Annotated in this window: 56 protein-coding genes and 5 tRNA genes (1 of these 61 only partly in view); 34 read left to right on the forward strand and 27 right to left on the reverse strand. The window is 39.3% G+C overall.

Annotated elements, in window-relative coordinates:
* On the forward strand, window positions 1-156 hold the 3' portion of the coding sequence (locus Q7674_RS01615; RefSeq protein WP_045064146.1) for a ParA family protein. Its footprint begins 633 nt before the window's first position; the window shows 156 of its 789 coding nt (coding positions 634-789); its start codon lies off the left edge, out of view; it ends in the stop codon at window positions 154-156.
* A 75-nt stretch (window positions 157-231) separates the two neighbouring features.
* Here Q7674_RS01615 and Q7674_RS01620 read toward each other — a convergent pair whose 3' ends face one another.
* Window positions 232-1,077, reverse strand: coding sequence for a mechanosensitive ion channel family protein (locus Q7674_RS01620; protein WP_045064145.1), 846 nt, complete (start codon window positions 1,075-1,077; stop codon window positions 232-234).
* Window positions 1,078-1,855: 778 nt separating this feature from the next.
* Here Q7674_RS01620 and Q7674_RS01625 point away from each other — a divergent pair.
* From Q7674_RS01625 to Q7674_RS01640, 4 genes are all read left to right on the forward strand, one after another.
* Window positions 1,856-3,034 (forward strand): MFS transporter, encoded by a 1,179-nt coding sequence (locus Q7674_RS01625; RefSeq protein ID WP_305422366.1) that lies wholly within the window; start codon window positions 1,856-1,858, stop codon window positions 3,032-3,034.
* 94 nt (window positions 3,035-3,128) lie between these two features.
* On the forward strand, window positions 3,129-4,574 hold the full coding sequence (locus Q7674_RS01630) for a helicase HerA-like domain-containing protein (protein WP_045064141.1): 1,446 nt from the start codon (window positions 3,129-3,131) through the stop codon (window positions 4,572-4,574).
* Between the two features lie 137 nt (window positions 4,575-4,711).
* A complete protein-coding gene (locus tag Q7674_RS01635) occupies window positions 4,712-5,260 on the forward strand; it encodes a rhodanese-like domain-containing protein (protein ID WP_045064140.1) in 549 nt (182 codons plus the stop codon).
* A gap of 385 nt (window positions 5,261-5,645) precedes the next feature.
* Window positions 5,646-8,201: a glycosyl hydrolase family 18 protein gene (locus Q7674_RS01640; protein ID WP_045064138.1), complete on the forward strand. Its 2,556-nt coding sequence runs from the start codon at window positions 5,646-5,648 to the stop codon at window positions 8,199-8,201.
* A gap of 177 nt (window positions 8,202-8,378) precedes the next feature.
* Here Q7674_RS01640 and Q7674_RS01645 read toward each other — a convergent pair whose 3' ends face one another.
* On the reverse strand, window positions 8,379-8,801 hold the full coding sequence (locus tag Q7674_RS01645; RefSeq protein WP_045064136.1) for a DUF3010 family protein: 423 nt from the start codon (window positions 8,799-8,801) through the stop codon (window positions 8,379-8,381).
* A 270-nt stretch (window positions 8,802-9,071) separates the two neighbouring features.
* Between Q7674_RS01645 and Q7674_RS01650 the strand changes: the two genes are divergently transcribed.
* On the forward strand, window positions 9,072-9,209 hold the full coding sequence (locus Q7674_RS01650) for a hypothetical protein (RefSeq protein WP_008988818.1): 138 nt from the start codon (window positions 9,072-9,074) through the stop codon (window positions 9,207-9,209).
* Window positions 9,210-9,281: 72 nt separating this feature from the next.
* On the opposite strand, the gene Q7674_RS01655 is transcribed toward Q7674_RS01650, so the two are convergent.
* Both Q7674_RS01655 and Q7674_RS01660 read right to left on the reverse strand, forming a co-directional pair.
* Window positions 9,282-9,632, reverse strand: a complete 351-nt coding sequence (locus tag Q7674_RS01655) for a hypothetical protein (protein ID WP_008988819.1) — start codon at window positions 9,630-9,632, stop codon at window positions 9,282-9,284.
* Between the two features lie 88 nt (window positions 9,633-9,720).
* Window positions 9,721-10,242, reverse strand: coding sequence for a M48 metallopeptidase family protein (locus Q7674_RS01660; RefSeq protein ID WP_305422373.1), 522 nt, complete (start codon window positions 10,240-10,242; stop codon window positions 9,721-9,723).
* 123 nt (window positions 10,243-10,365) lie between these two features.
* On the opposite strand from Q7674_RS01660, the gene Q7674_RS01665 reads away from it, so the two are divergent.
* The 3 genes from Q7674_RS01665 to Q7674_RS01675 all read left to right on the forward strand — a co-directional run bounded on the left by Q7674_RS01665 (window position 10,366) and on the right by Q7674_RS01675 (window position 12,504).
* A complete protein-coding gene (locus Q7674_RS01665) occupies window positions 10,366-10,818 on the forward strand; it encodes a methyltransferase family protein (protein ID WP_045064134.1) in 453 nt (150 codons plus the stop codon).
* Between the two features lie 130 nt (window positions 10,819-10,948).
* On the forward strand, window positions 10,949-11,482 hold the full coding sequence (mog, locus tag Q7674_RS01670) for a molybdopterin adenylyltransferase (protein ID WP_045064133.1): 534 nt from the start codon (window positions 10,949-10,951) through the stop codon (window positions 11,480-11,482).
* Window positions 11,483-12,225: 743 nt separating this feature from the next.
* A complete protein-coding gene (locus Q7674_RS01675) occupies window positions 12,226-12,504 on the forward strand; it encodes a hypothetical protein (protein ID WP_008988823.1) in 279 nt (92 codons plus the stop codon).
* An 86-nt stretch (window positions 12,505-12,590) separates the two neighbouring features.
* Here the strand turns inward: Q7674_RS01675 and Q7674_RS01680 are convergent, their stop codons facing one another.
* The gene (locus Q7674_RS01680) at window positions 12,591-13,079 is read right to left on the reverse strand and encodes a CreA family protein (protein WP_008988824.1); all 489 of its coding nucleotides are present in this window, start codon (window positions 13,077-13,079) and stop codon (window positions 12,591-12,593) included.
* Between the two features lie 503 nt (window positions 13,080-13,582).
* On the opposite strand from Q7674_RS01680, the gene Q7674_RS01685 reads away from it, so the two are divergent.
* A complete protein-coding gene (locus tag Q7674_RS01685; protein ID WP_008988825.1) occupies window positions 13,583-13,918 on the forward strand; it encodes a hypothetical protein in 336 nt (111 codons plus the stop codon).
* A 178-nt stretch (window positions 13,919-14,096) separates the two neighbouring features.
* Window positions 14,097-15,854: a bifunctional lysophospholipid acyltransferase family protein/GNAT family N-acetyltransferase gene (locus tag Q7674_RS01690; RefSeq protein ID WP_045064129.1), complete on the forward strand. Its 1,758-nt coding sequence runs from the start codon at window positions 14,097-14,099 to the stop codon at window positions 15,852-15,854.
* 64 nt (window positions 15,855-15,918) lie between these two features.
* On the opposite strand, the gene Q7674_RS01695 is transcribed toward Q7674_RS01690, so the two are convergent.
* The 7 genes from Q7674_RS01695 to Q7674_RS01725 form a co-directional block, all read right to left on the reverse strand.
* Window positions 15,919-16,953, reverse strand: a complete 1,035-nt coding sequence (locus tag Q7674_RS01695; RefSeq protein WP_045064126.1) for a hypothetical protein — start codon at window positions 16,951-16,953, stop codon at window positions 15,919-15,921.
* 31 nt (window positions 16,954-16,984) lie between these two features.
* The gene (locus Q7674_RS01700) at window positions 16,985-17,290 is read right to left on the reverse strand and encodes a DUF1289 domain-containing protein (protein WP_045064124.1); all 306 of its coding nucleotides are present in this window, start codon (window positions 17,288-17,290) and stop codon (window positions 16,985-16,987) included.
* A 135-nt stretch (window positions 17,291-17,425) separates the two neighbouring features.
* Entirely contained in the window at window positions 17,426-17,563 is a 138-nt protein-coding gene (locus Q7674_RS01705) for a hypothetical protein (RefSeq protein ID WP_237156743.1), read from the reverse strand.
* Window positions 17,564-17,606: 43 nt separating this feature from the next.
* Window positions 17,607-17,744, reverse strand: coding sequence for an FAD-dependent oxidoreductase (locus tag Q7674_RS01710; RefSeq protein WP_107229615.1), 138 nt, complete (start codon window positions 17,742-17,744; stop codon window positions 17,607-17,609).
* Window positions 17,745-17,825: 81 nt separating this feature from the next.
* A complete protein-coding gene (locus Q7674_RS01715) occupies window positions 17,826-18,359 on the reverse strand; it encodes a GNAT family N-acetyltransferase (RefSeq protein ID WP_045064123.1) in 534 nt (177 codons plus the stop codon).
* A gap of 167 nt (window positions 18,360-18,526) precedes the next feature.
* On the reverse strand, window positions 18,527-19,042 hold the full coding sequence (locus Q7674_RS01720; RefSeq protein ID WP_305422380.1) for an SRPBCC family protein: 516 nt from the start codon (window positions 19,040-19,042) through the stop codon (window positions 18,527-18,529).
* 975 nt (window positions 19,043-20,017) lie between these two features.
* Window positions 20,018-20,578: a hypothetical protein gene (locus Q7674_RS01725; RefSeq protein ID WP_052671836.1), complete on the reverse strand. Its 561-nt coding sequence runs from the start codon at window positions 20,576-20,578 to the stop codon at window positions 20,018-20,020.
* Window positions 20,579-20,919: 341 nt separating this feature from the next.
* On the opposite strand from Q7674_RS01725, the gene Q7674_RS01730 reads away from it, so the two are divergent.
* Together Q7674_RS01730 and Q7674_RS01735 are read left to right on the forward strand one after the other, a co-directional pair.
* Entirely contained in the window at window positions 20,920-21,486 is a 567-nt protein-coding gene (locus Q7674_RS01730) for an outer membrane beta-barrel protein (protein ID WP_023934536.1), read from the forward strand.
* 137 nt (window positions 21,487-21,623) lie between these two features.
* Window positions 21,624-22,106: a GreA/GreB family elongation factor gene (locus Q7674_RS01735; RefSeq protein WP_023934538.1), complete on the forward strand. Its 483-nt coding sequence runs from the start codon at window positions 21,624-21,626 to the stop codon at window positions 22,104-22,106.
* 11 nt (window positions 22,107-22,117) lie between these two features.
* Here the strand turns inward: Q7674_RS01735 and Q7674_RS01740 are convergent, their stop codons facing one another.
* Entirely contained in the window at window positions 22,118-23,023 is a 906-nt protein-coding gene (locus Q7674_RS01740; RefSeq protein ID WP_045064120.1) for a LysR family transcriptional regulator, read from the reverse strand.
* 130 nt (window positions 23,024-23,153) lie between these two features.
* On the opposite strand from Q7674_RS01740, the gene Q7674_RS01745 reads away from it, so the two are divergent.
* From Q7674_RS01745 to Q7674_RS01770, 6 genes are all read left to right on the forward strand, one after another.
* Window positions 23,154-25,979, forward strand: a complete 2,826-nt coding sequence (locus tag Q7674_RS01745; RefSeq protein WP_045064118.1) for an FAD-binding and (Fe-S)-binding domain-containing protein — start codon at window positions 23,154-23,156, stop codon at window positions 25,977-25,979.
* Between the two features lie 781 nt (window positions 25,980-26,760).
* Window positions 26,761-28,044, forward strand: a complete 1,284-nt coding sequence (gene ltrA / locus Q7674_RS01750) for a group II intron reverse transcriptase/maturase (RefSeq protein ID WP_305422384.1) — start codon at window positions 26,761-26,763, stop codon at window positions 28,042-28,044.
* A 332-nt stretch (window positions 28,045-28,376) separates the two neighbouring features.
* Window positions 28,377-28,826, forward strand: coding sequence for an NUDIX domain-containing protein (locus Q7674_RS01755; RefSeq protein ID WP_008988839.1), 450 nt, complete (start codon window positions 28,377-28,379; stop codon window positions 28,824-28,826).
* Between the two features lie 82 nt (window positions 28,827-28,908).
* Window positions 28,909-29,958: an HlyD family secretion protein gene (locus tag Q7674_RS01760; RefSeq protein WP_045064114.1), complete on the forward strand. Its 1,050-nt coding sequence runs from the start codon at window positions 28,909-28,911 to the stop codon at window positions 29,956-29,958.
* Entirely contained in the window at window positions 29,958-31,481 is a 1,524-nt protein-coding gene (locus tag Q7674_RS01765) for a DHA2 family efflux MFS transporter permease subunit (RefSeq protein ID WP_045064112.1), read from the forward strand. Before Q7674_RS01760 ends, Q7674_RS01765 begins: the two co-directional genes overlap by 1 nt.
* 272 nt (window positions 31,482-31,753) lie before the next feature.
* Window positions 31,754-31,957 (forward strand): hypothetical protein, encoded by a 204-nt coding sequence (locus tag Q7674_RS01770; RefSeq protein WP_008988842.1) that lies wholly within the window; start codon window positions 31,754-31,756, stop codon window positions 31,955-31,957.
* A gap of 80 nt (window positions 31,958-32,037) precedes the next feature.
* On the opposite strand, the gene Q7674_RS01775 is transcribed toward Q7674_RS01770, so the two are convergent.
* The 3 genes from Q7674_RS01775 to Q7674_RS01785 all read right to left on the reverse strand — a co-directional run bounded on the left by Q7674_RS01775 (window position 32,038) and on the right by Q7674_RS01785 (window position 33,742).
* Window positions 32,038-32,418: a hypothetical protein gene (locus Q7674_RS01775; RefSeq protein ID WP_045064111.1), complete on the reverse strand. Its 381-nt coding sequence runs from the start codon at window positions 32,416-32,418 to the stop codon at window positions 32,038-32,040.
* A 322-nt stretch (window positions 32,419-32,740) separates the two neighbouring features.
* A complete protein-coding gene (locus tag Q7674_RS01780; protein WP_045064110.1) occupies window positions 32,741-32,977 on the reverse strand; it encodes a hypothetical protein in 237 nt (78 codons plus the stop codon).
* A gap of 213 nt (window positions 32,978-33,190) precedes the next feature.
* On the reverse strand, window positions 33,191-33,742 hold the full coding sequence (locus tag Q7674_RS01785; protein ID WP_305422388.1) for a hypothetical protein: 552 nt from the start codon (window positions 33,740-33,742) through the stop codon (window positions 33,191-33,193).
* Window positions 33,743-34,206: 464 nt separating this feature from the next.
* On the opposite strand from Q7674_RS01785, the gene Q7674_RS01790 reads away from it, so the two are divergent.
* The 7 genes from Q7674_RS01790 (at window position 34,207) to Q7674_RS01820 (ending at window position 39,654) form a co-directional block, all read left to right on the forward strand.
* Window positions 34,207-35,301 carry a TRAP transporter substrate-binding protein gene (locus Q7674_RS01790; RefSeq protein ID WP_023934547.1) on the forward strand — a complete coding sequence of 365 codons (1,095 nt, stop codon included), beginning with the start codon at window positions 34,207-34,209 and terminating at the stop codon, window positions 35,299-35,301.
* 92 nt (window positions 35,302-35,393) lie between these two features.
* Window positions 35,394-35,927 (forward strand): TRAP transporter small permease subunit, encoded by a 534-nt coding sequence (locus Q7674_RS01795; RefSeq protein ID WP_045064108.1) that lies wholly within the window; start codon window positions 35,394-35,396, stop codon window positions 35,925-35,927.
* A gap of 12 nt (window positions 35,928-35,939) precedes the next feature.
* The gene (locus Q7674_RS01800) at window positions 35,940-37,226 is read left to right on the forward strand and encodes a TRAP transporter large permease (RefSeq protein ID WP_305422390.1); all 1,287 of its coding nucleotides are present in this window, start codon (window positions 35,940-35,942) and stop codon (window positions 37,224-37,226) included.
* Window positions 37,227-37,324: 98 nt separating this feature from the next.
* Window positions 37,325-38,692, forward strand: a complete 1,368-nt coding sequence (locus Q7674_RS01805) for a cache domain-containing protein (RefSeq protein ID WP_008988849.1) — start codon at window positions 37,325-37,327, stop codon at window positions 38,690-38,692.
* Window positions 38,673-39,317 (forward strand): response regulator transcription factor, encoded by a 645-nt coding sequence (locus Q7674_RS01810; protein ID WP_045064106.1) that lies wholly within the window; start codon window positions 38,673-38,675, stop codon window positions 39,315-39,317. The genes Q7674_RS01805 and Q7674_RS01810 overlap by 20 nt, the downstream gene beginning before the upstream one ends.
* A gap of 129 nt (window positions 39,318-39,446) precedes the next feature.
* Window positions 39,447-39,537, forward strand: a tRNA-Ser gene (locus Q7674_RS01815).
* 40 nt (window positions 39,538-39,577) lie between these two features.
* Window positions 39,578-39,654 (forward strand) — tRNA-Asp (locus Q7674_RS01820).
* A gap of 276 nt (window positions 39,655-39,930) precedes the next feature.
* Here Q7674_RS01820 and Q7674_RS01825 read toward each other — a convergent pair.
* From Q7674_RS01825 to Q7674_RS01835, 3 genes are all read right to left on the reverse strand, one after another.
* On the reverse strand, window positions 39,931-40,554 hold the full coding sequence (locus Q7674_RS01825; RefSeq protein ID WP_045064104.1) for a glutathione S-transferase family protein: 624 nt from the start codon (window positions 40,552-40,554) through the stop codon (window positions 39,931-39,933).
* A 22-nt stretch (window positions 40,555-40,576) separates the two neighbouring features.
* A complete protein-coding gene (gene curA, locus Q7674_RS01830; RefSeq protein ID WP_045064102.1) occupies window positions 40,577-41,599 on the reverse strand; it encodes an NADPH-dependent curcumin/dihydrocurcumin reductase in 1,023 nt (340 codons plus the stop codon).
* A gap of 95 nt (window positions 41,600-41,694) precedes the next feature.
* Window positions 41,695-42,282 (reverse strand): TetR/AcrR family transcriptional regulator, encoded by a 588-nt coding sequence (locus Q7674_RS01835; protein WP_045064097.1) that lies wholly within the window; start codon window positions 42,280-42,282, stop codon window positions 41,695-41,697.
* 236 nt (window positions 42,283-42,518) lie between these two features.
* Between Q7674_RS01835 and Q7674_RS01840 the strand changes: the two genes are divergently transcribed.
* The 4 genes from Q7674_RS01840 (at window position 42,519) to Q7674_RS01855 (ending at window position 43,878) form a co-directional block, all read left to right on the forward strand.
* The gene (locus Q7674_RS01840; protein ID WP_008988854.1) at window positions 42,519-42,830 is read left to right on the forward strand and encodes a hypothetical protein; all 312 of its coding nucleotides are present in this window, start codon (window positions 42,519-42,521) and stop codon (window positions 42,828-42,830) included.
* Between the two features lie 39 nt (window positions 42,831-42,869).
* A complete protein-coding gene (locus tag Q7674_RS01845) occupies window positions 42,870-43,529 on the forward strand; it encodes an HD domain-containing protein (protein WP_045064095.1) in 660 nt (219 codons plus the stop codon).
* Window positions 43,530-43,670: 141 nt separating this feature from the next.
* Window positions 43,671-43,761 (forward strand) — tRNA-Ser (locus Q7674_RS01850).
* Between the two features lie 40 nt (window positions 43,762-43,801).
* Window positions 43,802-43,878: transfer RNA gene (locus tag Q7674_RS01855), tRNA-Asp, on the forward strand.
* A gap of 261 nt (window positions 43,879-44,139) precedes the next feature.
* On the opposite strand, the gene Q7674_RS01860 is transcribed toward Q7674_RS01855, so the two are convergent.
* Together Q7674_RS01860 and Q7674_RS01865 are read right to left on the reverse strand one after the other, a co-directional pair.
* Entirely contained in the window at window positions 44,140-44,646 is a 507-nt protein-coding gene (locus tag Q7674_RS01860; protein ID WP_045064094.1) for a hypothetical protein, read from the reverse strand.
* Between the two features lie 201 nt (window positions 44,647-44,847).
* Window positions 44,848-46,830: an adhesion domain-containing protein gene (locus Q7674_RS01865; protein WP_305422393.1), complete on the reverse strand. Its 1,983-nt coding sequence runs from the start codon at window positions 46,828-46,830 to the stop codon at window positions 44,848-44,850.
* A 254-nt stretch (window positions 46,831-47,084) separates the two neighbouring features.
* On the opposite strand from Q7674_RS01865, the gene Q7674_RS01870 reads away from it, so the two are divergent.
* Window positions 47,085-47,175 (forward strand) — tRNA-Ser (locus tag Q7674_RS01870).
* Between the two features lie 162 nt (window positions 47,176-47,337).
* On the opposite strand, the gene Q7674_RS01875 is transcribed toward Q7674_RS01870, so the two are convergent.
* Window positions 47,338-48,258: a sensor domain-containing diguanylate cyclase gene (locus tag Q7674_RS01875; protein WP_305422394.1), complete on the reverse strand. Its 921-nt coding sequence runs from the start codon at window positions 48,256-48,258 to the stop codon at window positions 47,338-47,340.
* A 235-nt stretch (window positions 48,259-48,493) separates the two neighbouring features.
* The gene (gene rpoS, locus Q7674_RS01880) at window positions 48,494-49,354 is read right to left on the reverse strand and encodes an RNA polymerase sigma factor RpoS (protein WP_045064090.1); all 861 of its coding nucleotides are present in this window, start codon (window positions 49,352-49,354) and stop codon (window positions 48,494-48,496) included.
* A gap of 298 nt (window positions 49,355-49,652) precedes the next feature.
* Between rpoS and Q7674_RS01885 the strand changes: the two genes are divergently transcribed.
* Complete coding sequence (locus Q7674_RS01885) at window positions 49,653-50,027, forward strand: hypothetical protein (RefSeq protein ID WP_045064088.1); 375 nt, start codon at window positions 49,653-49,655, stop codon at window positions 50,025-50,027.
* Window positions 50,028-50,076: 49 nt separating this feature from the next.
* Here Q7674_RS01885 and Q7674_RS01890 read toward each other — a convergent pair whose 3' ends face one another.
* Window positions 50,077-50,970, reverse strand: a complete 894-nt coding sequence (locus Q7674_RS01890; RefSeq protein WP_045064087.1) for a LysR substrate-binding domain-containing protein — start codon at window positions 50,968-50,970, stop codon at window positions 50,077-50,079.
* A gap of 170 nt (window positions 50,971-51,140) precedes the next feature.
* Between Q7674_RS01890 and Q7674_RS01895 the strand changes: the two genes are divergently transcribed.
* Window positions 51,141-51,695, forward strand: coding sequence for a YbhB/YbcL family Raf kinase inhibitor-like protein (locus Q7674_RS01895; protein ID WP_045064085.1), 555 nt, complete (start codon window positions 51,141-51,143; stop codon window positions 51,693-51,695).
* A gap of 60 nt (window positions 51,696-51,755) precedes the next feature.
* Here the strand turns inward: Q7674_RS01895 and ald are convergent, their stop codons facing one another.
* A complete protein-coding gene (gene ald, locus Q7674_RS01900) occupies window positions 51,756-52,871 on the reverse strand; it encodes an alanine dehydrogenase (protein WP_045064083.1) in 1,116 nt (371 codons plus the stop codon).
* Between the two features lie 415 nt (window positions 52,872-53,286).
* Window positions 53,287-53,679 (reverse strand): H-NS histone family protein, encoded by a 393-nt coding sequence (locus Q7674_RS01905; RefSeq protein ID WP_008988864.1) that lies wholly within the window; start codon window positions 53,677-53,679, stop codon window positions 53,287-53,289.
* Window positions 53,680-55,186: 1,507 nt separating this feature from the next.
* Here Q7674_RS01905 and Q7674_RS01910 point away from each other — a divergent pair.
* Complete coding sequence (locus Q7674_RS01910) at window positions 55,187-56,569, forward strand: lytic polysaccharide monooxygenase (protein WP_045064082.1); 1,383 nt, start codon at window positions 55,187-55,189, stop codon at window positions 56,567-56,569.
* Window positions 56,570-57,014: 445 nt separating this feature from the next.
* Here the strand turns inward: Q7674_RS01910 and Q7674_RS01915 are convergent, their stop codons facing one another.
* Window positions 57,015-57,413, reverse strand: a complete 399-nt coding sequence (locus Q7674_RS01915; RefSeq protein ID WP_146146572.1) for a hypothetical protein — start codon at window positions 57,411-57,413, stop codon at window positions 57,015-57,017.
* Window positions 57,414-57,671 lie beyond the last annotated feature (258 nt).

Consider the following 57,671-nt stretch of genomic DNA (forward strand, 5'->3'; position numbering starts at 1 on the left):
GTGTTAGAGCCATATTTACCTCAGTCAATCAAAATGAAAGAATCGCACTTTCAGCAAATCCCCCTTATTCACTTTCAACCTAAGCATAAATTAACTGAGCATTTCTCAGCTTTATATCAGCAGTTAAATGCAGCTGATCAAGCAGTCAAAAGTTAATTGCAATGCTTTATCCCCAAATCACTTGGGGATAAATACCAAAAGGGCAGAGTATCAATCTCTGCCCTTGGTTGTTCATTCTGCGCTTTGAGGAAAACGTTTTTCGTATTCTTCCATAAAGTCTTTTCGAATTTCTTGCTCTAAATGTGTAGCTTGATCGGTTGGGCAAAATAGCATGAAGTGAACGACTTGCTCACCATTCGTACCGCTACCAATGTGAATATGTGGCTCAGAGCCAGGCAAATCCACACCAGCATGTTTTTCGATAACGCTATTATAGCGACGAGCCACTTCGATAAACTCTTCACAGTGGTGTTCAATCTTTTTCTCAAGAACGGGAAACATCGGATAAAGGTTTACGAAGTTAGCCACCACAATAGAAAAGTTATGGTAAACATAGCGTTTCATAAAATTGAGATTTTTTACTGGGTAGGTAAAGAACATGCTATTAGGCAGTGTGGCTGTTTTTCCTGTGTAGTGATATTGCCCATGGTGAAGATCGATTTCTTGGATCACGGTTGCCATCATATTGTGCTCGATCACTTCACCGCACAATTTGCCGACTTCAATCCAATCGCCAATCCGAAATGAACGTGAACTTGCTCGTTGGATTGAGCCTGTAAAACATAAAATGATCTCTTTTGATGCGACTACAATAGCAACAGCAATTGCGGTCACAGATAGGGCAAATTCGCTGATCTCTGACTGCCATAATAAAAATAAGATCACCAAAAGAAGTGTAAATGTGCCGTTTTTTGTTCGTGACATCCATTTACGTTGCTCTTCTGATAAGAACAAAGCATCACCACGGATCGTTTTTAGCGTTAAGCTGCGGATCAGAGTAATCGTTGCAATAATTAATAGGCTTAAGATCAGTTTGTGATTAATTAAGAAACTGACAATGTCCATTATGTTGTTCATTTACTTCCCTTTGGTTGCATACATCAAACTTGCTCTATTCAACTAATCCCAATCAAAGTGTTAGGTTTAGCGAGAATGACTGCGTTGTTGATGTGAAAACGGTCGAAGTCACTTTGTTATAAACAGTTATATCAAAAATTGAATTTAAATATGTGAGAGAAAAGAAACTTTATGGGGTATAGATGAAAAAGGTAGAGCTCAAAAACGAAAAAAGGAGCATTAATGCTCCTTTTTAAAATAGGGGGAATAGCGATTATTTATTATCACGCTTGTACAGCTCAGTGAAAGAACGTTGGTAAGCTACGGCGATTTTGTTGATGATTTTCTTTGTCATAGTCACAACCTGATACTGGATATAGTGGCGTAAAAGTAATAAATAAATTCGGTTTTAGAGGCGCTGTGCTCTCTTGTTGATGCGCATTATACGTATGCCCTAAATCTTGAAAAATGAAAAAAAATAGATATAAGCATTATTTTTTCTAATGATTGTTTTGTTATTACTGTTTCTTGTTTTAAGTTGTTTAAAATCATGAGGTTAGGTTTTTTGTTCCCTGTTTTATTAGCGGCTTTTTAGTGCTTATATATATGAAAATAACGATTTTTAATAAATTTTATTTGGAGTTAAAGCATTGTTGTATGCAGAAAGTTTTAGAAAAAGTCGTTGATAGAGAGGAAATAGATGCTGAGATGGGCAAAAGACCTTATTAATTGCTCCTATTTAGCTGTCATTATCCATGTTAGTGTTTTTGTGTGGCTATTTTTTACACGGAGGTAAAGGATGAACAAACAAGTATGGATACTCTCGTTATGTCAGGCACTACTGACAACGGGAAATATAGTGCTGATATCTGTTACAGCGCTTATTGGTCAATCTCTTGCACCAATGCCTTCATTAGTCACCTTACCTGTTGCAATACAATTTATCGGTATGATGTGCGCGACCATTCCTGCTTCTTTGATCATGGCACGCATAGGACGTAAACGAGGATTTACCTTAGGTAATATGATCGGTATTGCAGGTGCAGTATGCTGTATTTATGCTTTATGGCTAGCAAATTTTTATTTGTTTTCTGTCGGTACATTTTTACTGGGGATTGGAATAGGTTTCGGTACGCTTTATCGTTTTGCGGCAATGGAATTATGTGATGCTAAATATCATAGCCGTGCTATTTCTATCTCTATGGCTGGGGGCGTTCTAGCAGCAATATTAGGACCATTTCTCGCCGTTCAAAGTCGAGAATGGTTATCATCCGATCTGAGTTTCATTGGTCCTTTCATTGGTGTGTTATTGCTTTATGTTTTGTCGCTATGCTTACTGCAAGTCGTTGCGCTCCCTGTTGAGTACCATCAGACAGCGACTAAAAAAGGGCGTCGATTAACGGAGCTATTAACACAGTCGAATTACCTTTTAGCGGTAGCATCTGGTGCTGTTGCCTATTCGGTGATGATTTTATTAATGACGGTGACACCTCTCGCCATGATGGGCTGTGGTTATAGTTTTGAGCAATCAACCCAAGTGATCCAATGGCATGTGTTGGGGATGTTTGTGCCATCTTTCTTTACTGGACACCTCATCGATCGAATTGGGGCGAAAAACACGATCTTATTGGGAGCGGTGTTCATGCTGATGTGCTGCATTGTTAATTTAACCTACACAACATTAATACAGTTTAATATCGCCTTGATTTTATTAGGTGTTGGGTGGAATTTTATGTTCATCGCAGCCACGCGCTTTTTAACCATGACCTATCAACCAGAAGATAAGCCGAAGGCCCAAGCCTGTAACGAGTTTGTGGTATTTAGCTCCGTCACCATTGCATCGCTATTAGCGGGTTGGTTAAACACCACAATTGGTTGGTACCAACTCAACCTAGTTACTATTCCATTCATGCTCGTGATTATTGCGGCTTTATTTATATTTAAACCACAGCTAAAACCATCGTTACAGCATAAATAATGGTGCTATGTTTATGATTATTTATCGTATTTTAACTTAACAGCGTCTAAGTTTGGTTAGGATGGAACAATAACATTTTGATAATGGGCTGAGTATGAAAAGTGACATGATCCTTATCGGTAAGGGCGAAAATAAAATCGGGATCCACCCTAAATACGCTAACCGTCATGGTTTTATTGCTGGCGCAACAGGTACGGGTAAAACGGTGACACTTCAGTGTTTAGCTGAAGGCTTTTCATCACTTGGTGTTCCTGTGTTTCTTGCCGATGTAAAAGGCGATTTATCCGGTATGGCGAATGCAGGTACTGATAATGCAGTTGTGCAAAAACGCTGTGCAGAGATCGGTATTGAAGGTTTTGAATTTACGCCTTTTCCCGTTGAATTTTGGGATCTGTTTGGCTTAAAAGGGGCAAAAATCCGTGCCACGCTTGAGGACATGGGGCCTTTATTATTAAGCCGTTTGCTTGATTGTAACGATGTACAAGAAGGGTTAATTAATCTTGCATTTGAATATGCGGAAGAAAACCAAATGCCAATGCTTGATTTGGATGATTTCTCAACAGCATTAAATTACCTTGGTGATAACTCTAAACAACTCGGCGGTATGTACGGACGTATCAGTAAGTCCTCTATTGCTGCCATTGAACGTCGTTTGTTGGGCTTTAAACGCCAAGGTGGCAGTGAGTTCTTCGGCGAGCCAGCATTAGATTATCATGACTTCATGAAAATTGCTTCTGATGGTCGAGGCATCGTCAATATCCTTGATGCCAGCACCTTGATCCAATCACCCAAGTTGTACTCAACTTTCTTATTATGGTTATTGTCTGAGTTATATGAAAACCTACCTGAAGTGGGCGATCTCGATAAGCCGAAATTTGTGTTCTTTTTTGATGAAGCGCATTTGCTATTTGATGATGTGCCTAAAGTCTTTTTAGATGAAATAGAACAAGTGGTACGTTTGATCCGCTCAAAAGGCGTGGTTATTTACTTTATCACGCAAAATCCAACCGATATTCCTGATTCAGTATTAGGGCAGTTAGGTAACCGTATTCAACATGCGTTACGTGCTTATACGCCTAAAGAGCTCAAAGCCGTTAAAGTCGCAGCAGAGTCTTTTCGTGATAATCCCAATTTAGATGTTGAAACCTTATTGGGTGAATTAGGTGTTGGGGAAGCGTTAGTCTCTGTGCTTGGAGAGGGTGGTGTACCATCTGTGGTTGAGCATGTCACTATTCGCCCACCGGAATCGCAAATTGGACCTATTACTACAGAAAAACGCACAGAGATACTCAATACCAGCCAGTATTATCAGCAATATAAACAAGCGGTGAACCGTGAATCTGCCCATGAGATGTTAAATAAACGCATGGAGCAGCAAAAGCAGGCGCAATTGCAACAAGCTGAGCAAGAAAAACAAGACCGAGCGAGTATTCGTAAGCCTAGACGCTCTCAACGCCAAACTTATACTGAATCTTTTATTAAGACGCTGCTACGGCAATTAGCCAATGCTATCGTTAAAGCATTATTTAAACGTCGTTAATGGATAAACCTCTTATTATCTACTGATAACAAGAGGTTTTTTATATTTGTTATTTCTAAATTTACGCTTTCAATCATAGGAAATAGCGTAATAAAAGCGTAAGGTTTACCGGACTGATTAAAAAGGATGGTATAGCTGTGCATATTTTCACTGATAGAAAAGACATTATCATTGATACCCGTAGTTCTGATGAGTTTATTGCTGGGCATATTGAAGGTAGCGTGTTTGTTGGCTTTGGCGGTAAGCAATTTAAATGGTGGTTAGAACTGATTGTACCTGATAAAACAGTGCATCTTGAGGTGATTGCTTCAGCAAAAGATCAAGCCAGTGTGATGGATACACTCCATGAGGTTGGTTATATACATGCCGAGTTAAAGCCGCTTGATACTTCGCTATCTCATATTGAACATATATCTGCAGAGAAATTGCCAGATATGGCTGAAACACATCACATTTTGGATGTACGAGAAACCGATGAAACTGCAAAAGGTAAGTTAGCTAGTGCTGAAGCATTGCCATTGACGGCGCTAATCCAAGGTCAAATGCCAGCTCATCATGATGACTATGTTGTGCATTGTGCTGGTGGCTACCGTTCACTAATCGCTATATCTTTATTAAAAGTTTTAAATAAATGCCATTTAATTCAATTGGATGGTGGTTATTCAGCAATTCAACGCACTCAATGATTTATAAATTGTAAAGCCATAGAGAAATTATTGGTTAGATATTTATTATTTAATAAATGTTTTCTCTGTGGCTTTGTGCTTTTTTCTTTTCTGATCTTATTTCCCCTCAAAAAAATACTGCTAGAAGCACGAAAAGTACGCGTTTAAATGTTATCAAAATGTTGTTGATTATTTGTCTTTCGTTGCAAATCTCATGAAAAATGAAAAATCTTGTACGAATATTTGTGCAAAAGAATTGATCCCTGAGTTATTTTTTTTGAATTCTCGCCAGTCTCTGAAATGCTGAATACATGTTTCTACTTATAAAAAAAGTCATACCCTGTACCGTTGTAGAAGCATTATGTGCTTATTGTTGAGTATAAATTCAAGGATTGAGAGATAGATTATGATTCGATTTAACCTTTGTGCAGCAGGAATCTCCCTTGCACTGTCAGGCGCTGCTTTTGCCGCACCTACGGCACCAAGCATCGATATGTACGGTTCTAATAACCTTCAATTTTCTAAAATTGAACTGGCGATGGAAACGACATCTGGCTATAACGACATGGTTAAGTACCATGACAAAGCTAAGATCAATGTGAAATTTAACCAATGGAGTGGTAATTCAGGTGATACCTACAACATCTACTTCGATGGTAAAAAAGTAGCATCGGGCCCAATTAAAGGTAGCCAAACTACCGCTTCTTTTGAGTACGAACAAGGCGGTTTGTACCAAATGGAAATCGAAGCGTGTGATGAAACTGGCTGTGCGAAAAGTGTACCTGCGCAAATTACGATTGCAGATACAGACGGTTCACACTTACCGCCTCTAGCAATGAACGTTGATCCAAATAACAAATCGTTTGATACCGATCCAAGCGTTGTTATGGGTACGTACTTTGTTGAGTGGGGTATTTATGGTCGTGATTACACAGTAGATAACCTTCCAGCAGACAACTTAACTCACATTCTTTATGGCTTCATCCCAATTTGTGGTCCTAATGAGTCAGTGAAATCTGTTGGTGGTAACAGCTTCAACGCGCTACAAACTGCGTGTAAAGGCGTAAATGATTACGAAGTTGTTATCCATGACCCATGGGCTGCATTCCAGAAGAGCTTTAAGCAAGCGGGTCATGAATACAGCACCCCAATTAAGGGTAACTACGCAATGTTAATGGCATTAAAACAGCGTAACCCTGATCTAAAAATCATTCCATCAATCGGTGGTTGGACACTGTCTGATCCGTTCTTTGACTTTGTTGATAAAGCAAACCGTGACACATTCGTTGCATCGGTAGAAAAATTCCTGAAAACATGGAAATTCTACGATGGTGTAGACATTGACTGGGAATTCCCAGGTGGCGGCGGTGCTGCAGCCGATCGTGGTGATGCTGTTAAAGATGGTCCAGCATACATTGCATTAATGCGTGAGCTACGTGCAATGCTTGATAAGCTAGAAGCAGAAACAGGTCGTACTTACGAGCTAACATCAGCAATCGGTGTGGGTTACGATAAGATTGAAGACGTGGATTACGGTGAGGCTATCCAATACATGGATTACATCTTCGCAATGACATACGACTTCTACGGCGGTTGGAACAACGTTCCTGGTCACCAAACAGCACTTTACTGTGGTAACTTCATGCGTCCTGGTCAGTGTGACGGTTCTGGTCTAGATGAAAATGGCGAACAGTTTAAAGGCCCTGCTTACACTTCTGACAACGGTATTCAATTACTGCTAGCGCAAGGTGTACCAGCTAACAAATTGGTACTTGGTGCTGCAATGTATGGTCGTGGTTGGACAGGTGTAATGCCAAATACACTAACAGACCCAACAGATCCTATGACTGGTACAGGTACAGGTAAACTGACTGGTACTAAAGAGCAAGGTGTATGGGAAGACGGTGTAATTGACTACAAAGGCATTAAGTCTTACATGCTAGGCGCTGATGGAAAAGGTATCAACGGCTTCGAATATGGTTATGATGAGCAAGCTGAAGCGCCGTATGTATGGAACCGCTCAACAGGTGATTTAATCACATTTGATGATAAGCGCTCTGTACTTGCTAAAGGTAACTACGTTAAATCACTTGGTCTTGCGGGCTTATTCTCATGGGAAATCGATGCGGATAACGGTGATATCCTAAATGCAATGCATGAAGGTGTAGCTGGTACTGTTATTGATAAGCCAAACAAAGCACCAACAGCAGCAGCTGGCGCAGATCAAGCGGTTTCAGGCCCTGTATCTGTAACACTTGATGGTTCAAGCTCGAAAGACTCAGATGGTAGCATCGTAAGCTATGCATGGGAGCAAGTATCAGGTACTGCGGTAGCGTTAACTGGTGCTGATTCTGCAACGGCAAGCTTTGCAGCTGCAGAAGTAGTAGAAGCTGAGCAATTAACGTTCAAACTAACCGTTACAGATAACAAAGGCGCAACGGCAACAGATACTGTTGTGGTAACTGTAAACCCTAAAGATGTTGTTGTACCACCAACAAACACGGCACCAGTAGCAAGTGTAACTGCACCACAAACAGCCAACGCAGGTGATGTAGTTGTAGTTGATGCGTCAGCTTCTTCTGATGCAGATGCTGGCGACACACTAACGTTTGATTGGACACTTCCTGCAGGTGTTGATGTAACAGTAAACGGTTCACAAGTGCTATTTACTGCAGCAGAGTACACACAAGATACTAACCTAGTATTTACTGTGACTGTATCTGACGGCGAAGCAACATCTAGCGCATCAACAACAGTTGTTGTTGCTAAGCACACAACCGTTGAGCCACCAGTTGATACGTGTGATAACGCATGGGATGCAACAACTATCTACACTGGCGGTGACCAAGCGACTAAAGATGGTAAGGTATGGGAAGCTAAGTGGTGGACACGTGGCGAAGACCCTGCGAAATCTGGTCAATGGGGCGTATGGAAAGAAGTTGGCGTAGCTAACTGTCAATAAGCGTGAATAAAATGTACTGGTGGTTAAGATTGAATTAATCACCAGATATTAACAACACACTTATTATCAATCCCTTGGTATTACTAATACTAAGGGGTTTTTTATTTATCAGCGATAAAAAGGCAATAAAAAACGCCCAGTTAATACTGAGCGTTGAGTCTTTTTAATGCGAGGCTATTAGCGGCTAAGGAAAGCGTATCCTGTTGTAAATGCCGCTTCTTGGAACTGACGTAAGCCAGTATCACGGAAGTCGATACCCATAGGGTTACGCTTAAGCTTTTGCTTAATGTCTGCGTTAGACATGAAGTTAACATCAAGATCTGGGATCAGCTGGATCGCAGATTCTAGTTTGAAACCAATAGCGCTGCCTGCAAATTTACCGCGTGTTTCGCGAGTACGAATAACCACTTTATCTACTTTGTAATCATCAAGTAGTTTTTTAAATGCGAATTGGAAATCACGCATTTTTTGGTTATCTAGAGAATCTTCCATGATGAACTTTTGTGTACGACATTGAGGAATATCGAACATGCCATTTTGAAGTGAAAGAAGACAAATCACAGCTTCGTTACTACGTAGCTCAACAGCACAAATTTTCATGTTAACACCTGAATCATAATATTTTGCCGCATATTGTAGGCGAAAAAGCGGCGTGCTGTTAGTAGCGATTGAATTTTTATTCCAGCTTTCTTTGTTTCTAAAATAAAAATCAACAAAACATCTATGACTGGTGTGCCATCAGGAACCTTTATTTAGCGAAGTGCTGAGGCGTTTTCAGGAAAACAGGAAGAAATAAAGATAATTTGTTCTCTTTTTCTTCAAAGAAGGGTGAAGCAAACTGATCTGGGATGGTTAACAAGGAGAGTAAAAATGACGATAAATACAGCGATGTCGGATTTTTATCTTCAGCGTCTTATTGAAACGAATGATCCTGATGAGTATGAAGCGATCTTAAAAATGATCCGGCTATGCCACTGGCTGCCACATCAATTATTAGACGATGACTGAGTATTAGTAACTATAAAGCCAATCGTAATACCTCTATGAGGTTCTTGTGATTGGCTTTATCTCATCAACAGTTTAGCTTTTTTTCGCTGGCGTGTATGAGCGACCTGCAGCTTGGTAGGTTTCTTTATCGTTGATTTCAAACGTAGTGTAGAAGAACCAAGCGATAAAGCGCATTAGCTCATCATCTGCATTCATTACCCACTCAGCAAGCTCTTCTTCTTCACCTTGCTCATTGGTTTGGGTAAAAACATGGTAAATACGCTGCTGACCGTCAATTTCAGCAATGCTGAAGTGACCAATCATTGCTGCGGCAGCTTCTGAGATTTCAGTTTCTTCGTTGTCTTTCAGTGCATTCAGGATCGCAGGTACGCTTTCTAATTGCGCTAATTCTTTGACTAAGATTTCAAATTCTTCTTGTTGCATCTTTACATATCTCTGTGAAGTTTCGCGCTATTGTAATAGCAATTAAGCGATTGGATCTAATTTTTCAGCAGCAAGATCTTCGCTGGGATTATTTATTCTCGGCAGATTGATATACCACCCCCAATAATTCTAATTGGGTCAGATACATACGCATATCAAACTCAAGTTGGTGATAACGTGGTTCCATGTGCTGACATAACGCATAAAAGGATTTGTTGTGCTCTTTTTCACGTAAGTGCGCCAACTCATGGACAACAATCATACGTAGAAACTCAATAGGTGCGGTTTTAAAAACAGAGGCTATACGGATTTCATGTTTCGCCTTAAGCTTACTGCCATGAACGCGAGATATAAAAGTGTGTAAGCCTAATGCATGGTTGATAACGTTAATTTTATTATCGTATGCCACTTTACTGATAGGCGCTGATTTCTTTAAATATTCGTTTTTTAACGCAATAACATAGTCGTAAAGAGCTTTTTCAGTTTTGATATTATGAGATGTCGGATAGCGCTTAAGTAACAGATCTTTCAACTTGTCATTATCAAGAAGTTGTTGGACTTGCTCTGTAAGATGAGTGGGATAACCCTGAAGGTATTTTAGTTGCTGCATAAGATCGTAATAAGAGATTAAAGCGAAAAGGGCATGCTATAAGTTGATCGTAGATGAGGCAATGTATTATTTGATCACATAGAATGAATGTTAGTTATCAGCGGCTAAAAAGAAGGATTTATTATGTCGTTACGTGTTCCACCACCAATACTGCTATTGTTGTCAATTTTGGGAATGTACTTACTTTCACGCTTCTATCCCGTCATGACATTCGACTTTGATGGCAAGAGTTTATTGATTTCAATGCTGTGTTTTATTGGTGTGATCCCAGGCTTTACGGCCATTATTGCTTTTGCTAAAGCCAATACCACTATTGATCCTCGTTACCCACAAAAAACGTCACGTTTAGTCACTACTGGTATTTACCGATTTACCCGTAACCCGATGTATTTAGGTTTAGTGTTCTTTTTATTCGCTGCCGCATTTTACTTTTCGGCGTTAAGCTGTTTTGTTGTGGTGCCTGTCTTTATTTGGGTGATGAATAATTTTCAAATAGAGCCAGAAGAGGCGGTGTTACTGGCGATGTTTGGTGAAGATTATCAACACTATTGCCAAACAGTGCGTCGTTGGTGTTAGCTTATTTGTCATTAAGCAAAGAGCAAATGAAAATAACGGTTTACCTGCTCGTGATTTTCCTTACACTGACGAGCACGTTATTTTGTTACTCACAAGTAGCAAAGAGACAAACGAAACTGAGGGAAAATAAATGAGCAAAGCGAAAATTGGTATTGTTACAGTCAGTGATCGTGCAAGTGCTGGCGTTTACGAAGATATTTCAGGCCAAGCTATTATCGATACTTTGAATGACTATTTAACCTCAGAATGGGAACCAGTATATAAAGTGATCCCAGACGAGCAAGATGTTATTGAAGTTACATTAATTGATATGGCGGATGTACAAAACTGTAGTTTGATCGTAACTACAGGTGGTACTGGCCCAGCTAAGCGTGATGTAACACCTGAAGCGACAGAAGCTGTGTGTGATCGTATGATGCCAGGCTTCGGTGAGCTAATGCGTGCTGAATCATTAAAGTTTGTACCAACCGCAATTTTGTCTCGTCAAACAGCTGGTCTACGTGGTGATAGCTTAATTGTTAACTTACCAGGTAAGCCAAAGTCTATTCGTGAGTGTTTAGATGCAGTATTCCCTGCGATTCCATACTGTATTGATCTGATGGAAGGCCCATTCCTTGAATGCGATGAATCAGTGATTAAGCCATTCCGTCCTAAACAGAAGTAAAGTATTTATACCCAAGTAACTTCAAGATGTAGTGTTCAGCGAGACGACCTTAGTTCTCAGGCGCGGCAACGATTCGAAGATATAGTGGTTCTACATTGAGAATCGTTAACAAAGTCTGAGAGCTAAGGACGCTTGCCCTTTGGGAGCGTGTCACTGAGCCGACTTCTTGCGTCAGACAACTTGGAAATAGCTCGCTATTCCGCTTCGTTGTCTTCCTTGAATTCAACTCAGTGACCTCGCTCTGAATCAGGTATCTTGAAGTCACTTGGGTATATTAATATAAGAAAGAGTAACCAATAGGTTGCTCTTTTTTTATGTGTAAAGACTAAAATAATGTATATATATACAGCTTTTTTTGTATTTAGTTGAATACCAATGTCAGTTTTCTGTAAATAAAAATAGCGTTTGATCACGAAATGAAAAATATTAATCATTGATCTTCCGAATAGATTAATTCAATTTTTCAAAACTGAAATTCAAATAAAAAATGGAAATAAAAAAAGCATTTAAAAACAAATGTTTATTTGATTTCATAAATTACTATAGAGACTGATTTAATATGTTTGGTTTAAAATTGAGCAATATTGGTATTGGTTATAGTCATTTGTTTTTAACGTATTATTATAATATTCTATGCAACCGAAGAGAGCTCTCTCTTAATATTATATGCATCGTAAAGTGTATTTTTCCGTTATTAAAATAAAAAACTATGTTTTATAGTTATATTATCAACAGGCTCGAATATGGACGTTAAACAAAGCTGGGGCTTTATTTCAATTTCAATCGGTATTGTTTCATTACTATGGGCAAGCATTTCACTAAGCGGCATGGTAGGACAAGAACATGTTTTGCTAGAAATGGGGTCTTATATTCATGCGAGTAGCACGGATTTATCTAATACCAATTATGCAGATAAAGTGATGGCTGCTGAGCGACATAAGAATTTTGTGGTATTACTAAGTGGTTTAGTGATGGCACTGTTAGGCTCTATCATGATCAAAGGACGCTTTAATAAATTTTAAGTTCTTCTTTTACCTAGATCATATACTGTTGTTAGAGATAGAAAGAAATCCGCAACAAAATAGAAAGGTTGCGGATTGCTTTTGTTTTATTGCGCCGATGGCGTTGCCACATCTTTTGCAACGTAAGCTTTGGTTCCCCAAAGTGGCACAGTCGATAGGCTATGCTTATAGCTACCTGATGTTTCCTTCGTTGAGTAGGATAAATACATCAATGTTTCAGATTCAGGATCGTAAATACGACGGATCTTCATCGTCTTAAAGAAAATACTCTTCGACTTTTTAAATACCACTTCACCTGATTTAGATTTATCAATTTTCGCGATCATTTCTGGGGTAATTTCACCCGTTTGACGACAAGATATTGATGAATCTGAAGGATCAGCAAGGCTTAAATCTGCCTCAATACTTGCAATATGACATGTTACACCCGGCACTAATGGGTCAACTAATGTGTTTAATTTAATGTCTTTGGTGGTGAAAACACCAAGAGATACATCACCAACTTCATTATCTGAGCAACCACTGACTAATGCTGTTGATGCAATCAGACCTGCCAACATAATGGCTTTTTTCATTATTCACTCCTTGGTGTCTTCGTCGTAAATGATTGATGTTTTAAACGACAGATTGAATAACTATGTTTATACGTTAAAAAATGACATTTTTCACTAAAGTGTTTGATCTTTGGGCAAGATTTGAAGCTACTTGGATTTTAGACAAAAAAAACCGAGATACGGCTTGAGTAACTCGGAAAAGTGGCGCTACAAGGCTCCAAATTGAGAACAGATAATAAAGAGGCTAGTATCGTTCAAAAAACAAGCATTTTAGATGCTGACTACTAATAGTACGGAAAAAAATTAGAAAAAGTTTATTTTAAAATTAAGATTTTATCTTATTGTTTTAAAAGTAATTTAAGCTATGTTTGAAAGAGGGGAGTATTTTCAAAAGTGTTATATTTATACCGTTTTTTCAAAAATGTACTTTTCATAACGTTCAAATACACATAGGATAAATGTAACGGTAATGTTACAAGGAAATTTGTTAGGGACTCCACAATTACTGTCTATGGGAGGATATTATGTCGAATATTCTTACTTTTCCAGTAAAAGAACAGCCGAAAGAACGTACACCTTTAGAGACAATTGTAGAGCAAGAACTACTGGATTTAGGTGCAGATCAATACATGATTGATGTCGTGATCGAGCGCATGGAAAAGTTTTTAGCACTAGCATCGTTTGAATTCGATTTGAAAATGAAAGTATCTAAGGAGTGTTTAGAAGAAATGAACGAAAATGTATTTCCTGCTATTTCGGAAATGCAAGCATCGGTCAGAGATACAATGAATGAGATCTTAACAGAACGTGTTCTGCATGAGATCCGTCTTTATAATCTTGAAATGCAAGCTGTACGATAACATCGACCATTTATATATCCATTTTGTTACAGATAGTACTTATGAATGATTCACCACAATAAAGCCACTGTTTATCAGTGGCTTTACTTTTTTGTCATCAAAACCGCGCTATTCTGAAACTCTTCCGTCATTTACGATTTTTATACTTACACCAAATTACGCACTGTTTGGTGAGAGTATGAGTGTTAATACACCTTTTTTGCTACCACGTAAAACGCCACTTGGTATCGCTGAAAATGTTGCTGAATGGGCAACAGGGCTAAAGCAGTTAAATCATTATTACTTACAACGTCCAATAGGTGCTGATTGCACAACGTTTTTGCGTTATGCCTTAGATTCGTTAGGCATTGATTATCAAGTTCAGCGTGGTTCGTTACACAATATTCCGCAACATGGCTCAACCTTAATTGTGGCTAATCATCCGCTTGGTGGGGTTGAAGGGATCATTCTTGCTGAGATCTTATTGTCTATTCGTAATGATATAAAAATCATGGCGAATCAATATCTCAAAACTGTACCTGAACTTGATTCATTATTTATTGGTGTCGATGTATTTGATAATCACAATACAGTGAAAGCCAATGCCAAAGCAGTAAGAGAGGCGCATCAACACCTTTCTGATGGTGGATTATTACTGGTATTTCCGGCGGGTGAAGTTTCTACCAAAGATCAAAAAAAGCGTTTAGTTGATAAAAACTGGAATCGTTCAGTCAGTCGTTTTATTCGCCGACATCAAGCCTCTGTGGTGCCTATCTATATTAAAGGTGAAAACAGCCGTCAGTTTTATTTAGCGGGGAAAATTCATCCATTACTGCGCACTATGATGTTAGGGCGAGAAATGCTAAATAAACGTAAACAAACGATCGGACTGGCAATTGGTGAAACGATTCAATATTCGGAAGTGAAGAATATTACTGATGATAGGTTATTAGTGAATTACCTTCGCTTAAATACTTATTTGTTAGGTTCGGTCATCACGGCAACACAAAAGCATACTGATAATCTTCCAACGGCAACGCCCATTCATCCTCCTATTGCAAAACCTCTGCTCGTTACAGAAATTGCACATTTACCCAGTGAGCAAAAGTTACTCGAAAACACTCGCTTTGATGTGTACTGCACAACCGCCAATGATGCACCGCATTTACTCAAAGAGATTGGGCGTATTCGTGAAGAAAGCTTTCGTGCGGTAGGAGAAGGCACAGGGAAGGCGTTAGATTTAGATCGTTTTGATGACTTCTATTACCATTTATTGGTATGGGATAAAGAACAACAGCAAGTGGTTGGTGCTTATCGTTTAGGTGCTGTAGATAAGATCATGGGAGCTCATGGTGTTGATGGACTGTATTCAAGAACGCTCTTTCACTATGACAATGCATTAGTTGCGCAATTAGGGCAATCACTTGAGTTAGGCCGCTCTGTGGTCGCGAAACCGTATCAACGAAGTTTGAGTGCCTTGATGCTATTGTGGAAAGGTATTTGTCAGTTTGTGGCTCTTAATCCTCAATATACCCATTTGTTTGGCCCTGTCAGTATTAGTAATGATTACAGCTTAGAAGCTCGCCAGTTATTGGCTGCAAGTTTAGAGGTGCATCATTATGATCAACAAAGTGCATATTTGGTAAAGCCGAGTTATCCGTTGTCAAAAAGTGAGTCTTGTTATCATCATCCTGACACGTTGGCGGCACTGGCAGATATTCAATTGTTATCGAAAGTGGTAAGTCGACTTGATGACGAGAATAAAGGCGTTCCTGTTTTATTGAGGCAATATTTAGGGCTTAATGGCAAGTTGCTTTGCTTTAATGTCGATCCCGCTTTTAATGATGCTTTAGATGGTTTGATTGTAGTGGACTTGTGCCAAGTACCAGAAAAAAACTTAGCGAAGTATATGGGAACAGCACAAACACAACAGTATTTATCCCATCATCAACAATAGCGAATGTAAAACGAGGCATAGTAGTCAACAGTGCTATTTATGCCTCGTTTATGTTGTTGTGTCGTTATTTACCTAACTGCCATAGCTTTTCTGCTTTTGTACCAATCACCCAAAAGCTCAACGCAAGGATAGCGAAAAACAGTGCTTTGTGGATTTCACCCCAAAAGTATTCGATATACTCGGTATACAACACGATAAGTGTATAGATAATGCCAAACGAGCGTGACAACATATCGTTATTTTTAATACCTATTACAATTGCCGCAGCACTACAGATCAAAGCCAGAATGGTCCATGACCATAGTTCAATTTGTTTTATTTGCGACCATTCATGCAGGCTATGGTAATTACCAAAGATGGTGAGCAGCCAAAGTGAAGTAAAGAAATATAAGAGGCCAGCAAAGCGTGTTGCTTCAGTCAACGGCTTTAATGGCGATAGCTTAGGGAACAACAAACTAAGACCAATAACAAATAGACCAAAGTAAGCAAATTGCAGCGGTATATTCATACCAAAGAACTGATAGTGGTTTTCACTTAAATACGCTGTTTCAGAGAGTAAGTAGATCCCTGCAGCTAATAAGCCAAATAACCAGATCAAAACAGATTTAAGTCTGATCCCTAAGATCAAATAGATCACAGCGGGAATGGCAATGAAAAGACTTTCTCGCCAGTGCTCTGCAATGGCTGTTTTACTGAAAAAGCCAACGGATACCGCCGTGAGCAAGACACCGAAAAAGAAAATAGCTTCATTACTCACGGTTTTAAGTGGATATTTGAGCCGCCTTTTAACCCCGAGATAATATAAGCCGACAGATGTCAGTGCAGTTACTACGGTCAGTACACTCGCAGGGGTATTGATTAATTTAGCAAGCAACGACATAAGGTAGTCGTCTGCAATTAACAGTAAGACAGAGAGTACAAAGCAGGCGATAGCAATCCAGAATGAATACACAGCAAGGAGTTTCCAATCAAAGCTAGCTACGTGATAGCTTTTACGTAGTGTTTCGCCTTGCTCTGGATTAACGAGTGCTTCTTGTTCCCAATGGGTGATCATCTCATCAATAATTTGTGCTTTGCGTTTATTGAGTTTGAGTGTCATTTAATCATCCTTGTGAAAGGCTTAATTGCTATCAAGCCAGAGGTTGCTTTGATAAGCATTCACGACATAAACATGCACCTGATGGGCAATCACTGGTGTCTCGTTTATCTAATTCAAAACACCAACAGGTGGTTTTCCCTGCACTAATATCGCAAGAAGCGGGTTTACCGCATTGTGGGCATTGATGCGTGGTAGGTTGGCCTTTTATTTCTTGCATAATGGCTTCACGGGTTTGATCATCGAATGTTTGCCATTCCACGACTTCTTTCATGGTTCTTAAGCAGCCACTACAAATGCTATCATTATTTTTACACTTTGCCACACAGGGAGTTTTCACGGTGTTATTCCTAGTTTGAATTCTGTGTTGAGTATATCAAAAACAATAATGACTCATAATGTTAGCTTAACGACGATATGTTTAGCGATAGGAAAACAGGATGTGGCAGCAGGTGATTTGTTGATATGGTTGCTGCTAACTAAAACTTAACGGGGTTTGGTAAAACATAAAATCATCAATTAACTTCCCTTTTTTATCAACGGCTTGTGCTCGAATATCACAAGGGTAGGGGCGTAAATCATCAAGCTGTAATTGAGGATAATATTGTTGCATTTTAGCAAGATACGCTGGCTTCCAGTAGGCTTGCTAAATTCAGTTAAAGCAGATGAAAAGCCTCATGGGATTCTTTTTCGATCACCCAGACTGTTTTATCAGGGAAACGTTGTTGTAATTCCCACGCAGTACTGAGTCCAATGATACCCGCACCAATAATTAAAAAGTCACAATGTAACACCGTTAGTCCTTTAACGTTTTGTAGTGAGCATTGTGACCATTTTAATCGTGTTGTTAAGATGATGCTGTTATCGAAGTAGGATTATGCAGACTTCATGATTTCATACAGCAATATGTCATCATTAGTATTATCTAAACTCGGGATAGAGAGTTTATCGACACTTTGCATGCCGATTTTTAGCATGACGTTAGCTGGTCGGTCACAGCTTTTCGCATGTCTGCCGTAAATGTGTTCGAGCTGCATTTTTTTAAAACCAAACTCTTTAATACGCTCGACCGCTTCTGTGCAATAACCATTTCCCCAATATGGAACACCAATCCAGTAACCGAGTTGACCGCTGTTACCTTGGATGTTTTCAATACCAGCACAGCCGATCAATTGATGATCCGATTTTAGTGTAATAGCGAAAATAGCGGAGCGTTGAGTTAGCCAACCTGCGAGGTGTTTACCAATCCATTTTCCAGCCATACCGTCAGAATAAGGGTGAGGAACACTGATGGTACCGTTGGCAATATCTTCATTTCCCGCTAACTGTTGAATTTTCTTGGCATCTGAAAGCTGTAGGGGACGTAGAATGAGTCTATCAGTGGTTAATAGCGGTTGTGATTTGTGCATGATCTCGAAGGCCTCTTAACATGATAATTAATGCAATATAGGTCATATCCATTAAAACCGATTAGCCAATTGTTAACCTCGATTTGATCAAAGATTGTTCAATAAAACATCGGGATCGAATAATTAAAGTCAAAACTGTTGTGATGATCAGCTTTTAGTAAACGGGCTCACTTCGCACGTGTTTTTGTGGATATGGCATCTTGTTCGTGAGCAGTATGGCTGTATGGGGTAACGGTAGGTGTTGATTGCCAAACATCTTCACTGTGTTGGATAAGATTGTTCAATGCTTGTTTTAAGAAGTGTTGAATCTGGTATTTGAGCAACCAGCCAGTGCCTTTAATTTTAGGGGAGAAGGTGATGTGGTAGTGAATTTGACTTTGGGTGGCATTAATACTTGTAAATTTTATCCAGCCTCCATGCTCATTAACAAGTGCACCATGGATTATTTGGTAATGAATATGTTCATTTTCTTTATAATCAATTACTTGTTCTTGGTAAGTAAAAGGGCCATGTATCACTTCACGTATGGCACCAATGCCATTTTCTTCAGGTTTACCAGATCGAACTAAGGTGTATTGCGCATTAAAGAATCGACCTAATTTTGCATGATCTGAAAGCAATGCAAAGAGCACTTTTTTAGGCACATTGGCGGTTACTTCTAATGTAACGGTATGAATAGTCATAACTGTCTCCATTGCGCCTTTGTTTTAACATATCATTAACAATCGCGACTTAAAAGTCAATTAGCGCCACAAAAAGGAATATTTTATGTATGCCTTTTGTGTATGGAGAATACATTGATACATGTATTAATAGTAAGGTTGTTGACAATATCGATAAGAAAATAGGGAAGTTTTGCAATGAAAGATTGGCGATAAAAAATGGATTGATAACAGAAAATATTCCTATTAAGCAATGAGTTAAAAATGCTGTTAATAGTAGATATGTAATTATGTAAGAAAATGAAGAGTTAAATCACAAAAAAATTGTATTTAAATGGTTGTCAAAAGTGCGAAAGATACATATATTGACTTTATTGATATAAATCGTTCGACAATTTAAAGTTAGAAAAATGATCTATCTTCGGATAGTCTTACTGCATTTCAATACTTCCTATCGAACTCATATCTATAAAAATCATTTTAATTATCTTGAGTGAACTTTTTGTAACGTTCGCTATCTAAAAGATATTAATAAGAAAAAAAGATGTTCACAAAACAACAATGGTTTTGTCACTGATGTGTCATACCAACTTGTTTAAGTAGAACAGATAAGTAAAGAGTAAGAACGGTATTAAATTTTAGTGATATCAACCTTGCTCATTAGGAAAAGTGAGAGGTTTTAAATGAAAACACGTAACCGTAGACAGTGGTTTTACTATAAAAATCAAACTACTAAAACAGAAAAAGCTTAATCATCATTAAGCGATAGGCTTTCTTTAAGGTGATTCAGAAAGCCTGATACATTTAACAGTCCTCTAGTTAAATGTTAAAAATCTTAATAGTGTTATTATTAAAATACTAATTAAGTGTCAGTAGCCAGAAATAGATTAAATATTTCTGGCTTTCTTATATTCTCAATTTCTTTATTTATATTATTTTATTCTGCATACTGCATTTGGCAAACGTTTGCTTTTTGCTGTTGTAGAGAAAATCTCTTTAATTAAAGACAGTGCCTTTTATTCGCGCATCATCAGGAATAGCGTGAATAGTTGTACCTCGAATATAAACATTACCATCAACCATTAACTTGTTGGGTAATTTGGTCAGTTTAGTATTATTAAGGTACAAGTTACCTTTTACGTATAAATTATCCGGTAATTTAGTAATCCTGGTTCCCATTAAGCTCAGATCGCCAAACACTTGCATGCCAAAATTGAGTTCTTTAATTTTTGAATGAGCCAGATTGACATACCCTCCTACTTTAAATACCAACGGTAAGTATTCGATGTCGCTGTAAGCTAAGTTGAGATTACCATCGACGGTTAGTTGCTGAGGCAGTTGTGCGATGCGACTGTTTTCTAGATCTAAACTTCCCGTAACGACTAGTGGGTTAGGTAAGGTGATGTTGCCGCTGTTTCTTAATGAGATATTGCCATAGGTATCGGCGTGATTAAGTAGGTGAGTTTGTGTCAGGGCCTGAGTAGAGGTTGCGCTGAACAGTAATATGACCGCGATGAAAGGGCGATATAACGGGGTATTAAGACGTTTCAGTATCATGCCTGTCTACAAATCCATTTGTTTATTTAAGTGAGCAGCTTTCTTCTTAAGGGTATCGTACTTAATTTAGTTAGCTTTAGTCATTATTAGTTTATTTATCAATGGTAAATTTTTAACATTGACACATTTGGTTACAGATAACACGGTTTTATATTGCATTATAACTTGATTCATTCAGGTTATGTTTGGGTTATAAAATAGTGTTTTATTTGTTAAGTTTTCATACAGGAGAGATGCTTTAGTTTTGTTGCTAACGAAAAGACACAGGCATTTTGGAAGCCAATTAACCTTCCCCTTAGGTTAATGACTTTCATTAATAACAATAAGTTAGGAATTAAACTATGAAAAAGTCTATTTTATCTACACTCGTTTTAGCAGGTATCGTATCAGCACCAGCGATGGCAACAAATGTTGAAACATTCATGGGTGGTGGTGTGGGTTATCAACTCGATAACTTTAAAGGCTCTCATAAAATGCATAGTGAAGATGCGAGTTACCAAATCCGTGGTGGTATCATTGTTGATGATACGCATCGTTTAATGGCAACTTACGGTTATAAAAAAGATAAGTTTAACTTTTATGACGCTGGTGCTGATGGCGTAAAAGCAAAACATAAGCAAGATTTGTACTTAGCGTCTTACGATTACTTAGTCCCAGTTGGCGCTAATGTTAACCTTTTTGCGGGTGCCTCAATGGGTGCAGCTCATAATAAAGTGACGCATCAAGAGGGTGGCAAGAAAAGCTCAACTGATTTCGTATGGGGTGGACAGCTAGGTGCAATGGTTCAGCTAACGGATAATATCTCGACAGATCTTACTTATCGCTACCTAGATCAAAATTACAAAGTCGCTGACACACGCTTAAAAGGCACAGAACAAGTCATGTGGACAGTTGATTACAAGTTCTAAAAGTAGAATAAATACTGGCTAGGTAATTAGCGCCCTGCATGATGCGGGGCGTTGTTGTATTTGGCAATAAGTAGCATTTGGGGATAAAAATTGTCTAGGGTATACTGCCGCTGATTGCAGAAAATAGGCACAGATTCATGAATAAGCAGATGTTATTGGATGACATCCAAGAGAAACTAACACTCACATTACAGGCAGCAACAGAAGCAGCAATGCGAGCATATAATACCGCCACAGATGATGAGAACGTTGCAGAAAATCAATATGATACCTTAGCACTAGAAGCATCTTATCTTGCTCATGGCCAAGCGCAGCGTGTTGAAGAATGTAAAGCCGATCTCGTGGCTTATCAGAAATTACAAGCAAGCTTACCGCAAAGCTTTGATTCGGTATTGCTTGGGCATATTGTTACCTTAGTTGATGAAGAAGATAACACGCGTTTGGTTTTTCTTGGCCCAACGGCTGGTGGGGTAGTATTAACACTTGAAGGTAAACCTGTCACGATAGTGACACCGACTTCTCCTTTTGGTGATGCACTGATTGGTCGTGAAATCGGTGAAGAAGTCGATGTACATATCGGCAATAGCGTAACCTGGTATGAAGTGCTCGCTATCCATTAAATGCAAAGCGGCTACTTAAACTTATCGCGATATTTTTGATAATACTGATATAAGTGTTCAATAAAGAGTTTCACTTTCATCGGTTGTTGTTTGGTATAAGGATATACCGCATAAATTCCCAGTGATTTTGCTACATAGTTATCGAGCACTTCGATTAAGCTGCCATTATGTAGATCTTCTGCCACTAAAATCTTAGGAACGTATACCAAACCTTGGCTATGGATTGCTGCACCACGTAAAGCAGATGCATTATTGGTAGTGAAATTCCCTTTTACTTTAACCGTGTGGATCCCCAGTTTATCTTCGATCAGCCATTCATTTGCCACTGTTTCTTGAAAGCTATAACCGAGACAATTGTGCTTCGTTAAATCGTTAGGTTGTGTTGGTACACCATGGCTTTCGAGATAAGAGGGCGAGCCACAAATCACCCAACGGGCTTGGACTAATTGCCGAGCAATAAAGCTGGAATCAGGCATTGCACCAGTTCGGATTGCAATATCAAACCCTTCTTGGACTAAATCCACAAAGCGGTTATCTAAATCCATTTCAATATGAATATCAGGGTATTGTTGACTAAATGCCGCAATCGCTTCAGGTAGAATTAATTCACCAGAAATCGTCGGCACTGTGATACGAATTTTGCCTGTTAAACTTTCGCCTAAACCACTCATTGCATCTTCTGCGTTTTGTACCGCATTGTAGACCTCTCTCGCATGGTGATAAAAAACGTCACCAGCTTCAGTCAATGTCAGTTTGCGTGTGGTCCGATAAATGAGCTGTACGCCTAACGCTTGTTCTAAGGCTGTGATACGTTTACTCACAACAGACTTTGTTAGGCCAATATGCTCAGCGGCTTTGCTGAAAGATCCTTTATCGATAAGGTGATAAAACAGCAGGAGATTATTTGTCGTTTTCATTATTTGATGGCTATTGGTAAACTTTTTTCAACAAACATGTGAATTAGGCGATATATATCAACTATACATAGCAACGTAGAATATACCTATAAAAAATAACGTTATTATATCGATTCACTCTGGAGCCAAGATGCAACAGCCCTACCTTGATCTGATTGCTCAGTTAGAACAACAAATAGATAAGCAACGAATTATTACCGATCCTACGCTCGCGTTAGCGTATGGCACTGATGCAAGTTTTTACCGTTTAGTTCCCCAAATTGTCTTGCAGTTAGATAGCCTTCAAGAAGTTATTTTCGCAGTTAAAACCTGCTATGAACGTCAAATCCCCGTGACTTTCAGAGCTGCTGGTACCAGTCTTTCAGGGCAAGCGCAGTCAGATTCTGTGTTGATCACCCTGACGCGTAATTGGCGTGATTATAAGATTTTAAATAATGGCGATCAGATCTGGTTACAACCGGGGATCATTGGTGCGGAAGCGAACACTTACTTAGCGCCATTTGGACGTAAAATTGGCCCTGATCCCGGTTCGATTAATACTTGTAAGATTGGCGGTATTGTTGCTAACAATGCTTCTGGTATGTGCTGTGGTACTTCAGAAAACAGCTATCGCACAATTGCTGGTATGACAGTGGTATTAGCTGACGGCACGGTATTAAATACACTTGATCCAGAAAGCGTTGCAGCATTTAAGCTAAACCATACTGAGATGATTGATGAACTAATGTCACTGGTGACGCAATGTCAGCAAGATGAAGCATTAGCCGAGAAAATTCGCCATAAATACCGTTTAAAAAACACCACGGGTTATAGCCTTAACTCGCTGGTGGATTTTGATGATCCGATTGACGTGCTTCAGCACCTGTTTATTGGCTCTGAAGGCACACTCGGTTTTATCGCAGATGTTACTTATAACACTGTGGTTAATCATGCTCACAAAGCTTCAGGATTGTTTGTTTTTGCTGATATTGAGAAAACCTGTCTTGCTGTGAGTGAGTTAAGTAAAACCTCGGTGGCAGCGGTTGAGTTAATGGACAGCCGCTCTCTTGCCTCGGTTGCAGATAAACCGGGCATGCCAAGCTTTATTGCAGAGCTGGGTGAGCAAGGTGATACCGAAGCGGCAGCATTATTAATTGAAATCCATGCCGAGAATGATCAAGCGCTGCAACAACAAATCGATCAGTTGTTAAGTATCATTAATGATTTTGCGCCTATCGCACAGGTAGATTTTAGCCGTGATACTAAAATCTGCGAACAATTATGGGGTATTCGTAAAGAGCTTTTCCCAGCAGTAGGTGCGGTGCGTGATACTGGCACGACCGTGATCATTGAAGATGTGGCGTTTCCTATTGAACAACTCGCGCCAGCAGTACGTGAACTGCAAGGATTGTTTACTCAATTTGATTACCATGAAGCGATTATTTTTGGTCATGCTTTAGCGGGTAACTTGCATTTCGTATTTACTCAGTCTTTTGATACGCAAGCGGAAATTAGTCGTTACAGTGACTTTATGGACGCCGTGGCGCAATTAGTTGCCGTTGATTATCAAGGCTCTTTAAAAGCGGAGCATGGTACGGGTCGAAATATGGCACCGTTTATTGAGTTAGAGTGGGGCTCTGACGGTTATCAACTGATGCAAAACATCAAACGCATTTTTGATAAGCGCGGCATTTTAAACCCAGGTGTGATTATCAATGAAGATAAAGAATCACACATTAAAAACCTCAAAGGCATGCCAGCAGCTGATGAGTTAATTGATAAATGTGTTGAATGTGGTTTCTGTGAGCCTGTTTGCCCGTCACGTAATTTATCGTTAACGCCACGTCAGCGTAATACTGTGTTCCGTGAGATCTCCCGTTTGCGTGAAACCAATGAAGATCCAGCACGTTTAGCACAAATGGAAAAAACCTACCGTTATTATGGCCTAGACACTTGTGCTGCAACTGGCTTGTGTGCAGATCGTTGCCCTGTGGGTATTAACACTGGGGATTTAGTCCGTAAGCTGCGTCAAAATCACACCGATAAAGCGAAACAAATTGCGAACTGGACAGCCGAGCATTTTGATTCTGTTACGTCAGTTGCGAAAACAGGATTAACAGTAGCAAATGGTATGCATAAACTATTGGGTAGCAATAATATGCGTAAACTTACTAAAGCGGCTTATGATTTATCTGGTCATCGTATTCCGCTTTGGACGCCTCATATGCCAACGGCTGCGAAATCGGCTGAAATGCTCAAGATTAAAACCGTTGGTCGCGAAAAAATTGTTTATTTCCCAAGCTGCTCTGCCCGAACCATGGGAACAGAAGCGAAAGCTCAAGATCCAAGACCTTTGATGGATGTGACGATCTCTTTGCTGGAAAAAGCAGGTTATGACGTCATTATTCCACAAGATCTGAATAAACAATGTTGTGGTATACCATACACCAGTAAAGGTTTTCCTGATATTGCAGCTCAAAAGGCACAACAACTAGAACAAGCGTTATGGCAAGCCTCAAATCAAGGGGCTTATCCGGTATTAATGGATACCAGCCCATGTGCCAGTACGGGTAAAGAAACGCTTCGAAGTGAGATTAAAATTTACGAACCGTTTGAGTTTGTTGCTAATTTTGTTCTACCTAAGTTGGCGATCACACCACAAAACGAACCTGTGATGCTGCATATTACTTGTACATCACGTCGTAAAGGTCTTGCGGCTGTGATGGAAAAGGTAACTAAAGCTTGTGCGAATACAGTAATTATTCCTGATGATATTACCTGTTGTGGTTTTGCAGGGGATAAAGGATTTACCAAGCCTGAATTGAACGCCAGCGCATTAGCGCCGTTAAAACGCCAAGTGCCTGCAGGCTGTACCGAAGGTTATTCAAACAGTCGCACCTGTGAGTTAGGACTCTCCGAACACAGTGGGATTGAATATCGTTCTATTTTGTATTTGGTTGATAAAGTTAGCCACTAATCATTGAGCAATGCGAGTACATGATGTGTACTCGCATTTTTTGTTTGCCCAGCGAAGCTGGCAAACCCGTCAGGTTGCAAGAAACCTAAATCACCCCGACTGAGGGGAAGATAATCCGAATCGCAAGGGCGTTGCTGACCAACGGTAGGGTCTGAAGGAAGCGATAGGAAGTTAACATTACACAACGAAAGTGAACCTGATTCGGCAGTCTAGGTGGGTAAGCGTGCAAAATAGCGCAAAGCCCAATACTCAGTCAGACCTATGCTGTGTTTGAGGGTGGAATTGTTAACAGGGAGCCAGTGCAGTAACTGGGGAAGCCTGGCACCACATCCGGGCAAACGCCGGAAGCACCCGTACAAAGTGAGAGCCAAGACGCGTGTTGGTGTGAGGTGGCAGATGAATCCGTAGTAGTGAGTAAGGCTCGGCCAGAGAAACCCAGTAATGGTGTGGAGGATAAAACCGAGCTGACCATTAGCAACATGTCTAATGGGGCACCTGTCAGTCAAAAGCCGATGGGTGTTGCGAAGGGAGGAAGTACATTTTAAGTCTATGATGAGCAGATGCTTTTTTTTCGTGGTACACAAACCGAGTCGCTATCGGGGTATTCCTGTCTGGTTATCTGTGGAAACAGAGTACTGGGCTGAGAAACCGCACACGGGAGTAATCCTGATGAACAGACGTATATTGCCATTGTGCTAGAAAGCGGATGAGCAGGATGAAATAGACCAACATGGAAAGAAAACAGATTGCCCCCACATAGCACACAACCTAAAGGAAGACAGTGAGAGTGTATTACAGCTTGTACGGTCATCTGCTTGATAAAGCACGATTGTACAAAGGATTTAAAAAGGTGTGGAAAGCGAAAGGCGCGGCCGGAATAGATAGGCAGAGCCTGAGCGATTTCGCCTCAAATCTGAGTGATAACCTCGATCAACTGTTTCTTGAACTGAAAACTAAGCAATATCAGCCCCAACAGGTCAGACGGGGCGAAATCCCAAAAGACGATGGTGGCGTTCGGCTGCTTGGTATCCCTTGTGTAAGGGATAGAGTTGTCCAACAAACCCTCAATGACCTGTTAACCCCCATCTTCGAGATGCAGTTTCACCCATCGAGTTTTGGGTATAGACCGCAGCGAAGTTGTCACGATGCTATCAATAAAGCCACGATGTTCATTCGCCGTTATGGCCTACAACATGTCGTGGATATGGATCTGTCGAAGTGCTTTGATAAGCTCGATCATGAGTTCATCCTCACAAGTATCAGAAAGCGGATCAGCGATAGCAGCATATTGGCACTGATCAAACAGTTCCTCGTCAGTGGCGTCATGGTGGAAGGGCAATGGCAGGAAACGAAAGTCGGGAGTCCACAAGGAGGGGGGATAAGCCCACTCATCGCCAATATCTATCTGGACGCGTTCGATCAAGAAATGAGGAAACGCGGCCATAGGATCGTGCGCTATGCGGATGATATTCTGATTTTCTGTCGCAGTCGTGCAGGTGCCAATAATGCAATGGTACAGGCAACGAAAATATTAGAAAAGACACTGAAATTAACGGTGAATCCCCATAAGTCCCACATTGCTCATAGCGATGAAGGTGTGAAATTTCTGGGTGTTGAAATCGGGAGTCGACACACCCGCATTCAACCCAAGAAACTGTCAGGTTTTAAAGCCAAGCTGAAGGGGCTGACACGGCGTAACAGTGGCAAGCCATTAATGGAAGTGATCAATATGTTGAACCCTCTTTTAATAGGGTTCAGCCAATATTTCCGGATAGCGAATACAAAGAGGGAGTTTAAGAAAATAGCGGCATGGCTGAGACGAAGGTTGAGAAGTCTCCAACTAAAGCTTTGGAAGAAGCCGAGTAAGCTTCATCGGGAGTTGAAACAACGAGGATATAAACCGCCGTTCAGTTACATCCGTATGTCTGGTTGGAGGAGTTCTGCGAGTCCATTAGCATGCTACGCCATGACAAACCAATGGTTCAATGAACTTGGATTAGTCAATCTTGAACAAGTTGCGACAGGGTATGTGTTCAGTCACTACGCTGAATGGAAATGTACATGAGCCGTATACGAGGTCCGTACGTACGGTTCTGTGAGAGGGATGAGGCGGAGATGCCTCACCCTACTCGATATTTCTGAACAAATGCTAGTGGTTACACTTCATTATTACCATATCGGTATATTACTTTTCATTTATAATGGTTTGAAAGTTAAGCTGTTGTTTTCTTTTTTCGTATATCATTAATCTCTCTTCTCTATATTTAAGTATGCAACACTAGGTTAGTGAATATATCTCTCTAATATACAACGATAAATAATGCATACATTAATGTGTTTGTTATAACCATACGCTATATACAAAATGCATCATCACTTTGAATATAAGGATACATAATGCACTTACACTCGACGGTAAGAGGGCTTGTCATTCGCGATCACGCGATATTACTGACGCGAGTAAAAGGTGATGATAAAACCTTTTTGCCCGGTGGACACATTGAACCTGGGGAATCAGCCAGTATTACTGTGGTGAGAGAGTTACAAGAAGAAGCCAATCTTAGTGTAAAAGTAGAGCGGTTATTAGGGGCGGTAGAAAACGGTTGGACTGATAATAAAGGCATTAATACAGAACTTTGTTTATTGTTTTTATTATCCGTAAACATGGATAAATCAGAAAAGATTGATGTGATTGAAAGCCAAGAGCCTCATATTGAGTATTTCTGGGTGACACAGGAAGAATTATCTGCCGCTAATTTGTATCCGATAGCGTTAAGAAATTGGTTAATCAATACGCAGTTAAATATAACGTTGGCTGAGCCTGCGTTTTGGGGAACTGACCTTTAACTTTTAGTAATTAACTTACTGAAAAATATATTTATCATCTAGACTCAATTTAGCGAACGTGTAGCTAAATAGGATATTTTTAATGGCAACGACTGATACTTCGTCGTCTGAGCAACCTCAGACACCTGAAAAAGACTCCCATCTATTTCGTAACCTTTTTGTTTTCGCACTTATTGTCGCGCTACTTGGTACAGCAGGATATTTTTATATTCGTCATCAAAAGCTATACCCAGCTACCGATGATGCCTATGTGCATGCGAATGTTTTATATGTAGCGCCACAGATCAGCGGTAAGGTTGAAACTGTCAATGTACATGATTACCAGCACGTTGCTGAAGGCGATTTATTGGTTTCGATTGATCCAGCACCATTTGAAATCGAGCTCGAGAAAGCGAAAGCAGCCTATGAAGTGGCAACACAGCAAAATAAAGCCACGGATGATGCGATTTTAGCAGCCAGCGCTAACGTGCGTTCTGCTGATGCAAATTTAGTGGATGTGCAAAAAAGCTACCGTCGTGTGATGGATTTAGTTAATCGTAAGCTGTTGCCACAACAACAAGGTGATGATGCGAAAGCGAAATTAGCATCGGCACAAACAGGATTAGAAGCTGCACGCGCTAAAATGAGCCAGCTAATTAACCAACAAGGTGCGAAGGGTAATGAAGCGCCTCAAGTTAAACAGGCTGCCGCTGCTTTAAGCCAAGCAACTTTGAATTTGTCTTACACGAATATCTACGCGCCACATGATGGCAGCTTAGGTAAGGTGAGTGTTCGCCCTGGTAGTATTGTTTCTCCTGGCTTAGCTATGATGCCGTTAATTGAAGACAATACCGCATGGCTACAAGCTAACTATAAAGAAAAATCTATTGGTACATTGAAGAAAGGCATGAAAGCTAGCATCGTGTTAGATATGTACCCTGATGTGACATACCAAGGTTATGTGTCAGCACTGTCACCTGCAAGTGGTTCTTCTTTCTCACTATTACCACCAGAAAATGCAACAGGTAACTGGGTAAAAGTGCCACAACGTTTCCCTGTTCGTATTCAATTTGAAGATTTAAAAGGTAAACCTTTACTTCGCGTAGGTGCGAGCGCCACTGTTACTGTTGATACGCTAGCAGAGATTAAGTAATGACTGGGAATATGACCCCCACTAATCGCTTATTGATCACCTGTGCCGTTATGTTATCAGCCATTATGGTGCTGCTTGACATGACGATTGCCAATGTTGCCCTTCCTCATATGATGGGCGCATTGGGGGTGACCTCTGAGCAAGTGACATGGGTCCTAACCTCATATTCCATGGCGGAAGCGATTTTTATTCCGCTAGCTAGCTACTTATCGCTGAAATTTGGTATTCGTAAATTACTGTTAATTTCTGTCGCGGGTTTCGTCATAACGTCTGCATTATGTGGTCAAGCTGATAGCCTCGCAGAAATGGTTGTGTTTCGTATTATGCAGGGCGCTTTTGGTGCTTCTGTTATTCCATTATCTCAATCGATCATGGTGCAGATTTACCCACCAGAAGAGCGAGGTAAAGCCATGGCATTGTTCAGTGTTGGTGTACTGTTAGGCCCGATTTTAGGTCCAACGGTAGGCGGTATTATCACTGAAAACATGGATTGGCGTTGGATTTTCTACGTTAACTTGCCAATTGGTATGATTTGCTTATCGCTACTGTACCTATTTGTAAAATTGGATGGACGTGGTGAAAGTAAAATCGATTGGCCGTTAGTGATAGGTATGACTATCGGTATTGGTTTACTGCAAATGGTGCTAGACCGAGGTAACGAAGAAGGCTGGTTTGAATCTAACTTGATCTTATTCTCTGCTGTGATCAGTGTGATTGCGTGGATATTCTTTATTGCGCGATCTTGGATCACCAAAGGGGATATCGCCCCGATGTGGCTCCTTAAAGATAGAAACTTAGCGGTATCATGCTTAATGATGGCGGGTTTCTCAATGGGTATGTTTGGTATTACTCAGCTTCAGCCAATGATGCTAGAACAATTACTGCAATATCCTGTTGAGACGACGGGCTTTGTGATGGCACCACGGGGCTTAACGTCAGCCATTGTGTTGTTAGTGATTGCTCGCTATATGGATAGGCTTGATCCAAGGATGCTGGTGGCTGTTGGCTTAGGCTTTAATATCATTGGTACTTATTTAATGATGCAATATTCGATGAATATTGACCATTATTGGGTATTGATGCCATCGATCGTACAAGGTTTGGGAATGGGCTTGGTGTTTGCACCATTAAGTCAAATGGCGTATCGCACCTTAAGCCCTGAAAATACCGTTGGTGGTGCGGTGGTCTTTAACTTATGCCGTACTATTGGTGGCTCGTTTGGTATTTCAATTGTAAATACTTACTTCACCCGTACCGAGCAACGTGAATGGCATGCGCTGGGTTCAGATATTACTTTGATGAACCCTGAACTGCAGCAACAGGCGATGATGCAGCATACTACAGTGACCGACCCTCACTTTATGGCGCAAATCGGTCAACTATTGCATCAGCAATCAACATTGTTAGCCTTTACTTATACCTTTGGTTTTATTTTTGTGTCTTATATTGTGTTGCTACCTTTGCTCACATTATTCAAATTTAAAAAAGGTACGGCAGGGGCTGCGAAAGTGAATTTACACTGATCAATGTTGCAGTACTACGAAACGTAAAGCAGGTAATCATTACCTGCTTTTTTATTTTTTAACTTCAATAAGTTAAGCGTAAATATAGCAAGGCTTTACAAGCTTGTTGATAAATGTAATGATTAAAAAAGTTATTGAACATTGTTGTTTAATAATTTTTTTAAGAAAACGCCTTCAACTACCTTCGCTGCTCTTCATCAAAAATTCATTTGCAATTAACACTGCTTGATATTTATATCGTTACTGTCAGTGTCTTTATACAGAGGTAATTTATGATTATTAATTTTAACGTCAACGATGTGTCTTGGAATGCACCGATCCACCAATTAAATGGTGATGTGCTGCGCCGACATGTATTAATTAATGGGAAAGTGGATTGTTTGGATTTGAACTTCACTTATTGTGAAGCAACAGAGAAAGGCACCATCACAGATAGCAAGAATCAACAAATTGGGCATTTTTCAATTATTGATTAAGGTTGAGTTATGTTTAGTTTTATTCTTCGCTTAAAAAATAAAGAGGCAGACATGGGCGCTGCCTCTTCATATTTAACGTGTTAGTAAGTCACGATAATGACTTGATTATCTTTACTTACGTAGGTTTCTTTTACTTTTCCGCCATTACCCACCACAATCACATTTTGTCCTTTTTCGTTTTGTAGTGTTCCTAACTCATTGACAAAAACACTAAAAGCAACGGCTGATGCGAGAGGATGTTTCCAACGATACCATTGCGCATTGGCGCGATAGAACGCAGGTTTTCCCCAGTATCGATTATCCCAGCGGCGATCCATTCGGTTATCAACACGACGCTCAACGCGGTTATCTTGTCGATGATCTTGACGCATGTCTTGGCGTCGGTCATTAAAACCATCAGCATGAGTATTACTTGAAAAAGTGAAAATCAATCCGACTAGAGCTAGGTATTTTTTATTCATTCCGTCACCAACGCGTTGAATGTTAATTAATAGGTATTAACAGCACCATTTAAATAGTTTGTTTTGTTATTTTGGCTATCAATATACCCAAGTAACTTCAAGATGCAGTGTTCAGCGAGATGACCTTAGTTCTCAGGCGCGGCAACGATTCGAAGATATAGTGGTTCTACATTAAGAATCGTTAACAAAGTCTGAGAGCTAAGGACGCTCGCCCTTTGGGAGCGTGTCACTGAGCCGACTTCTTGCGTCAGACAACTTGGAAATAGCTCGCTATTCCGCTTCGTTGTCTTCCTTGAATTCAACTCAGTGACCTCGCTCTGAATCAGGCATCTTGAAGTCGCTTGGGTATATAAGCACTGTTAACTAAGCGTCCCTCGTTATTACAAATGATCGGTAGTAGATCTTTTTTAAAGCTTTCTAAAGAGATGTATTGGGAATGAATAGCTGCTGTTTTTATCTCCACGTATTCCTGAAATTCAGGTGGAAATACCACAGTCACTTCAAAGCGACCGCCGTTAAAATCATTACATGTGATCACTCTTTTCATCCACGAAGTCATATATTTCTCTTTAAGGTATGATGCACTGTATTTTAAAAGAATACCATTCCATATAAATTTGTAAACCCTAAATTCGAATTTATAACTAGAGTCAATGGATATGTAACCTCAAGCTGCGAGGTTCTACGAGAATGACGAGGAAAATAAAAGACAATAAAAAACGGCAGAATATGAATTATTCTGCCGTTGATAAAAGAGTTAAGCTGCTAGCGATTAATGATTTTCTGCGAGTTGCTGATCTTTAGTCATGTGGCGAGTTGAGTACAATTTGTAACTCATGATCGCAATGACCAATGCTTTAATGATCATCATTTGAGGATTACCAAAGTAGCCCGCCATACCGACAAAGCCAGAGAGCAACATTAACATGCGGTAGTTTTTCAATGACGTCATGTAAAGCGCTGCCACAATAATAATTAAATCACCGTATTGAAGCGCAACGGTAAGCGTTGGCTCGGCAATAAACGCACTGATCGCAATGTAAGTAATGTATAAAATCGCTGTTGCCATGATAGCGGCAAGGGTATTAACAACGGCTTTGCCTGTTTTAGTAAAGTCTTTTACATAGCGATAAGCGTTAATGGCATTCACTGACAGGTTCAAAATCACTTTTGACCACCATCCCATCAGAATAGACCAAACAGTATCATTTGTTGCTGATGCAAAAGCAGCATAACGGGTGAATTTCATGCTGTTGAAAATCGTAAGTAGGATATATAAGACAACCGATGTCCAACCTAATACTTCTTTTAATAGATCAACCAATGTGAATATCTCTCAATGATGCCATTGAAATTCAAGGCAATATAATAGTGTTTGGTTCTAATGTTTAACGATATAGCAACATTATTAACTTACGCGATAGGTGAGCGCGCGCAATCCTACCATAGTTGTCATTTCCATGACATTGGTAAGGCTTTATATTTTCTTTTAATTCGAGTGTTTTTTTAGCGGGTAAAATAAACTCACTTCACAAAATGAAATATTGGATCGTTATATCAATAAGTTAGTTAAATAAGTATTTATGCGTAGTGAGTGAGAGACAATAACATCGCTATTTAATAAGAGAAATTTAGCTATCTACGTAGTTATACGTATAAAAAGTAAGTTAAAAATTTAACGATTTTTAACATCACTCCGTAGTCATGCTCATTTTTTCTTTTGGGTGGTTAGGTCACAGTTACTCTGAATCTAATCTATCCCCAATCATTGAAAGCAAGGATGAGTGAATGAACATTATTCATAGTGCTGTAAAGCGAGTGGTGAAGAAAAGCCTGATTGTTGCGTTAGGGTGCGCGGCAATGCTTTCAACCACAGCTCACGCGTCAGAAAAAGTGTATCGCCTAAAATTAGCGGAAACATGGGGACCAAATTTCCCAATTTTTGGTGATGCGACTAAGAACATGGCGGCAATGGCAGAGAAAATGTCGAATGGACGGTTAAAAATTCGTATTGATTCTGCGAATAAGCACAAAGCGCCACTAGGTATTTTCGATATGGTGAAATCGGGTCAGTACGATATGGGTCACTCAGGCTCGTACTACTGGAAAGGTAAAGTGCCGAATACGCTTTACTTTACATCAATGCCATTTGGTATGACACCTGCCGAGCAGTATGCATGGTTCTATCACGGTGGTGGTATGGATCTGATGGAGCAAGTGTACGCACCACATAATTTGCTTTCATTCCCTGGTGGTAATTCCGATATTCAAATGGGCGGTTGGTTTCAAAAAGAAATTAACACCGTTGATGATTTGAAAGGGTTGAAAATGCGTATTCCGGGTTTCGCTGGTGAGATCTTAGCGGAAGTGGGCGCAAAGCCAACCAATATTGCACCAGGTGAGCTTTATACATCGCTAGAGCGTAACACCATTGATGCCCTTGAGTGGGTAGGACCATCGCTTGATTTACGCATGGGCTTCCACAAAATTGCCCCTTATTACTACACGGGTTGGCATGAGCCGGGATCTGAGCTGCAATTTCTTGTCAACAAGCGTACTTTTGAGCGTTTACCTGAAGACTTACAAGAGATCTTACGTGTAGCGATGCGTACGGCTGCTTATGACATGTATACCCAAGCGACACACGCAAGTGGTAAAAACTGGTCAACCATTCAAGAAACTTACCCTGATATTAAAGTCAAAGACTTCCCACCTGCGGTATTAAAAGCGCTACGTGACGCGAACGATCGACTACTTGCTCAACACGCAGAAAAAGATGAGCAAGCCAAAGCGATCCAACAATCACAAGCGGATTACTTAAAGCAAGTACGTTCTTGGACCAACATTTCACACCGTGCTTATCTCAATAGCCAAGCACAATAAACCTGTCTGAACACACTGAGTCATTTCCCTGCCTTTTACATATATCGGGTCGCCATTATATGTACTTAGGCAGGGCTTCCATGGAGTAAGGAATGAAAAGTCTCATTACACTGGAGCGATTGTTCAATCGCATTGGTGATGCCCTTGGCTGGTTAGCCAGTATTTTATTTTTACTATTATTGCTCAATGTCGTTTATGACGTTGTTATGCGATACGTTTTTAACGATGTTTCTATCGCCTTTCAAGAAATGGAATGGCATCTGTTTTCTGCCGTTTTCTTATTAGGTGTGCCTTATGCCATCCGTGCGTCAGGACATGTTCGTGTAGACGTGTTTTTTGAGCGTCTTTCCCGCAAGACACAAGCCATTATCGATATTCTTGGCACTCTGTTTTTGTTATTGCCTTTCTGCTTACTAGTGACTTGGTACGGAATTGATTTTGCCAAAGAAAGTTATCAGTTAGGCGAAACTTCAGGCGATCCTGGTGGGTTGGCTTATCGCTGGATCATCAAAGCCATGATCCCATTATCATTTGGTTTAATGGCGATCAGTGGACTTGGGCTGATTGTTCATTCTCTTAATACCTTGGTTAATCCCCAAGCCTCTTCATCTAAACAAGATCAGTAAAGGAATACGTCAATGATCGGAATAGTGATGTTTTTTGTCGCCTTGTTTGCACTCTTGTTAGGCTTTCCTGTTGCCTTTACCTTTGGTGGTATTGCCTTAATTTTTGGCGTATGGGCAGAAGGGCTCGATATGTTTGCGTTCATGCCGTACCGCATTCAGTCGATTATGGAAAATACGGTATTAATGGCGGTGCCGCTGTTTGTTTTCATGGGACTGGTGTTACAAAAAACACGTCTTGCCGAACAGTTATTAGAATCCATGGGGCGATTATTTGGTGGCGTCCGTGGTGGTATTGCCATTTCTACAGTCTTAGTCGGAGCATTGCTTGCAGCATCCACAGGTGTCGTTGGGGCATCAGTGGTAGCGATGGGGTTAATATCCCTACCTGTAATGTTGAAATACAATTACGATAAGGGGCTTGCCTGCGGCACCATTTGTGCGTCTGGTACATTAGGGCAAATCATCCCACCGTCAATTGTGTTGATCCTATTGGGCGATGTTTTAGGAGTGCAGGTTGGAGACTTATTCCAAGCAGCATTATGGCCGGGCTTTGTGTTAGTCGGTGCTTATATTCTTTATATTTTAATCTACGCCAAGCTTAATCCAGACGCTGCACAACCAATTGAACGTGATGCCAGTGTGAGTCGTTCAAAAGAAGTGTTCGATGCATTGAAAGCGGTAGTACCACCATTGGCACTCATCGTTGTGGTGTTAGGTTCTATTTTTGTCGGTATTGCAACACCAACGGAATCAGCAGCATTAGGCGGTTTTGGTGCGATCGTGCTTGCTGTGATGTACCGTGCCTTTAGCTGGAATATGCTCTACCAAGCAGCGAAAGAAACCGTCAAAGTAACAGCGATGGTTTTTGCTATTTTGCTCGGGGCAACCGCATTCTCGATGGCATTTACTTATACCGGAGGTGATTATCTGGTTGAAGAATGGATGATGGCACTACCGGGCGAGAAATGGGGCTTTTTGATCATTACCATGTTAGTGATTCTGATCTTAGGTTTCTTTATCGATTTTGTTGAGATCTGTTTCATTATCGTACCTATTCTTGCCCCTGTTGCGGAAATGATGGGTATCAACATGACGTGGTTTGCAATTCTAATTGCGATGAACCTGCAAACCTCTTTCTTAACCCCACCATTTGGTTTTAGTTTGTTTTACCTTAAAGGGGTTGCACCTGCTGGCGTTACGACGCGAGATATTTACCGTGGTGTAATGCCATTTATCGCCATTCAAATAGCAGTACTTGCTTCCATATTGGTATTCCCCGGATTCTATGGCATGGGTTAATACTGATAATGTGATCTATAAAAGTAAAACTTGATAACAAATTGTTAATATAAGCTGATGGTAAAACATCAGCTTTTTTTGTTGTTTGAGAGGTGACCATGCCATTAAAAGCAAAGTTAATCTTACTGACATTGCTGCCTTTATTGATCGTTACTGCCAGTATTAGTTGGATCTCGATTTATCAAGCGAAAACCCTAGGGCAAAAAGAAGTTACCGTATTTCGTGAAAGCTTGATTAACGCAAAAGAAGCGGCATTAAAAGACAGTGTCGATCTAGCATTGGATGCTATTGCCCATATTTACCATGATCCAAATTTAGATACTTCAGATGCTCAGCAGCGTGTTAAAAAAATCCTAACTAACTTACGCTATGGCACAGATGGTTACTTCTTTGTTTATGATAAAAACGGGGTCAATTTAGTCCATCCGATCATGCCTGAGCTTATTGGTCAGAACCTGATTAACATTCAAGATCAGCAAGGAGATTATTTAATCGCTTCATTGTTATCACAGGCGCAAAGTGGAGGCGGTTATCACCAGTATTTGTGGCAAAAACCATCGACAGGTGCCACCGTTAACAAGCTCAGTTATTCCGAGTGGTTAGATAAATGGGAATGGATGATTGGAACGGGGCTATATATCGAAGATGTCAGTGAAGACGTTGATATGATGCAGCAAGCGATTAACCATAATATCGACACCATTTTCTTCTCTATTGTAGTGATATTAACGGTGACCGTTGCGGTGATCATCGTTATTACCTTAGCAATTAACTTACATGAACATCGCTTGGCTGACAGAAACTTAAAAGAGCTTGCCCATAAAACGGTGATGTTTCAAGAAGCAGAGAAAAAGCATTTAGCCCGTGAACTTCATGATGGGATCAATCAGTTATTGGTTTCCAGTAAATGTCATTTAGAGTTACTTAGTATCCAATCAATTGACAGTAAGTTTGTCGATTACCTAAATAAGTCAATGTACTCGCTGACCTTAGCGATTAATGAAGTACGACATATTTCCCATAAGCTAAGACCAAGTGCATTGGATGACATAGGTTTAGAGGCGGCATTAACGACATTATTGCAAGATTATCAATCTCACTCAGGTACCCAGGTTGATACCTTGTTTGATACTCAAGCAGGACGCTTAGATTCTGATGTCGCAACCACCTTATATCGTGTAGTGCAGGAATCGCTCAATAATATAGTAAAACATGCAGAAGCCACCAAAGTGGAAGTGCATTTAAAACAAATGGGTAACTTATTACAGTTGATCATTCGTGATAATGGTAAAGGTTTTGATAGCCAGAATAAGAATCAACAAAAAGGAATTGGTTTACGCAATATGCGTGAGCGAGTGGAGTTTATTGGCGGTGAGTTTGAACTCAGTAGTGAGCAGGGATTCGGCACTGAGCTTACCGTATTATTAAATTTGGATGGCTTAGTCTATGACGGAACAAACGATTAAGGTTGTCATTGTCGATGATCACCAAGTGGTGATTGATGGCTTTATGGCACGATTACAATTAGAGCCTGATATTGATGTGATAGGTACAGCGAGTAATGGTATCGAAGCATTAGAGGTGATCAGCCAACTTGATCCCGACGTGATATTAATGGATATCAGTATGCCGATCATGAATGGTATTGATGCCACCGCACAGATAAAAAAGCAGTACCCTGATGCGAAAGTGTTAATGTTGACCATGCATGATAATCGTGAGTACATCATGAAGGTGATGCAGGTAGGAGCGATGGGCTATATGTTGAAAGAAATTTCGGCAGAAAAAATGGTGCAAGCGATCAAAACGGTCAATCAAGGATCCACTTATTTTTGTGAAACCACAAGCCAGACTATTTTTACTCAAGCTGCTACTCCCATTGCCGCTCCTGAAGTGAACCCATTAAGCCGACGTGAAGAGGGGATTTTAAAACACGTAGCGCAAGGCCTTAGCAGTAAACAAATAGCCAAAGCGCTAGATATAAGTTATCGCACCGTTGAAACCCATCGACAAAATATCAAACATAAATTAGATCTACACTCGACGGCAGAGCTAGCAAAATACGCTTTAGAAAAAGGATTAGTTGATTAACAGTATGCTTTGATGATGAAAAAATAGATGAAATATAAGAATTGGAACATCAAATAAGCGTTTGATTAAAAAAAGAGAATAAAACTATTTACAGCCAAACAAACTATGCGTATTATTCGCCGCACTTACGGAGAGATGGCTGAGTGGTTGAAAGCACAGGTCTTGAAAACCGGCATACGTTAATAGCGTATCTAGGGTTCAAATCCCTATCTCTCCGCCATATTCTAGAGATTCGATGATATCGGGTTTCTTAAAGAATTGGAGCGGTAGTTCAGTTGGTTAGAATACCGGCCTGTCACGCCGGGGGTCGCGGGTTCGAGTCCCGTCCGCTCCGCCAATACAACGAAGCCTCGTCAGCAATGACGGGGCTTTTTTGTATCTGAAATTTAAGCTAGTTATTGGGACTGTATTGATGCACCTGATACGGGGTCGAGAGTCCCGCTGGAATGCCAGCCCAGCCGTTCCGCCAATACAACGAAGCCTCGTCAGCAATGACGGGGCTTTTTTGTATCTGGAATTTAATCGCTATTCACACTGTAAATTAGGTATTCTAGATAACTCGTTTCAGTAATAAAAAGCCAAACAAAGTGCTTGTTTGGCTTAAGAGTTGCTATTACTCGCCGTTATACTTTTGTTCAAGTGCTTGTGCGGCTAGATAACCCTGATGCGTGCTTAACTGTTCAAAATAGCGTTTGATATTCGGATAATCAGTTAAGATGCCATAGGTGTTAAGGATTTCAGCAATGAACGACATCATGAAATCAGCACCCGTTAATCTCTCTTCAACAAGGTAAGTTTTACCAGCTAAGCGTTGATCAAAGTATTGCATGACTTTTTGCGTTTCCATGTCGGCATAATCGCCAAGGAAATTCATTTTCGCACCATCTTTCGTGACAAACATCTTCAAAAGTAGCGGTAAAATTGCTGAGCTTTCTGCAAAGTGAAGCCATTGAATATAATCAATATAAGCATGTGTGCCACGCTCAGGTTTAAACTTACCATTACCATAAGTATCGATAAGATATTCAGTGATCGCACCAGATTCGGTAATGATCATACCGTTATCTTCTAGTACAGGTGATTTACCTAACGGGTGAACACTTTTTAACTCTGGTGGTGCAAGAAACGTGACCTTATCACGGCAATAAGGCTGGATCTTGTATTCGACCCCGAGCTCTTCCAATAACCAGATTATACGTTTTGAACGAGATTGATTTAGATGGTGCAAAGTAATCATATTAATTCCCTTTTCGTTACAGTTAGCTGACTTTAACCACTAATTTGCCGAAGTTCTTACCTTCGAGTAAGCCGATGAAAGCTTGTGGTGCATTTTCTAATCCTTCAACGCAATCTTCGCGGTAATGGATTTTTCCTTCTGCCAACCATTGCGACATATCTTGTGCAAATTCGTCGTAACGGTGGGCATAATCATCAAAAATAATGAAACCTTGCATCTTGATACGCTTAACAAGCAGCTGTCCCATTAGCATATTCATACGATCAGGACCTTCTGGTAATGAAGTCGCATTGTATTGAGAGATCAAACCACAAAGAGGAATGCGAGCATCGGTATTTAATAGTGGAAGAACCGCATCAAAGACTTTGCCACCCACGTTTTCATAGTAAACATCGATACCATTTGCACAGGCTTGGCTAAGTTGCTCAGCAAAATCAGCAGCGTGGTGGTCGATACATTCATCGAAACCTAAAACAGATTTAGCGTAATCACATTTTTCTTTGCCGCCAGCGATGCCTACAACACGGCAATTTTTGAGTTTACCAATCTGCCCAACCATAGAACCCACAGCGCCAGTCGCTGCAGCAACAACAATGGTATCTCCCGCTTTTGGCTGACCAATGTCGAGTAAGCCCATGTAAGCTGTAAAGCCTGGCATACCCATAACACCTAATGCATAGGAAGGGTGGGTTGGATTCATGCCTAGCTTGATCAGTCCTTCACCATTGGAGATTGCATAATCTTGCCAGCCAGTAAACGCTAATACCCACTCACCAACGGTAAAATCAGGATGATTTGACTGTTCAACTTGGCATACGGTACCGCCAACCATCACACCACCGATCGCGACAGGCTCTGCATAAGATTTTTTATCGCTCATACGTCCACGCATGTAAGGATCAAGCGATAGGTATTTGGTTTTAAGTAAGATCTCACCTTGAGCAGGTGTCGGAATTTCAGTTTGATTGAGCGTGAAATCAGTTGATTGTGGTGCCCCAACTGGACGAGAAGCTAATAATACTTGGCGATTGATAGTTGTCATCATGACTCCTTAAATACAATTAGACCAGTCGTCTAGTTGTTGGTTATAAAAAATCCCGCCATCAGCTTAGTTCAAATAGTAATGGCGGGTTGTATTCTTTATTTTGCTGTTAATAGCATTTTTGTTGTTGCTAATGCTTGCTCTAAGCCCGATAAATCTTGGCTAAGTTTGTTAAGTAAACTTGCCCCTAACCATAAATGGTAAAGGGTTTGTGCCATTGCTTGGCTGTCACATGTCGCAATGGATCCGTCTTTGATCCCCGCATCAATTGCACTAGCAATCAATGACACTACATTATTGGCGCCTTGCTTTAATGCTTCACGCATTGGTTCTGATAGATCAGACACTTCTGCACTTAGCTTAACGACTAAACATTTATTGGCATTACAAACGCCATTTTCCACTTTGATCCAGAGATTGAAATAATGGTTAAGGCGTTCGAATCCTGTTTCTTGTTCATTATGTAAAACATGAGCTACACGTTGTAAATAATGCTGAAAATAGTATTGGATCAAAGCTTCACCAAATTGCTCTTTTGATTTGAAATAATGGTAAAAAGAGCCTTTTGGCACATCAGCAGCATTCAGTAACTGCGATAAACCGACACTAGTGAAGCCTTTGGCAACGACTAACTGGTAACCAACATCAAGAATATGCTGCTTTGTATCATTTGTTTTTTCGTTCATAGCGTCACTATAGATTAAATTAGACCAGTCGTCTAGTAATCACAAAAGATGGATGCATTGTAAGAAAAATTAGCAATGCTGGATAGCGAAACCACAATCAAGGTTGATGTCAGCGAATTAACTGATTGAATGGCTTTCTGAAAGGGCAAAATCGTGTAACTATAGCCACAATCTAGCAGGAATGGTTTATTGACGTTAATTTCTGCACTTTTTATTCGCAACAAAGGTTATGCACGATGGATTTCCAACAATATTACGAAATCATTATTGAAGAGTTAGTTGATAATTTTGATTTAGATGACGGTGAGTACTACGGTGACGTTGTATTGACTGATGAGCTGTATCAAGCAAGTTGTGAAATCGCGAAAAAGTTTGATGTTGATTTTAATGGCGAGCAATCAGCATTGGCTGTGCTTGAAGCATCGAAACAAGATGCAGCAGAGCCAGAGACATACTCAGTATCAGCGGCAGCGGTAGGTTGTGTGGTTGATTACTTAGAAGATAACTTTGTTGTTGAGTTTGAAGACGAAGATTTCGACGATGAATAATATTGCGTAATAGCTTAATATCTGCAAAGCCGACACGTTATGTCGGCTTTCTTTTATCTCACGTATAGGGAATGTAAAGCCGTGTTAGAGTCAACATTAATGGCATTTGTTGAGCAGCAAGCTATCTCAGATGCAGCTCATGATAAAGCACATATTTTACGAGTAGTTAAAATTGCCAAACAGTTATGCCAACAAGAACAGGCTCAGTTAGATGTGGTGATGGCAGCAGCTTATTTACACGATTGTGTATCGGTAGCGAAAAACGATCCTCGTCGAAAGCAAGCATCGTTACTTGCGGCAGATAGAGCAATTGAGTTTTTATCGGCGAAACAATTGCTACAGAAGCAGCATGATGCAATACACCATGCCATTGTTGCCCATAGCTTTAGTGCCAATGTTGAGCCATTAACTTTAGAAGCCAAGATAGTTCAAGATGCAGATAGGCTCGATGCATTAGGGGCGATAGGCTTAACCCGTTGTATTCAAGTCGGCACCGCGTTAGGTCGTCCATTATATAGCATTGATGATCCGTTCTGTGAAACACGTGAACCTGATGATACAACGTATACTATTGATCACTTTTACGTAAAATTGCTGCGATTAGCCGATACTATGCAGACATCATCGGCAAAAGAAGAGGCATTAAAGCGAATTGAATTTATGAAAAGCTATCTTCAGCAATTATCGTCTGAAATCTAAGTTGAGTGAATTTTAAGCGTAATGTTGTGCGCTTTCCCTTCATGTTGCCGTGTATATCTTATTTTAGTTGTTTTATTAACCACTTAAACATAATGGGTATTTACATTGTGACATGATGACCGTATTATTCGTCGCACTTACGGAGAGATGGCTGAGTGGTTGAAAGCACCGGTCTTGAAAACCGGCATACGTTAATAGCGTATCTAGGGTTCAAATCCCTATCTCTCCGCCATATTCTAGAGATTCGATGTGATCGGGTTTCATAAAGAATTGGAGCGGTAGTTCAGTTGGTTAGAATACCAGCCTGTCACGCCGGGGGTCGCGGGTTCGAGTCCCGTCCGCTCCGCCAATACAACGAAGCCTCGTCAGAAATGACGGGGCTTTTTTGTATCTGAAATTCAAGCCCGTTGCTGGAGTTGTATTGGTGCGCGTGACACGGGGTCGAGAGCCCCGCTGTGATGCCAGCCCAGACGTTCCGCCAATACAACGAAGCCTCGTCAGAAATGACGGGGCTTTTTTGTATCTGAAATTTAAGACCGTTATTGGAATTGTATTGGTGCACCTGACACAGAGGCGAGACTCTTGTAAGAAGAGTCATTCAGTTGGAATATCAACCTTTTTGATTTATATAATTTGCTTGTGCCATCGCAATAATAGAAGCGGTTAAGCGGAGTGCTGCATCAATAGCTTCGTCAGATTCATTGAGATCTCTAAGTAGCTCTACATGTCCATGCAAACAGCTATATCCTTGGTTAACCATGCAAGCGGCAATACAAGCATAGTAATAAGCGGTTTCATCTTCGACATCGAGATCATGGAGTGGAGTGAGCTCTAGCGCATTGGTTCGTTTAACGTTAGATAAATTTAGCGTATTGATTGCCATGTAATAGCTATTAGTCATCGCCATACGCATTACAGCATGTTTGATATCTTGAAGTCGAAGTTCATTAATATCACCAACTTGTTGTTTGATACGCTGTAAAACGTCTTCGTTTTTACATGCCAATGCTGCTGCGTAAGCAACATATTGGATTCGATTAATGGTTAGAAGAGATTGCCGTGAGATTAATGAATAAAGTAATTCTGAGTGTTCAAAATGCGTGTCAGTTGTCGGCATGGTACGCTTCCTTATTGAGAATATGTAACCAAAATTTGTATCGTGTATTTTTATATCCTATGCCTGTGGTTAACTTATGCAATTGACAGTTATGCAGCATTACTATGTAAAAATGATCCTAGTGAAATGTATTCATCAATATAAAAAACCAGTTAGCATCTACCAACTGGTTATCTGTATTAATCACAGGTGCAAGGTGTTTTAATTTGTTTCGGTTACACAAGCACTTAAGTTGAAGGTTGTATCTTCTTCAGTATAACTCTCACCACTATGAGTTAAGTTCTTACTTATATGTTTATCGGTCTCTGAAGCTGTATTTGTCCAATAATTAGTGTTAACTGGCCAGCCATAGGCTTCTTTAAGATCATCGATAGCAGTTTGAAGTATATTTAACTCATATTCGGTTGCTAGCCTTTTCCCTAACTGCTGGCAACTAGCATTGGATTGTTGCCATGTACCAACACCCCACATAGCCCCATCTTCAAAAACATAGTTATTTATATTATTGTCAAACATTAGTTCGGATAAGCTAAATGTAGTGCCCATTACCGAAAATTCTTTTTGTACATAAGTGCTAGTGAGTGTTTCAACGTTACTCGTTATTTTATTTTCATTTATGCTAGTTGCATAAATATGTACAGGGATATCAGTTATACTCGCTGCCAAAACAAGATTTCTTGCTTGAACAAAAGAACTAGGCAACTGTTCTTGATCTAGTTGCCAATTAACATTATTCGTTATATCTAAAGAGATAATATCACTAGATTCATCTGTAATATAATCACCTATTGCTTTGAAAGTACGAGTTTTATTTAAAGGTACGATTAATGGATATTGATGTATTTCAGAAATTGTGATGTTCTTTAGTATCCCTGCATTAACATTAAATTTTCTGGATGTTGAAAAAGCAGAATCTGAAATGTTAGCTGTAATCGACGCTGAAACGAAATTTCCTGCTGGTAAAAAAGTGTGGTGTCCTATTTTTTTTAAGATCTTTTCATCAGAACTAGACCATGTCATAAAAGAAGTTAAATCAGCAGTAACGCTCTTTGAATTATTTGATTCTAAGTAGTAACCAACAGCTGAAAGCGTTGTTTCTATACCGTTAATTAATTTTCCTGATTTATTAGGAGCGACAATGTCAATATGACTTAATGTAGCATCAGCAATAGTGAGCTCTTGTTGATTACTTTCAACATTGAACATTTTCGCTGAAATAATCGCTTTACTATTTGCTGTCCCACTATAAGCGGTGAAAATATTGCTATTATTGATGTTATAGAAAATATTTGGTGCACTTGAAGTCCATTCAACATCTTTTGTAATATCAATTTCTTTACTAACTTTATTATTATCAATATCTTGATAAATACCCATTGCAGTAAAGGTGCGGCTAGTTCCGTATAAAACGCCACTAATAAGCGGTGCATTTTTAGATGAAGTTGTTGAGCTAATAATGATTTTTTGAAGCGTCGCATCGCTGACTTCTAATGAAATGGTATTACTACTAACACCATGAAAAGAAGCGGTTAATGATGTGATATCGCCAAAATTACCTACAGCTCTAAAGCGATTCTTTTCTGAAAAATCTTGAGCAAAACTTGTGTCATCCTCCATCCATGACACGTAATTCGCACCATCACGTTTTGAGTGGTCACTCCATTCAACAATACTTTCTAGTGTTATTGATGTTCCTTTTGGCACATAAACCATTTGGTTATTATCAAACGTTGCTGATTTGATACTAGGTGAAACAGTAATAGCAATAGGTTCTAAAATAGAGATTGGTAAAGTCGCAGTAATGTTGTTTACTTTAGCGACAATATTGGTTTGTCCAATTTTGTGTGTCTGTAATTGTGATGGTTTAACAAAACTGGCTAAAGCAGGATCATTACTTATCCACTGCACTGATGAAGTAATATTAGCCGAACTGCCGTCGTTATAATGTCCGATAGCTTTAAATATGAGTGCTGTATTTAATAATGCTTCATTGGGCTCTAGAACATTATTTTCTGAAACTTGTTCTATAGTTATTTTTTCTAGTTTCTTCTTAGATGCATCATCGTTGCTATCACTATTACTGCCACCACATGCAGCTAATGTTGAAATTATAGTGATAAAAATAAATGTTAATGTAATAGAGTTTTTAATTGTATTTTTTATGTGCTGTAACAATATAAGCAAAATGACTTCTCATCGATTATTTGAAACAGTGTATTTTATAGGGCTTAACGTTGTTGAAGTAATAAGATTGGGACAATAAATAACAGGAAAAGGACAGTTTTATATGTTTAAGTCTCAATGTGAAATATTATTAATGGATTTGGCTTTATTGCTTTGACTAAAAGTTATTGAAAATCGTATTGTCGTCTATATTTTAAGCATTCGAAAGCTCTTGTATTTACAATATAAAAAATAGTGAGTACTATACGCGGCATGGAGAGATGGCTGAGTGGTTGAAAGCACCGGTCTTGAAAACCAGCATACGTTAATAGCGTATCTAGGGTTCAAATCCCTATCTCTCCGCCACATTTTAAATAAAAAAGCCGTTGATTTATCAGCGGCTTTTTTACATCTAGCAGAACAAAAATCACCTATGCCAATGGGGTGAGACAAATGTATCTGTACGCGCTACCTTCTAGTTTCTCCTGCACAGGCACTTTTGTGCTTTAGACAAGATCATACTCTGATTTATTTTAATGTTTTTAGAATTTTTAGATCTTGGGCTAAGGTAAAATCAAGTTGATGCTTTTTGGCATAGTACATGGCTTCATCAGCTTTACTGATTAAAGTAGGCAAATGCTCACCTTCAAAAGGGTAGTAGGCTATACCCACACTAACACCCACACTAATATGTATCGCAAGAGAGGCGATATAAATAGGTTGAGTTAAATCATGATGAATACGTTTTGCAGCATGTTCCAATTCGGCATGTTGATTATCAACCGTGCTTAGCTTGAATATAACAAGGAACTCATCACCACCAATGCGAAAAACATAATCATCCGATGGAAATAATCTTTTTAGCCGTTGAGCGATTTTTTTCAATAAAATATCACCTACGTCATGCCCATATTGATCATTAACAGGTTTAAAACGATCAAGATCTAAGAAAGCAATACCGAGAGACTGACCTTTGAAGAGTTTAGGGTAATCGTGTTTAATGAGATCCAGGTAGCGTTGATTTAGCAACCCGGTTAAAGGCTCACGGTTTAACTTGTTTTCAAGTTCACTAATGGAAGCTTGAATGCTTGTGAAATCGTGAATTATCGCAATAGCACAAGGCTTGCCTTGATATTCTAAGCAGGAAATAGAAATGCGTAGCTTAATAGGTTGCCCATTTTTTTTATAACAGGTGATAAGGTTTCGCTCACTCATGACTTTTGGTGCTGATTGATGTTTGATAAATCGAGCCACATTTTCATCATGTGTATTGATTGATGATGGATTTATTAAATCGCTAAGTTGCATATCAAGAAGTTCATTCTTTGAATATCCTAATAAAGTGCAACATGCGTTATTTGAAAAAACAATCTTGCTTGTTTCATTCACAATAAGGACGGCATCCCCCAGGAAATCAAGCAACTTATTTATAGATGAATTGTTATCCATATCTTACATCTAATCAACAGAATAAATTCTTATTGTAAATAATTATATTAATAAATCCTAACGATTAATGAGGTTACTTTATAAAATTTAAGCAGTGACGCTAGAATATCCCTGTTGTTTCTAGCCGAAAGAGCAAAGTGATTGGATCTGAGTAAAATTGGGTAATTGCGAGCCTGTACTCGCAATTCTAGAAAGAGTGGTAACTGAACTCTTATAGATATGGCGATATTTAGGGTTAAGCCATCTCAGAAAATAGGATATTGAGGTCGTAATTTTCTCGTTCAAGTGAGCGTTTGAGCGTATTTAATGTTTTGATTTGTAGTTGGCGAATACGTTCTCTTGTTAAGCCAACAGAATCTGCCACTTCTTGTAAGGTATGAGGTTCATACCCCATTAACCCGTAACGACGGCACATGATCTCTCGATCTCTAGATGGGAGTTTATGAAGGATCATATTGGTTACTTTCATTATATCGTCGCTATCAACTTCAGCACTCGGTGATGCAATTTGCTCGTCAGCAACTAAATACGCAACTGTGTTGGAGTTTTCATCATCACCTAGCGTTTGTTCTAATGAAACAACGTTAACTTCGCTCGCGAGTAAAGATGAAATTTCATTTATGTCTCGGTTTAATACGCGTGCAATATCATCTTGTGTTGGTTCATTATTATTAACTTTCATCAACTCACGATGTGTCCGCAGTAAGGTATTAATTTCTTTTGATACATGAACAGGAAGGCGAATTGTTCGATTTTGATTGTGAATGGCGCGTTCAATGGTTTGTTTAATCCACCAAGATGCGTATGTTGAAAAACGAAACCCTTTTTCGGGATCAAATTTATCAACGGCTGTCATTAAACCGATGTTTCCTTCATCGATTAAATCACTTAATGAAAGTTTTGATGCACGATATTTTTTTGCAATACTGACGACAAGTCTTAAGTTCGATTCAACAAGTATTTTTTTTGCGTTAGTGTCGCCCCTTAAGAATTTGCGGCTATATTGAATCTCATCTTCTTTAGTGAGTAATGGTTTATTGGATATATCATTGAGATATAAACGTACAACATCGGCCTCAAAACTTACTGCTTCCATTTTATTGTCCTTAATAAAATTAAAACTCAGGTGTAATGCAACCGCTACGTTGCTGTATTGTTAATCATTTAATATTGATTGTTAATGAAAGGCAATCTTCAAGATGAGGTTATTTATAGCTTTGATAGTAGTTGAGATTAAAATGAGAAAAATAGCAAACGACAATTAATCAGATATATGAATGTATTGAGCTTAAATCTAAGGTGTATTTTTGCGATATTATTTTGTTTATCGTTTTTATTTTATAGGCGTATGATTTAGCAAAGAATAAAAATTTTAATAATAAGAGTTTATCTGTATGTCTAAATTGTTAACAAATGTTACATTAGCAACCGCATTTCTAGTTCCAGTTTTCTTTTCTTACGCTAATGCAGCAGAACCTGCTGGAAATTCTATTGTTGTTCAGTCTTGTGTTGAGAATCAGAATCTTGATGAACAAGGTTTAATTCATTGCTATCAACAAGCTGAAATGACAGCAAAAGATCAGGTATTTAACTTGTCTGGTCAAGGTGAGCACTACAAAATATCCATTAATAAACGATGTCAGCAACTTGAGGTGCAATTAAAGTCTAACACGACACTGATTAAGTCAGAGAAAGCCGCAAAAATTGCAGCTTGTTATGCGAATGGTTGGGCAAATGCACGAGATGAAGTGTTAAACGAAAAATACTGATTTATATTAAGCGTTTATAACGGATGTGTACTAAGTACCCATCCGTTTTTTATTGGTTGCGCGCCAGATCTAAAATCGCTGAATAAAGTACCATCGTTGCTGGATCTTCTTTGTGTTTTTTCGGGCATACAAGGTAATAAGTCGGCTTTTTATCATTGCAATAAGGCATGTTAAAAGCGTTAACGAGCTTTCCATCGTTAAGTTGTTTTTGCACCAAAATTTTATTGACGTAGGCAATACCTAATCCATTACATGCGGCTTCGATAGCTTGAATAGAATTTTGAAAAAAGATTTTATTTTGATCTATTGCTGGCTTTATTTTTAGATTGTGTAACACGAGATCCCATTGAATGAGGCGATTCGTTGTTTCAATCAAAGTCACTTCTTGCAATATTTGTGGGGTGATTGTTGTAACAACGTGGGGTAAATAGTTAGGCGCACAAACAGCAATCATTTCTTCTTCAAATAACTTATCGAATTCGACATGCTCTGGTGCTTCTAACCCATAGCGGATCGCAATATCGATATTGTCTTTATTAAAATCCAGCGTTTCTAATGTATCAATGAAATTGAGTGAAATACCTTGTTGAGACAAATGTCGCATGTTAATCAATGGTAATAACCATTTATTGAGTAATGTAGGTGGTATCGCAATAGATAACTTTTTATTTTTGCTTGCCATGCCAAGGTCTGCCGTTGCCTGCTCTAATTCATTTAAAATAATAGAGGTGCGACTAAAATAGCGTAGTCCAGCATTGGTTAGAGTAATACTACGGTTATGGCGCTGGAATAATTTTTGATCAATAAACTCTTCAAGTGTGTTTATCTGATGGCTTACCGCCCCGGGAGTAACACATAATTCTTCTGCCGCTAATTTAAAACTTTGTAGTCGTGCTGCTGCTTCAAAATACACAATGGCTTTGATGGGGGGGATAACGCGCATTAAGATTCCTTCAAGGTACTTTTTCTCAACTCACAATATAGTTTTATTGATTTGTTGAATTAATTTATTCGTTCCATAATTAAAACCGCAAAAACGAGTTTAGCAGTATACCAATTTCGTATTTACTTTGTGCTGCTAGATCCTAAATTATTCGAACATGAGTACAGATAATGAAGATCAAACAAGTTGTAGCCGCTGTTCTTTTAGCTGCTCCTGCATTTATGTCACATGCAGCAATGACATTAACAAGCCAAGATATCACCAATGATCATACGCTACAAAATCAGCAGCTGTTTAATCAGTGGGGCTGTACTGGTAGTAATGTTTCACCACAATTAAGCTGGAAGGGTGTACCTGAAGGTACGAAAAGCTTCGCTGTTACTATGTATGATCCAGATGCGCCAACAGGTAGTGGTTGGTGGCACTGGAGTGTAGTCAACATTCCTGCAAACGTACATAGCTTAGCAGCTGGTGCTGGTGCTGTTGGTGGTAAAGATCTACCAAAAGGCGCAAGCATGGTAACGAATGATTTTGGATTTAAGGGCTTTGGCGGTGCATGTCCTCCACCAAATTCAAAACCTCATAACTACGAAATTACAGTATATGCATTAAATACTGCGTCGATTAAGCTGCCAGAAAATGCATCACCAGCGTTAGCGGGTTATAACATTCTGTCTCATGTTATTGGTAAAGCTCAGTTAATTGCACCGACAAATGCACGTTAATGTATCTTGTCATGAAGAGCCACATTGAGTGGCTCTTTTTTTATCTGTAAATAGTCGAAATTATGTCAGTAACTGAACGGGTGTTATATATGGAAGGTTCAGGGATTGGGCGACGCTTTGGCAGGTAATATGACCTCGATATACGTTAAGTCCATTACAGAGATGTTTATCATCAAGTAATGCTTGCTTGTAGCCTTTATTCGCTATCGCAATAATGTAAGGAAGCGTGGCATTATTTAGTGCAACAGTAGAAGTACGAGCAACGGCACCCGGCATGTTCGCTACACAATAATGAACAACATCATCAACAATGTAGGTTGGCTTATCATGGGTTGTTGCATGGGATGTTTCGACACAGCCACCTTGATCGATAGCCACATCGACAATGGCAGCCCCTGCTTTCATTGCTTTAACCATTGCTTTCGTCACAAGTTTGGGCGCAGCAGCACCAGCAATGAGCACGCCACCAATTACAAGATCAGCGTCAAGTACATGTTTCTCAATGGCATCATGAGTGGAATATACAGTATTCACGCGCCCATTAAATTGAGCATCAAGGTGACGTAATACATTAATATCACAATCAATGATCGTGACATTGGCGTTGAGTCCAATTGCCATTTGAGCGGCATTAGCCCCCACGACACCGCCACCAATAATCACTACATTTGCCGCCTCAACACCAGCAACACCACCTAATAATACGCCTCGTCCTCCTCGCGATTTTTCTAGGGCAAAAGCGCCTGCTTGGATCGACATTCGGCCAGCAACTTCAGACATAGGAGCAAGTAATGGGAGTCTTCCTGCATCATCAGTGACCGTCTCATAAGCAATACCGATGGCCTTACTTGCTATTAATTCATTGGTTTGTAGAGGATCAGGGGCAAGGTGAAGGTAAGTGAATAATATTTGGTTCTCGCGCAGTAATAACCGCTCACTGGCTTGAGGCTCTTTGACTTTCACTATCATTTCAGATTCAGCAAAGATGTCTGCGGGAGTCGATAAAATTTGTCCGCCAGCTTGAATGTAATCTTGATCTTGAAATCCGATCCCAGCACCTGCTTGGGTCTCAATATAAACGGTATGACCGTGTGTAATTAGTTCTTTTACTGAGCTTGGCGTCATCCCTACGCGATATTCATGGGTTTTGATCTCTTTAGGTATCCCTATAATCATAGTGTTACCTCCTATCTATGATTAAAGATGCTGTTGAAATAGTTATTATTGAAGCAACAAGTCATGCTTAAAAAGATGGAATCTATAACTATATTTTAACGTAAACTTAAAATAAGGTGCTTAATGGTGAGGTTTATTCGGTTTTTTAAGGAGGTGCTATTGGGTAAGGGAAGTGTTTTTTCTGGAAATTAGTATTGTAGCAAAGCTAATTTCTGATTTTGTACTTAGTAACAGGTTATAAATCTACCAGTGTACAAAAATATGAACAGCTTAGTGGGGCATTTTATGGTGTGATGCTAGGGGAAGTTAATAAAGCAGAAGGAAAAAGAAGTGAGAAAGGAGCATAAAGAATGTTACGTATAAAAATAAAAGCCGCCTGTTAATATAGCGGCTTATACATTTAATGAGATAGAAATTAGATTTCGAACTCAGAAAGTTGTGCACCTTGGTCAAGCAATTGCTGAAGTGCTTTAGGAGTACGGCCTTGGCCTGTCCATGTTTTTTCTTCGCCATTTTCGTCAGCGAATTTATATTTAGCTGGGCGTGCAGCGCGCTTTTTCTTCGCTTTTGGCGCATCACCAATAAGTGCAACAAGCTCTTCTGCAGTAATACCTTCTGCTTCTAACAGATCACGGTATTTTTGAAGTTTCGCTTCTTGTTCTTTATTTTGTGCTTTTTCGGCAGCTTCTTCTTCACGGCGTTCTTCAACAACCTGAGTGAATTTTTGAAGACCTTCTTCTAGGTCTGAAACTGACATTTCACGTGCTTGAGCACGTAGTGAGCGTAGGTTTAATAGAATATCAATCATGTAAATTTTATTCTGAAATAAGAGGAATTAATTAGGTACTATTGTACTTAAGTTTTTAAATAAGGCACGAAAAATAGAGACTATCTTTGTAACTAAATCTCATTTTTTAAATTTATTTTAAATATTCCGTTTAAAGCAAAAATAGCTTATTTGCGAACAAGATCTCGTTATATTCATTTAAGATGAGGGAATAGGTGAAAAATGGACACATTTCGTCAGTTTTGAAACAGGCTCACTGTAATGCTTAATCAACACTTAGATATGATTTTTTATTTAAATTCAATGATTTGAAATTATTGTTGGATGTTACCAAATTTAACAATCCACATACCATTAGTGTTGGTTATTGTTTTAATTTCTTTTATATCATTGACTTATCTGTTTTGTTTTTTTGTTATGCTAATAAGAAATATTAATTATCCTCTGTAAGATTATTCTCATATAAATTTCGACACTAAGAAGGTGTGCTATCACACTTGATATGGATAGCAATACGTTACGCATTTATAACGTGATTGCCTTATCTCGTGATACACATTGATGCGTTGTTATAAGCCCTAATTAAAATAAAGAGAATATTCAACTATTGGTAATAGTCACATTGCTTGTAGCCTTTGCCGTCTCGAATTTTAGCATTGCTAATGCCCACCATTGCCAGGGTGAGTTTCTATCTGCTTGTACTGTAACTTGTGATGCAGATGGTAACTATTGAGGCGGTTTAGCGCCAAGCCAAGCATGTTGTACATTATTTTCAAAAAAGTAGTTATCTCTTCATACAAAAAATGAAATGACGCACTAAAGATAACCTAGATACTTCCTTCTCTTAACTGGCAGAAACTGGTTTAAGCCGCTAGGCCCAGTTCCACCGAGATTATCCAAAAGAGCTAGAAGCCGAGTAGGTATAAGCGTATCAGCTTATGTTGTAGCTGAAGCGCACCTAGCGGAGCAAAACTCTAGTAGAAAGTCATTTTGGGTTATAAGTGTAGGGGAGTTATATAAAGCTAAGTAATTGATGGATCAAAGCAGCTATTTATTTGGCTATTTTTAAGCTGTGAGATTAATAATACATCCGTTATTTTATTGACGTATTTTGTGTTGGTTTTTTGACGATTATAAAATAATAAAATTTAACTTCTCATTAGGATGTTTAAAAATCTAATTTCTATTTTACCATTTTGTTTTTTTAAGCGTTAATTTTGAAATAAACATTAATGTAACATTTTCAAATGTAACAAAAAGTATTCTCTCAGCGCATGTGTGATCTCATTTTATTTTTAAAAACAATAGATTAAAATTTGTTACTTTAGCTTTTATCGTGTTGATTAATTTTGTTTGTTATGTGCTTGTTGTATTTTGATTTATAAAATACACAAGCAAAAGGGAGAGGTTCTTTTTTGCCTTCACTAAATAAAAATAACCACAGAAAAGTGGATTGAAATAGTGATACTGAAATAGCGATATATGTATTGAATCAAACTTATGTCGTCAAACAATATTGAGAAAAACGATGTCTTCTAAATTCACAAAACTATCTTTATCTGTTGCATTTGCTATTGCAAATGTTGCTGCAATTGGTGCTGCAAACGCTCACGGTTGGGCTGAATTCCCAAGTGCTCGTCAAAATACGTGTTACAACGATGGCGGTTACTGGTCAAATGCAATCCCGAATGCGGCATGTAAAGCTTCATACGATAAATCAGGTGTTGAAGCTTTCATTCAACGTAACGAAGTTGCGTCATTGAACCCTAACTACAATGATATCAACACTGTTAAAGCGAACATTAAAGATGGTCAACTTTGTGCAGCGGGTATGCCGGGTAAAACGGGTCTAGATGTACCACATAAAGATTGGCAAAAAACGGAAATCGTTCTTGATGCAAACGGTGAGTTCGATTTCGTGTGGACAGCAACAGCGCCACACAACCCATCGTTCTGGGAATTTTACCTAACTAAACCAGGCCACGATTTTACTCAACCTTTAAACTGGGATGATCTAGAACTCGTTCATACGGTAGGTAATGTGATGCCAAATGCTGGCACACCTTACAAAACGTACAACTTTAAAGTGAAGCTTCCAACTGATCGTTCAGGTGATGCAGTACTTTATACTCGTTGGCAGCGTATTGACCCTGTGGGTGAAGGCTTCTACAACTGTAGTGATATTACCATTAAGCAATCTGGCAATGGTGGTGAAGTAACGCCTCCACCAGTTGTTGGTGGTGATATGAACGCAATCCCAGGTTACTTTGTACCTGCGGGTTACCAAACACCAGCTGTAGGTGACATTGTACGTTTCCGTCTAATGGCACCAGTAACAGGTGAAGAAGTGTTTGATCACCGTTTAGTGATCACTGCTGCTAACCAAGCAACATGGGCAGAAACACTAGCAACTGAACTAAATGCATTGGATTCAGAAAAACTATTCGTAGGTGTTTGGAACCAAGCCGCTGCTCAATACGAGTTTAATGCGTCAAATGTTCATGCAAACCAAGTATGGGTTTCTGAGAAAGATTACGCATTTGCAGTAAGTACAATTAAAGCACTTGAGCCGCTACCACCTGTAGATCCTGAAGAGCCAGAAGAGCCAGTAACACCTGAAGGTAGCTGGAGCAAAGCGGCTGTTTATCAAGGTGGTGATGTGGTAACTCACATGGGCAAAACATGGAAAGCGAGCTGGTGGACACAAGGTGAAGAGCCAAGCAAAGCAGATGTGTGGAAACAAGTACTAGCTGAAGGTGAAAAACCAGAAGTGGGTGGTTGGTCTGCAACAAAAGTTTACTACGAAAATGACGTGGTAACTCATAACGGCGATAGCTGGAAAGCTGGTTGGCACACGAAAGGTGAGGAACCTGGTACAACTGGTCAATGGGGTGTATGGCGTAAGCTGTAATCGCTCATTACTTTAGCCTGAATAAAGCCTATGGAAACATGGGCTTTTTTTGTATTCTATGTTAAAAGTATTTGATTATGAGTTCAAAAAAGCAGTTAGTCACTCGGGTTGAGAAGAGTATAAAGCACGCATTAGTAAAGAAAGGATATATATCACTCTGCTCTATTGTTGAAAGTCAGTATAACGCAAATCAAAAATATCCTTTAAACTTAAGAAAGAATACGAAATTCTTATCTATTTGCGGTTTCTCAACGTATAAATCTAGTCGTAATATCTTTGATTTATCAACACGTAAATATGCTAAACTTAAGAATATAGTTAAAGATCGGTACAAAGAATTAAAGTCACTGCATGATTTATATTAAAAAGTGAAGTGATTTTAATTAGGTTTTTAAATGGAATTCAATAAAAGAAAAAGAGGGAATATTTTTATTCCCTCTTTTTGCTATAAGCCATTTATTTTAAACGCATGTTGTAAATTAAATGGTAGATTGAACGGTGCAGTATTACGTAATCGGTAGCGTTCAGTACTGTTAACCTTGCTTACTGTCTCTAGTGTTTCTTGGCTATATAGTGGCTTGTTTTCATCAATAAAAGCCAGTAGTTCCGCATTGTTGCCTGTTGATGCCGTATGTTTGATAAGATTGAGTGCATGCTTTGCGTAGGCATCATACATACAGGTTTCCATTGCTTTAATATTAAGATATTGAAGTAACTGCTTTTTCTCTTCGTTAGTAAATTTATCTACCCCATCAGCATCTAAATATAAATTAATTTTATTATTGCTCTGAATATCATTACAGCGTTGTTGGTAGTAACGAATATCATTAAGGCTATCAGTCAAATCTGCTTTAACAGTTAAACTGAATAATGAAATAAATATAGGGAATATATAATTATTAATATGCTTCAAATAAAATAATCCAAGATATATAAACGGTCATTTTGTTCTGTTGAAACGTTAAATAGTTCCCATTGTTAATGGAACCAACGTGAAGGTTGATAGTAAATCTTCCTGATGATATATCACAATGTTTGTTGTTATTGATAGAAATAAAAGTGTTTCAAAATGTGTTGTTATTATCAATTTTAGCTATAAAAA

This window comes from Photobacterium leiognathi (assembly GCF_030685535.1).
GTDB lineage: Bacteria > Pseudomonadota > Gammaproteobacteria > Enterobacterales > Vibrionaceae > Photobacterium > Photobacterium leiognathi.

Coding starts and splice junctions, on each gene's coding strand:
- Q7674_RS01620 (WP_045064145.1), bottom strand. CDS start 1,077: ATGAACAACATAATGGACATTGTCAGTTTCTTAATTAATCACAAACTG.
- Q7674_RS01625 (WP_305422366.1), top strand. CDS start 1,856: ATGAACAAACAAGTATGGATACTCTCGTTATGTCAGGCACTACTGACA.
- Q7674_RS01630 (WP_045064141.1), top strand. CDS start 3,129: ATGAAAAGTGACATGATCCTTATCGGTAAGGGCGAAAATAAAATCGGG.
- Q7674_RS01640 (WP_045064138.1), top strand. CDS start 5,646: ATGATTCGATTTAACCTTTGTGCAGCAGGAATCTCCCTTGCACTGTCA.
- Q7674_RS01645 (WP_045064136.1), bottom strand. CDS start 8,801: ATGAAAATTTGTGCTGTTGAGCTACGTAGTAACGAAGCTGTGATTTGT.
- Q7674_RS01650 (WP_008988818.1), top strand. CDS start 9,072: ATGACGATAAATACAGCGATGTCGGATTTTTATCTTCAGCGTCTTATT.
- Q7674_RS01655 (WP_008988819.1), bottom strand. CDS start 9,632: ATGCAACAAGAAGAATTTGAAATCTTAGTCAAAGAATTAGCGCAATTA.
- Q7674_RS01660 (WP_305422373.1), bottom strand. CDS start 10,242: ATGCAGCAACTAAAATACCTTCAGGGTTATCCCACTCATCTTACAGAG.
- Q7674_RS01665 (WP_045064134.1), top strand. CDS start 10,366: ATGTCGTTACGTGTTCCACCACCAATACTGCTATTGTTGTCAATTTTG.
- mog (WP_045064133.1), top strand. CDS start 10,949: ATGAGCAAAGCGAAAATTGGTATTGTTACAGTCAGTGATCGTGCAAGT.
- Q7674_RS01675 (WP_008988823.1), top strand. CDS start 12,226: ATGGACGTTAAACAAAGCTGGGGCTTTATTTCAATTTCAATCGGTATT.
- Q7674_RS01680 (WP_008988824.1), bottom strand. CDS start 13,079: ATGAAAAAAGCCATTATGTTGGCAGGTCTGATTGCATCAACAGCATTA.
- Q7674_RS01685 (WP_008988825.1), top strand. CDS start 13,583: ATGTCGAATATTCTTACTTTTCCAGTAAAAGAACAGCCGAAAGAACGT.
- Q7674_RS01690 (WP_045064129.1), top strand. CDS start 14,097: ATGAGTGTTAATACACCTTTTTTGCTACCACGTAAAACGCCACTTGGT.
- Q7674_RS01695 (WP_045064126.1), bottom strand. CDS start 16,953: ATGACACTCAAACTCAATAAACGCAAAGCACAAATTATTGATGAGATG.
- Q7674_RS01705 (WP_237156743.1), bottom strand. CDS start 17,563: ATGCAACAATATTATCCTCAATTACAGCTTGATGATTTACGCCCCTAC.
- Q7674_RS01715 (WP_045064123.1), bottom strand. CDS start 18,359: ATGCACAAATCACAACCGCTATTAACCACTGATAGACTCATTCTACGT.
- Q7674_RS01720 (WP_305422380.1), bottom strand. CDS start 19,042: ATGACTATTCATACCGTTACATTAGAAGTAACCGCCAATGTGCCTAAA.
- Q7674_RS01725 (WP_052671836.1), bottom strand. CDS start 20,578: ATGATACTGAAACGTCTTAATACCCCGTTATATCGCCCTTTCATCGCG.
- Q7674_RS01730 (WP_023934536.1), top strand. CDS start 20,920: ATGAAAAAGTCTATTTTATCTACACTCGTTTTAGCAGGTATCGTATCA.
- Q7674_RS01735 (WP_023934538.1), top strand. CDS start 21,624: ATGAATAAGCAGATGTTATTGGATGACATCCAAGAGAAACTAACACTC.
- Q7674_RS01740 (WP_045064120.1), bottom strand. CDS start 23,023: ATGAAAACGACAAATAATCTCCTGCTGTTTTATCACCTTATCGATAAA.
- Q7674_RS01745 (WP_045064118.1), top strand. CDS start 23,154: ATGCAACAGCCCTACCTTGATCTGATTGCTCAGTTAGAACAACAAATA.
- Q7674_RS01755 (WP_008988839.1), top strand. CDS start 28,377: ATGCACTTACACTCGACGGTAAGAGGGCTTGTCATTCGCGATCACGCG.
- Q7674_RS01760 (WP_045064114.1), top strand. CDS start 28,909: ATGGCAACGACTGATACTTCGTCGTCTGAGCAACCTCAGACACCTGAA.
- Q7674_RS01765 (WP_045064112.1), top strand. CDS start 29,958: ATGACTGGGAATATGACCCCCACTAATCGCTTATTGATCACCTGTGCC.
- Q7674_RS01770 (WP_008988842.1), top strand. CDS start 31,754: ATGATTATTAATTTTAACGTCAACGATGTGTCTTGGAATGCACCGATC.
- Q7674_RS01775 (WP_045064111.1), bottom strand. CDS start 32,418: ATGAATAAAAAATACCTAGCTCTAGTCGGATTGATTTTCACTTTTTCA.
- Q7674_RS01780 (WP_045064110.1), bottom strand. CDS start 32,977: ATGACTTCGTGGATGAAAAGAGTGATCACATGTAATGATTTTAACGGC.
- Q7674_RS01790 (WP_023934547.1), top strand. CDS start 34,207: ATGAACATTATTCATAGTGCTGTAAAGCGAGTGGTGAAGAAAAGCCTG.
- Q7674_RS01795 (WP_045064108.1), top strand. CDS start 35,394: ATGAAAAGTCTCATTACACTGGAGCGATTGTTCAATCGCATTGGTGAT.
- Q7674_RS01800 (WP_305422390.1), top strand. CDS start 35,940: ATGATCGGAATAGTGATGTTTTTTGTCGCCTTGTTTGCACTCTTGTTA.
- Q7674_RS01805 (WP_008988849.1), top strand. CDS start 37,325: ATGCCATTAAAAGCAAAGTTAATCTTACTGACATTGCTGCCTTTATTG.
- Q7674_RS01810 (WP_045064106.1), top strand. CDS start 38,673: ATGACGGAACAAACGATTAAGGTTGTCATTGTCGATGATCACCAAGTG.
- Q7674_RS01825 (WP_045064104.1), bottom strand. CDS start 40,554: ATGATTACTTTGCACCATCTAAATCAATCTCGTTCAAAACGTATAATC.
- curA (WP_045064102.1), bottom strand. CDS start 41,599: ATGATGACAACTATCAATCGCCAAGTATTATTAGCTTCTCGTCCAGTT.
- Q7674_RS01835 (WP_045064097.1), bottom strand. CDS start 42,282: ATGAACGAAAAAACAAATGATACAAAGCAGCATATTCTTGATGTTGGT.
- Q7674_RS01840 (WP_008988854.1), top strand. CDS start 42,519: ATGGATTTCCAACAATATTACGAAATCATTATTGAAGAGTTAGTTGAT.
- Q7674_RS01845 (WP_045064095.1), top strand. CDS start 42,870: ATGTCGGCTTTCTTTTATCTCACGTATAGGGAATGTAAAGCCGTGTTA.
- Q7674_RS01860 (WP_045064094.1), bottom strand. CDS start 44,646: ATGCCGACAACTGACACGCATTTTGAACACTCAGAATTACTTTATTCA.
- Q7674_RS01875 (WP_305422394.1), bottom strand. CDS start 48,258: ATGGATAACAATTCATCTATAAATAAGTTGCTTGATTTCCTGGGGGAT.
- rpoS (WP_045064090.1), bottom strand. CDS start 49,354: ATGGAAGCAGTAAGTTTTGAGGCCGATGTTGTACGTTTATATCTCAAT.
- Q7674_RS01885 (WP_045064088.1), top strand. CDS start 49,653: ATGTCTAAATTGTTAACAAATGTTACATTAGCAACCGCATTTCTAGTT.
- Q7674_RS01890 (WP_045064087.1), bottom strand. CDS start 50,970: ATGCGCGTTATCCCCCCCATCAAAGCCATTGTGTATTTTGAAGCAGCA.
- Q7674_RS01895 (WP_045064085.1), top strand. CDS start 51,141: ATGAAGATCAAACAAGTTGTAGCCGCTGTTCTTTTAGCTGCTCCTGCA.
- ald (WP_045064083.1), bottom strand. CDS start 52,871: ATGATTATAGGGATACCTAAAGAGATCAAAACCCATGAATATCGCGTA.
- Q7674_RS01905 (WP_008988864.1), bottom strand. CDS start 53,679: ATGATTGATATTCTATTAAACCTACGCTCACTACGTGCTCAAGCACGT.
- Q7674_RS01910 (WP_045064082.1), top strand. CDS start 55,187: ATGTCTTCTAAATTCACAAAACTATCTTTATCTGTTGCATTTGCTATT.